We start from the raw sequence: 57,671 nt of genomic DNA, 5'->3' as shown, positions 1-57,671 counted from the left end.
CTTTCATGGGCGCCACCCAGGCGGCCTCCCTGAAGGCCGCGCCGGTCAAGCCATCTTCGGCCGGCGTCATCACGGCTCCGAGCGGCGGTGCAACCGAGGACCATTACTGCAAGAACGGCCACGCCAAATTTGCCAATTGCAGCGCCGACTTCATCGCGGCCTGCAAGCAGGTCGGCGGCACCATGTCGGATGTCCAGGGCTGGGGTGGGCGTACTTGCTTCACGCCCTCCTGATACCGTCTCAGGTCAGGCCGCTCCGTCGGCCCCTGGCTTCGTCCTGATGCTGCCCGGAAAACCCCGCTTCGGCGGGGTTTTCTGCGTTTCATCCCTCCGTGAGCAATAAACATGACGGTGAAAGTTAACTTTTGTTAACTTGACTTGATGGGACCATCGGGCGTTTGCGAGAGGTCATCACAACAACAGGAGCTACGATGTCCGCAACCACCGACGCCTCCCGCGGCAGACTGATCATTCCGGTGTTTGGCCGCCTGTACTCGTCGCTGCATGACGGCGCCGAAACCCTTCTGCGCGTCGTCGCCGGCGGGTTTCTCACCATTCACGGCTCGCAGAAGATCACCAACCCTTTCGGCGCCGCCGAGATGGTCGAAGGCCTCGGCTTCTATCCCGGCGCGTTCTGGTCGTTGCTTTTGTCCTGCACCGAATTCTTCGGCGGCATTCTGATCGCCATCGGCCTGTTGACTCGGCCCGCCGCCTTTGCCGGCATGATCGTGCTGCTGGTCACCGTCTGGTTCCACTGGATCACTGTCGGCCAGGGCTTTTCCGGCGCTGAAAAGTCGCTTCTATGGGCGGCGATCCTGCTGTTCTTCGTTATCCGCGGCGGCAACCGCCAGTCGGTCGACGCGCGCCTCGGCAAGGCGTTCTGAAGGGTCTATAAGAGGGTGGCAGCGACGACGCGTCACCCTTTGCCTTTGGCCCAAAACGGACTATGAAACGGCTTCAGCCAAGCTTTCGAGCGCCGGAGCCAGCCATGACCGAAATCCTGCAGATCCCCAAGCTCGTGGTCGTCTTCGGCGGCTCCGGCTTCGTCGGCCGCCACATCGTGCGGGCGCTGGCCAAGCGCGGCTACCGCATCAGGGTGGCGGTGCGCCGGCCCGATCTGGCGGGACATCTGCAGCCGCTCGGCAATGTCGGCCAGATCCAGCCGGTGCAGGCCAATGTGCGCGTGCGCTGGTCGGTCGACCGCGCCGTGCAGGGCGCCGACCATGTCATCAATCTGGTCGCCATCCCGCATGAAAGCGGCCGGCAGAAATTCAACACCGTGCACGAATTCGGCGCCCGCGCCGTCGCCGAAGCCGCACGCTCGGTCGGCGCAGGGCTCACCCACATCTCGGCGCTGGGCGCCGACCTCAACGCCGAATCCGACTATGCCCGCACCAAGGCGCTCGGCGAAAAGGCCGTCCTGGAGACGATCCCGGACGCCGTCATCTTCCGTCCGTCGATCAATTTCGGACCGGAGGACAGTTTCTTCAATCGCTTCGCCGACATGGCGCGCTATTCGCCGGTGCTGCCGCTGATCGGCGGCGGCCAGACCAAGTTCCAGCCGGTCTATGTCGGCGATGTCGCCGAAGCCGTGGCGCGTTCGGTCGAGGGCAAGGTCAAGGGTGGCCAGATCTATGAACTCGGCGGGCCGCAAGTGCTCACCTTCAAGCAGTGCATGGAAGAGCTGCTGACCGTCATCGAGCGCAAGCGGCTCCTGGTACCGGTGCCGTGGTGGATGGCCAATCTGCAGGCCTCGATCCTCGGCCTGCTGCCCAACCCGTTGCTGACCAAGGACCAGGTGCTGCTGCTGCGCCAGCCCAACATCGTGTCGGAGGAGGCCAACAAGGCCAACCGGAACCTTGCCGGCCTCGACATCCAGCCGCAGTCTATCGGCACCATCCTGCCCAGCTATCTCTGGCGCTTCCGCGCCGCAGGCCAGTTCCAGCGCAAGCCCGCCGGTATCGCGTAACAAGGCGTTGCGCCGTTAAACGCGCCGCGTGACCTGCATCGGCAGGCCGCCCTGCGGCTGTGTCGTCAGTTTCTGCACCGGCCACGGCTTGGTCTCGGCGGTCACATCGAAGCGGAAGCGCGACAGCATGATGGCCAGCGCAATGATCGCCTCCTGCATGGCGAAGCTGGCGCCGATGCAGATGCGCGGACCGGCGCCGAACGGCAGATACTGGAAGCGGTCGATCTTCTCGCGGTTTCCCGGATGGAAGCGTTCGGGCATGAAGGCGTCGGGCATGTCCCACAGTTTTCTGTGGCGGTGGACGACCCAAGGCATCACCAGTACGGCCGCGCGCTTGGGGAGCACCAGATCGTTCCAGGTCTCCGTCTCGATCGGCTCGCGGTTGATCGACGGCGCCGGCGGATAAAGCCGCAGCGCCTCCTCGAAGGCGGCGCGGGTGAACGGCATTGCCTCGAGCCATTTCGTTGGGTCGGGTTCGCGCGCCAGCACGGCCTCGATCTCGCGCTCGACCTTTTCGCGCTCCCACGGCGCTTCGGCGAGGCAGTAGATCGTCCAGCCCAGTGCCCGCGCGGTGGTCTCGTGGCCGGCGCCGATGAAGGTGATGATGTTGTCCTCGACTTCCGCCCGCGTCAGCCCGTCGGGGCCTTCGGCGCGCAGCAGAAGCGTCAGGAAATCCTGCGGCGCGGTGTCGGGGTCGCGCTTCAGCCGCTCCTCGCGCATCTTGACCGTATCGGTGACGATCTTGCGGAAATAGGCCATGGTCTTGCGGCCGCGGATGCGGGTCAGCCGCGGCAGCCATTCGGGCGCGCGCAACAGGTCGAGCGGATCGACGCGGCCCATGGTCTCGAACAGGCGGTCGATCTCCTGCGCGAAACTGCCGGGCTCGCCCGCAATCTCGCCCGAAAACAGCGTCTCGGCCAGGATATCGTAGGTGAGCAGCGTCATGTCATGGGCGACATCGGTCATGCCGCCTTCGTCATAGCGGGCGACGAACTGCATCGTGCGGCGCAGCATCGGCTCGGCGAAGCCGAAGATATGCCGCGGCGTGAACACCGGCGCCATCGCCTTGCGCGAGCGCTTCCACACCTCGCCTTCGGCGGTCAACAGCCCGTCGCGCAAGATCGGTCGCAGGATCATCTGGCGCACCGTCGCCATCTTGTAGTTCTTGGCGTTGTCGATCAGCACGTGGCGGATAAGGCCGGGATCGTTGGCGACGATCAGATGCCCGCCGACGCCATTCGCCGAAATCCAGGGCTCGTTGTAGGTGTGCTCGCCCCACAGTTCGAGCGGATTGCGGTAGACGATCCGCATCATCTCCAGCGTCGAAGGCGGCGTCGTGCGCGGCCTGGGCGCCGGCGGCACGAAGGGGACGGGCTGCGTGTCCATGAGGTGCTCCGCTGATAGCTCAGATGTAGTGGCTGGCAATCCGGGCGTCCATGTGACCGAACGGCAAACTGAAACGCTGCAGCGCCCGGTGTGCCCGACAGACGGTGTGTTCATCGGATCGTGACCGCCGGTGAAACGGTTGCGGCTTGTCCGGTTGGACACTCTGCCATAGGTGACAGTTACCAACAGCTACTGCCAATCGCCCAGGAGAGTCCGCTTGAAGCACAAGCTGAACATCATAATCGGCAGCACGCGGCCGGGCCGCGCCGGGCCGGTCTTCGCCCACTGGCTGGAGGATTTTGCCCGCGAGCACGGCAAATTCGAACCGGTGCTGACCGACATTGCCACGTTCCATCTGCCGGTTCTGGACGAGCCGCATCACCCCAGGCTCGGCAATTACCAGAACGACCACACCAAAGCCTGGTCGAAGGTCATTGATGCCGCCGACGCCTTCGTGTTCGTGGCGCCGGAGTACAATTATTTCGTGGCGCCTGCGATCGTCAACGCCATCGACTACCTTGCGCGCGAATGGAAATACAAGCCAGCCGCCATCTTCAGCTATGGCGGCATTTCCGGAGGCCTGCGCGCCGCGCAGGCGCTGAAGCCGCTGCTGACCGCGGTGGGCGTCATGCCCATCTCGGAAGGCGTCGCGCTGCCGATGTATCAGAAACTGCTGGAGAGCGACGGCTCCTTCCAGGCTAGTGAGCAGGTAGAGGGTGGGACCAAGACCATGCTGGACGAGCTCTCGCGCTGGAGCGGGGCGCTGAAGCCGATGCGGGCTACGTAACGCAGCCGGCCCCGGCTTGCTCATGCCATAAAGAGGTGGAATGGTCGGCAGGTGACTGAGCCGGGGGCGGTTCGATTTGCGCCTGTTGTTTGCCTTGCTGTTGATGCTTGCGACCACCGCCACAGCGGTGGCGGAGCGGCGCGTGGCGTTGGTCATTGCCGAGGACGACTACCGGCTGGTGCGGCCGCTGGCCAATCCTGTCAATGACGGCGAGGTGATGGAAGTGGCGCTGAAGAAGCTCGGCTTCGAGGTCGTGGTCGAGACCAATCGTGATCTCAGGCGCATGCGCCGGGCTCTCGACGATTTTCGCGAGGACGCCATGGGCGCCGACGTGGCGCTGGTGTATTTCTCCGGCCATGGCGTCGAAATCTCCGGCGACAACCGTCTTCTGCCGGTCGATGCCGATGCCTCCTCGCTCGACCAGCTGGAGAAGACCAGCCTGCCGTTGGAGGAAGTGCGCGATGCGGTTGCCGCCACGGCGAAGGTCGGGCTGATCGTGCTCGACGCCTGCCGCAGCGATCCGTTCACAGGCGGCAACGGCGACGGGCGTGGCGCCACATCGCTGATCAAGGACCTGGTGGACAAGATCAAGCCGGGCCTCGGACGCGTCGGCAAGGCGGAAAACATCCTGTTCGCCTTTTCGGCGGCGCCCGGCGAGACGGCTGCCGACGGTACCGGTGCGAATTCGCCCTTTACAGCGGCGCTGATCAAATACCTCGGCACCGACGGGCTCGAAATCCGCTCGGTGCTGACGCTGGTGCAGCAGGAGGTCTACGACCTTTCGCGCGGAAAACAGCTGCCCTACGTCGAGAGCGGGCTGCCGAAGCTGTTCTTCGCCTCGGCGGCCAAGGAACAACTGCCGGAGCGCGAGCGGCTGTTGCTTGCCATGGCCGATGTGACGCCGGAAATGCGCGGCGCGGTCGAACGGGTCGCCAGCGATGCCGACATGCCGCTGGCGCCGCTCTATGGCGCGCTGATCAGTTCCGACACCAGCCATCTCTCCGGCGAAAGCCTGGACGCCAAGCTGCGCGAGGCGGCCGACGCCTTCGTCAAGGTGCGCGGCGAGATGAAGACGCTGGCCGCCGACGACCCGCAGGTGACCGAACTGCGCCGCCAGGCCGAGGAACAGTTGGCGCTCGGCGCTTTCGATGGTGCACGCGTGATCCTCGCCAAGGCCGCCGACGTCGACAATGTCTCGCGCCAGGCGTTGAAGGCCAATTTCGTCAGCCGCACCCTGTCCGAAGCCGCGACGCGATTTCTCTCGGGCGGCGCGGCGCGTGCCACCCTGGACTATGCAACCGCCATCAAGGACTATGAAACGGTGCTGGCGCTCTATGGCGAAGCCGGGCAGACCTCGCTCAGCCTGGAACAGGCCGACCGCCAAAGCCGCACGCTGGAAGAGCTCGGCATCCTCTACACAACGGTCGGCAACACCGACGCCGCCGGCCGCGCCTTTGCGGCGCTGGTCGCCAATCTTGAGCAGCGAGCGCGCCAGGAAACCGATCCGAGCGTCAAGCGCGACCTCGCCATCGGCCATATCAAGTTCGCCAACATCAAGATGGCGCAAGGCGATCTGCCGGCCTCCCTGCAAAACTATGAGGCGGCCAGGGACATGTTGCAGGGCCTGACCACAGACGTGCCGGACAAGAAGGACTGGCTCGGCGATCTCGCCATGGCCAATGACAAGATCGGCAATGTGCTGGCCACGCAAGGCGACCTGGGTGCGGCAGCCCAGGCCTACCAGCAAAGCCTGTCCATCAAGCAGCAATTGGCCGATGCCGAGCCGAACAGCGTCTATCTGCTGCGCGACCTGACCATTACCTACGACGAAATCGGCGGTCTTGCCCGTACCGCCGGCCAGCTGGATGGCGCCCAGACTGCATTCGAAGAGAGCCTGAGAATTCGGCTGGCGCTGGCGCAGAACAACCCCGACGACCCCAGGCATCAGCGCGCCGTCTCCGTCAGCTACACCAGGATCGGCGACGTCCTGCGCGAGCGTGGCGACGCTGCGGGCGCGCTCGACGCCTACAACAAGAGCCAAATAATCGCCGAAGCGCTGGTGCGCCGCGACTCAAACGACACCGATTTGAAGCGCGACCTGTCGGTCGGTTACGCCAAGATCGGCAATGCTTACGGCGACCAGAAGGACTGGCCATTCGCGTTGGAGGCCTACCAGCAGGCGCTGGCCACGGCGCGAGACCTTGCCGCCAGCGACCCAGGCAACACCGATTGGCAGCGCGACCTGTTGGTCTGTCTGGAAAAAATTGCCGGCGTGTTTGATGCCCAGGGCGATATCGCCGGTGCTTTGCAGAACTACCAGGACAGTCTCGTCATTGCCGACCGGTTGGCAAATCTCGACCCGGGCAATTCCGACTGGCAGCGCGACCTGTCGATCACGTTCGAGGAAATAGGCCTGCTGGAGACCAAGCAGCGCCACTATGAGGGCTCGAAGAAGGCCTTCGAAGCCAGCCTGGCCATCCGCCAGCGGTTGGCCCTGTCCGATCCGGACAATGCGATCTGGCAATTCGATCTGGTACAGGCCTATATCAACTATGCCTATGTGGCGAAGAATCCGAAGGCTGTGTTGTCGCAGGCGCTAGACCTGACGCTGGAGCTTGACCGCACAGGCAAACTGGCGCCGAGGGACAAACCCACGATCAAATATCTGCGCCGTCTTCTGGCCAAATTGAAAGCCGCGAAAAAATAGCCGGCTGCCAGCTCGGGATTCAGCCCTGAAATGCCCGCAAACCTTGGAAAAACCGCCTTTTGCGCCTATATCTAGGACATCAAAGCGGCGTGATTCGAAGCCATTTTTTCGCGCTGAGCATGCGGCATCAATCAGACAGGTTTTCATGAGCGATCAAAGCGACAACGCCAACGGCGCTGAGGCCGAATACGGCGCCGATTCCATCAAGGTTTTGAAGGGGTTGGACGCTGTCCGCAAGCGGCCGGGCATGTATATCGGCGACACCGACGACGGCTCGGGCCTGCATCACATGGTCTATGAGGTGGTCGACAACGCCATCGACGAGGCGCTGGCCGGCCATGCCGATCTGGTCACGGTGACGCTCAATCCCGACGGTTCGGTCACCGTTATCGACAATGGCCGCGGGATTCCGACCGATATTCACACTGGCGAAGGCATTTCGGCGGCCGAAGTGATCATGACGCAGCTGCATGCCGGCGGCAAATTCGACCAGAATTCCTACAAGGTGTCTGGCGGCCTGCACGGCGTCGGCGTCTCGGTGGTCAACGCGTTGTCGGCCTGGCTGAAGCTGAAAATCCGCCGCAACGGCCAGATTTTCGAGATGAGCTTCACGCATGGCAATGCCGATGCGCCGCTCAAGGCGACCGGCAGCTATGAGCAGAACAAGCAGCCCGGCACCTATGAGGGCCGCAGCGGTTCCGAGATCACCTTCTTTCCGTCGTCCGAAACCTTCACCATGGTCGAGTTCGACTTCGGCACGCTGGAGCACCGGCTGCGCGAGCTCGCCTTCCTGAATTCCGGCGTGCGCATCATTTTGACCGATGCCCGCCATGCCGATCTCGTGCGCCACGAGTTGCACTATGATGGCGGCCTGGAAGAGTTCGTCAAATATCTCGACCGGGTCAAGAAACCGCTGATCGACAAGCCGATCGCCATCAAGGCCGAGCGCGACGGCATCACCGTCGAAGTGGCGATGTGGTGGAACGACAGCTACCACGAGAACGTGCTGGCCTTCACCAACAACATCCCGCAGCGCGATGGCGGCACCCATCTGGCCGGCTTCCGTGGCGCGCTGACGCGCCAGATCACCGGCTATGGCGAATCGTCGGGCCTGACCAAGAAGGAAAAGGTGGCGCTGATCGGCGACGACTGCCGCGAAGGCCTGACGGCGGTGCTGTCGGTCAAGGTTCCCGACCCGAAATTCTCCTCCCAGACCAAGGACAAGCTGGTCTCGTCGGAAGTCCGCCCGGTGGTCGAAGGCCTGGTCAACGAGGCGCTTGGCACCTGGCTGGAAGAACACCCGACCGAGGGCAAGGTGGTCATCGACAAGGTGATCCAGGCGGCCGCGGCGCGCGAAGCCGCGCGCAAGGCCCGAGACATCACCCGCAAAAGCTCGCTCGGCGTCACCTCTCTGCCTGGCAAGCTTGCCGACTGCCAGGAACGCGACCCGGCGAAATCCGAAATCTTCATCGTCGAGGGTGACTCGGCCGGCGGCTCTGCCAAGGGCGGCCGTTCGCGCCAGAACCAGGCAATCCTGCCGTTGCGCGGCAAGATACTCAATGTCGAGCGGGCGCGCTTCGACCGCATGCTCGGCTCCGAGATGATCGGCACGCTGATCACCGCGCTCGGCACCTCGATCGGCAAGGACGAGTTCAACGCCGACAAATTGCGCTACCACAAGATCATCCTGATGACCGACGCCGACGTCGACGGCGCCCATATCAGGACCTTGCTGCTCACCTTCTTCTTCCGCCAGATGCCGGAGCTGATCGAGCGCGGCCATCTCTACATCGCCCAGCCGCCGCTCTACAAAGTGACGCGCGGAAAAAGCTCGCAATACATCAAGGACGAGAGCGCCTTCGAGGAGTTCCTGATCGGCTCCGGGCTGGAGGAGGCGTCGCTGACGCTTGCCTCCGGCGAGGCGCGGGCCGGACAGGATCTGCGCGGCTCGATCGATGATGCACTGGCCGTGCGCCAGCTCATCAACGGGCTGCACACGCGCTACAACAGGGGCGTGGTCGAACAGGCGGCGATCGCCGGCGCGCTCAACGCCGATGTGCTAAACGACCTCGGCCGCGCCAATGCCATGGCCGAACGCGTCGCCCAGCGCCTTGACATCATTGCCGAGGACACCGAGCGCGGCTGGACCGGCCGGCTGTCGACCTCCAATGAAGGCGTCGGCGGCTATGTGTTCGAACGCACGGTGCGCAGCGTCAAGGAATTCGCGCAGCTCGATGCCGGGCTGATAAATTCGGCCGACGCACGCCAGCTCGACCGCTATGCCCCGCGCCTCATGGAAGTCTATGGCGAGCCGCCGGTGCTGCGCCGCAAGGATGTCTCCGAAACCATTTCGGGGCCGCTGGCGCTGCTCAACGCGGTGTTTGCGACCGGCCGCAAGGGCCTGACCATGCAGCGCTACAAGGGCCTCGGCGAGATGAATGCCGAGCAGCTCTGGGAAACCACGCTCGACCCGAATGTGCGTTCGCTGCTGCAGGTCAAGGTCAATGACGCCACCGATGCGGATTCGCTGTTTTCGCGGCTGATGGGCGACGAGGTCGAACCGCGGCGCGAATTCATCCAGGACAACGCGCTGTCAGTTGCCAATCTGGACATTTGAGGGCTGGGGGCCTTGCCGCCGGAGCTCCACTCCGGGTCAGGCCTTTGGCTCCAGCTTCCGACCAAGGTCCACCGCTTCGCGCAGCACTTGCAGATGCGAGCGCGGCGCGGTGCCCGCCGGCAGGGCGATTTCGACGCCGTTTGCCGTCGATGACCAATAAAGCGTGTGGGTGAAGATACGGCCAAGTGAGCTGCGAAGCTCGATCTGGATGTTCTCCACACCGGGGCCGAAGTTTTCCGTCATCGGACCGGAAATCGGATCGCCTGTCGCCCAGCCATTGCCGCGGTCGTAGACGTTCGTCCAGCGCGTTGCCGCAAACACCGCGCCATGATGCACCGCGCGCTGCGCCTTGCCTTGGCTGTGTCCTTCCCGGTAAAGCACGGTGCCGCCGGGGCGCCCGTCATCGGCAATCGGCGGGCAAGCCGAGAACAGGCGCTCGGCAAGGCCACGCCTGAATTCCGCGAGATTGTAGGTCACCAGGAATTCGCTGTGGGAGAGCGGACTGCCAAGCGTGACGAAATCGCTGATCTTCCAGGGCAGCGGGTGGTCGGCGTCCTTGGTCCGAAGCTGCTGGTAGAGCGCCCATTGACCGCGCCGGAATCCGGCGAGGTCTTCAAGGTTCTTTGGCCACGCTGACCCATCAGAGCCGAGCGTTGCCTTGTCGACGGCCTCGACCGCCGCCAGTTTGGCCTTGTCGCGGACCGCTTCCAGCCTTCGCGGCCGGAACTCGGCCCACAGGATCTGCAGCAAATCATAGGCGATGATCGACCCAAGGCTGTGCGAGACCAGCACGATGCGGTCGTAAGCATCGTCCTTCATCAGCGTCTTGAGCAACGTCAGGCCTCTGTCGCGGATCAGCGCACGCTTCTCGATCGTCGCCGCCTCGGCGCGCACATAAGCGGCGACGTCACCGAAATAGGGCAGGGCGAACTGATCCACCGCCCAGATGACAAAAGAAGCGAGGGTGGTGATCATCAGGCCGGTCGTCAAGGTAACGGCCTGTTGCCAGACCGATGTTGCCAGCACGAGTGCTGCGCCCAGAATGACGATAACGATCAGAAGTGTGGCGACGTAAAGCTTGCGGGCGTCGAGCGGAATGTCGGCGGGCTTGCGCCACAACAGGTTCGTCACCCAGGCGGCCAGCCGGCCGCGCGTCGTGCCTTGCGTGATGTCGGCCCAATAAAGCTCGTAGAAATCGGTACGGCGGCCATCGACGTCGTAGGGCGTGGTGATGCGGCGCAGCTCGTGTGACTTGGTCCGGCTGTCGGGCGTGATCCAGCTCTGGTTGATCGTGGCGCCGGAAACGGCCGGATCGGGAATCTGGGCGTAGGGTGGAGCACGGGTGGGATCGCTGCTCCAGACCGCCTGGACGAATCCCCTCAGCGTACCCATCGGCCGCTGCTCGCCCATGCCATGCACGATCACCACCGCCTGGCTGGGCTGCGCCTTTTTGTAAGCCAGCGATGCGACAGTCTTGGGCATCAGCGTCTCCGTTGACGACATCCGACGGCGGGATCGCTCATGCTACCCCCGGCTCACCGAGCCAACAATACACGGCAGCCCATGTGGAACTCCGTGAACCAATCCACAGTTTCGCAGTCGTGCCTCGGGCCGCGCGGAAAATAGTTCCGTTCCCGGTAAGCAAATCATTTCATTGCTCCTCGGAACGGAAATCGCTCAGGAACATTGTGACGACATCGATCAATTTCTCGCAGGGAGGCTCTTTATGGGACGCGGTATTTTGCTCTGGTTGCTCGGTATTCCGATCCCGATCATCATTCTCATCATGCTGTTCGTACGGTAGGAGGCGTCGATGCAGTCCACCGTATCGGCTGTCGACGTATCTGCTTCAACAGAATCCTCCGCCACGGCCGTCAGCTGGGGGCCGATCATCGCCGGCGCCTTCGCGGCCTCGACGCTGACCTTCATCCTCATGCTGCTCGGCTCAGGACTGGGGCTGACCATGGTCTCGCCATGGTCCGGCGCCAGTGCCTCGCTGACCACCTTCGCGGTGTCCGGCGCGATCTGGCTCATCATCGTGCAATGGCTGTCCTCCGGGGTCGGTGGCTATCTTGCCGGACGCCTGCGCACCAAATGGGTCGGCATCCACACCGACGAGGTCTATTTCCGTGACACCGCGCACGGCCTCCTCGCCTGGGCGCTGGCGACATTGCTGGTCGTCGGCATTCTCGGGTCGGCGCTGTCGGCAGTGCTTGGTTCAGGCGTGCAGGCGGCTTCTACTGTTGCCTCAGGCGCCGCCATGGGTGCTTCGGCCGGCGCGTCCGCCAATGCCGGCAGCGCACCGGCCGACAATGCAACGTCCTATCTCGTGGATACGCTGTTCCGTCCGGCTGATGCCGCCAGGCTCGCGGCGGCCAATCCGGACAGCGATGCGGCTGCGGCCGGGCAGGCTTCGCGCATCCTGATCGCCAGTGCGGCGGCAGGCGAAGTTTCGGCTGACGACAAGACCTATCTGTCGCAGCTGGTCGCCGCCCGCACCGGGCTTTCCGAGGCTGACGCCAAGGCGCGTGTCGACGCCCTGGTGGCCAGGGTCGAGGACGCCAAGGTCAAGGCCAAGCAGGCCGCCGACGCCGCCCGGAAAGGCAGCGCCACCTTCGCACTGCTTGGCGCCCTGTCGCTGGTTATCGGCGCCTTCATCGCCAGCGCTGCGGCAGCACTGGGCGGCAGGCAGCGCGACGACGAGGAAGCGGTTTTCCTGACCAGCCGCTGAACCGGTCTTCAACATAAAAAGCCCGGTCCGAACCGGGCTTTTTTTGTTTCCGATGATGGACCGACAACCTTCCAGTGGAAAGTTGCGGCGGGATCAGTGATCCATGGCCTTGACGATTTCCTCGGTCATCTTCTTGGCGTCGCCGAGCAGCATCATGGTGCCGTCCTTGTAGAACAGCGTGTTGTCGATGCCGGCGTAGCCCGAGCCGAGCGAGCGCTTGACGAACAGGCAGGTGCGGGCCTTGTCGACGTCGAGGATCGGCATACCGTAGATCGGCGACGACTTGTCGTCGCGGGCGGACGGATTGGTGACGTCATTGGCGCCGATGACATAGGCGACATCGGCCTGCGCGAACTCGGAGTTGATGTCTTCCAGTTCGAACACTTCGTCATAGGGAACATTGGCTTCGGCGAGCAGCACGTTCATGTGGCCGGGCATGCGGCCGGCCACGGGGTGGATGGCGTATTTGACATCCACGCCATTGGCCTTGAGCTTGTCGGCCATTTCGCGCAGCGCGTGCTGGGCCTGGGCGACCGCCATGCCGTAGCCCGGCACGATGATGACCTTCTGTGCGTTCATCATCAGATAGGCAGCGTCGTCGGCCGAGCCCTGCTTGACCGTGCGTTCGATGCCGTCATCGGCAACCGCCGCGGTCTCGCCGCCGAAGCCGCCGAGGATGACCGAGATGAACGACCGGTTCATGCCCTTGCACATGATGTAGGACAGGATGGCGCCGGACGAGCCGACCAGCGCGCCGGTGATGATCAACGCCAGATTGCCAAGCGTGAAGCCGAGTGCCGCGGCGGCCCAGCCGGAATAGGAATTCAGCATCGAGACGACGACCGGCATGTCGGCGCCGCCGATCGGGATGATCAAGAGGACGCCGAGCGCCAGCGAAGCCGCGACGATCAGCCAGAACACCAGCTTGGCCTCGGTGGTGACCAGAAGCACGATCAGCACGATCAGCGCGATGCCGAGGACCGCGTTGATGATGTGACGGCCGCCGATCATGATCGGCTTGCCCGACATGCGGCCATCGAGCTTGAGGAAGGCGATGACGGAGCCGGTGAAGGTGATGGCGCCGATGGCAACGCCAAGGCTCATCTCGATCAACGCCTGGGCGTGGATGTCGCCATTCGTGCCGATGCCGAAACTTTCCGGCGCGTAGATGGCGGCTGCCGCTACCATGACGGCGGCAAGGCCGACCAGCGAGTGGAAGGCGGCGACCAGCTGCGGCATCGAAGTCATGGCGATGCGGCGCGCTGTAACGGCGCCGACGCCGCCGCCGATGGCCAGACCAAGCACGATCAGGCCGAAGCGCCCGGCGGACGGAGTCGCCAGCGCCAGCGTGGTGGCAATGGCAATGCCCATGCCGATCATGCCGTAGAGATTGCCTTGGCGGCTGGTGGTCGGATGCGACAGGCCGCGCAGCGCCATGATGAACAGGACGCCGGAGACCAGGTAGAGGAAGGACGCGAAGTTGGCGTTCATGGCTCTCTACCGGTCCTTCTTCTTGTACATGGCCAGCATGCGCTGGGTGACCAGGAAGCCGCCAAAGATGTTGACCGAGACCAGCATCAGCGCGACGAAGCCGAAGCCGGTGGCAATGCCGGAGGCCGAGATGCCGACGGCCAGCAGCGCGCCGACGACGATGACCGAGGAGATGGCGTTGGTGACCGCCATCAGCGGCGTGTGCAGCGCCGGCGTCACCGACCAGACGACGTAGTATCCGACGAATATCGCAAGTACGAAGATGGCGAAGCGGAAGACGAAGGGATCGATGGCGCCGCCGGACAGTGCGTGCGCGGCATCGCCCGCCGCATCGGCGCCACCGGGCGCGTTCGCCAGGTTCTGCACAGCCAGCCGGACGGCGGCACTTGCCTGGTCGAGCTGATCGAGGGCTTTCTGCAAGGTCTGATCCATCACGCGATCCCCTTCGGCTTGGCGGCGGACTTGCCGGCAGTGGCTTTGTCGGACGCCTTTTTCGGTGCAGCCTTCTTCGGCGTGGCATCAGCCACCATGGTCTCGGCCGGAATGGCCGCCGGTTCGATATGGGGCTGTTCCGCCGCCTTGGCGAAGGCCGGATGCACCACGCGGCCAGCGTCGGTCAGCATCGTCGCCTTAACCAGATCGTCTTCGCGGTTGATGGCGAGCGTCTTGCTGGTCTTGTCGACCAGCGTCTCGAGGAAGGCGAACAGGTTCCTGGCGTAGAGCAGCGAGGCCGATGCGGCGACGCGGCCGGGCACGTTGAGGTGGCCGACGATCTTAACGTTGTTGGCCGTCGTCACCACCTGACCCGCAACCGCGCCTTCGACATTGCCGCCGCGCTCGACGGCGAGGTCGACGATCACCGAACCCGGCTTCATCGAGGCGACCATCGCCGCCGACACCAGCTTCGGCGCCGGCCGGCCGGGGATCAGCGCCGTGGTGATGACGATGTCCTGCTTGGCGATGTGCTCAGCGGTGAGCGCTGCCTGCTTCGCCTGGTACTCCTTCGACATTTCCTTGGCGTAGCCGCCGGCGGTCTCGGCCGCCTTGAACTCCTCGTCCTCGACGGCGAGGAACTTTGCGCCAAGCGACGCCACCTGTTCCTTGGCGGCGGGACGAACGTCCGTGGCGGTGACGACAGCGCCGAGACGGCGCGCCGTGGCGATCGCCTGCAGGCCGGCAACGCCGACGCCCATGATGAAGATCTTCGCCGCCGGCACGGTGCCGGCCGGAGTCATCATCATCGGCAGCGCGCGGTCATACTCCGATGCGCCGTCAATCACGGCCTGGTAGCCGGCGAGATTGGCCTGCGACGACAGCACATCCATCGACTGGGCGCGGGTGATGCGCGGCATGAATTCCATCGAGAAGGCGGTGACCCCAGCCTCGGCAAGCGCCGCGACCGCGGCATCATTGCCGTAGGGATCCATGATGGCGATGACCGCCGCACCCGATTTGTAGCCCTTCAGCTCGGCGTCGGTCGGCCGGCGCACCTTCAGCACCACATCCGCCCGTCTCGCATCCGAAGCCTTGCCGATCGCGGCACCCGCCTTGGCGAACTCCTCATCGGGAATGCGCGACCTGGTGCCGGCGCCCGTCTCGACGGTGACGTCGAAGCCCAGCGCCGCCAGCCGCTTCACGGTATCGGGCGAGGCCGCGACACGAGGCTCGCTGGCATCGAGCTCGCGAGGGATGAAAACCGTCTGTCCCACCGCATGATCCTTTCGGCTGGAACCTGTTTGCGCAAGAGTGCGGCTTTGCGAAAGAGTGCGGCCGGATGTCCGGCTACGCCCTTGGCAAGGGTCTGAAGAGACTATCGGAGAATGAAGGCGCCGAGGGCGAGGATCAGCACGAACAGGATGGTCGCGGAGAAGAAGCCGCCTGCGAAGAAGCCGAAAGCCATGGCCAGGAGCAGGGCGCCGCAGAACAGCGAGCCGTATTTGGCCAGCGCCAGAAAGCCATGATAGGTGCGGTCATGTTCGGCATAGTCCATCTTCGCGCCCAGTTCGACAGGACCGGTCGGCGTGTGATCAGCCATAGGAATACCCCTTCGAAGACATCTTTGAGGCACATAGCGAAAAGCTGGACCAAGAGCAATGGCGCTATTGCCGCACGACCAGCGACAACAGCCTCAAAGAATGTTGAAAGCCGGCGGTATGGGCTCTTGTCGCCGGCCTAACGTCGAACGTTGAGGGTTTTGCGTTTCAACCGGCTAGATGCGGAAACAGCCCGAGCAGCCCAATGACGATCAGATAGAGCGCGACGATGTAGTTGAGCAGCCGCGGCATCACCAGGATCAGCACGCCGGCAATCAGCGAGATCAGCGGGGTCAGTGCTAGCTCGGGAATATGCATGTCGGTTCCTTTCTATGGCCGCGTCGGGGTCGTGACGTCCAGAACGCCGAAGCGGCCGGAAAGCTCCTCGCACCGGGCGCTAAAGTGCGCCGGCTTTGCCGACATTACGCTGCTTCGCGAAAATATTTAGCGGTGGGCAGGATGGTCAGCGGCGCGAGCTCGCCGGCCGGCGCCTTGGCAAACAGCATACGCCGCTCCAGCGCCGTCGACTGGAAGAAGGGAAAGCGCTCCAGCGTCGGGGCCATGTTCTGCTCGCAGATCGATTCATAGAAGAAGATCGGCATGGTGAAGGGCGGGTAGAGGCGCGGCTCGCCGACCTGCACCGATCCGAAGATGCGATGGTAGAAGGCCGTGTGCTCCTCGCGGATCATCGAAATGCAGCTGGTGGCGTTGAAGAAGGTGTTGGCGATAACCGCGAGCCGCAGCGTGACATAGGGCAGGGCGCGGTTGGCCGACGACATTTGCGGATCGATCGCCAACCGGCTCGGGTCGATGAAGGTTTCACCGCGCGCCAGCCGCAGCAGCAGCCGGTCGCCGAAAACGGTCATGATCGGCGCTTCGGGGGTCTCACGGGTCAAATGGTGGAGCCTGACGGTGCTGACCAGCTCGCCATCCATGAAGACGCCGAAACAGTAGCAATTGCGCACTTCGTCAAGGTGATCGACGAGCTTCTGTTCGGTAATGGTGTCAAGCAGGCCGTGTGTATGAAAGGCCTTGTAGCGCAGCCGGTAGACCGCTTCGAGATCCTCGCCGCTTTCGCAGCGCCGGTATTCGACACGCTCGAGGACGTCGAGGACGTTGCGGGCGAACAGGGAAGGCGGGCCAGATTTGACTGCCGCACCCGAAAGCACACCTGACTGATGCGTGTCCATTACTTCCCCTCGTACCGCCGCAGGAGAACAATACCGGACGACCGAAGGAACAAGAAGATGAAACTCTAATCGTCTGTGTTTACCGATCATTAACCTTAACAATCAGTTAACGTCTAGACAATACAACGCTTTTTAGACGGGCTTTTCAAGCGCAATTTAATGACGGGTCAGGGCGTGGCGAGTTTTGCCGCCGGCCGCAGCTCGGCGGCGAAAGGCCAGGTCACGTTGGACATGGTCTCTATGCCCGAGGCACTAAGTGCTGCGCCAAACAGGAAGCCCTGGACGAGGTCCGGCTTGACCGAATGCACCAGGATCTTCAGCTGTTCGAAGGTTTCCACACCTTCGATGGTGACGGTCAGCCCGAGCACGCGGGTCAGGTCGACGATGCCCTTCAACAAGTCGAGCGAACGCTTGTTCTGGGTCACGTCCATCAGGAACGAACGGTCGATCTTGATCTTGTCGAGCGGCAGCTTGTGGAGGTAGCTCAGGCTTGAATAGCCGGTGCCGAAATCGTCGAGCGCAATGCGCACGCCAAGCTGCTTCAGTTCCTCGATATACTGGCGCGTTAGCGATTTGTCGTCGAGCAGCGCGGTTTCGGTGACTTCGATCTCGAGGCGGCCGGCGGCGAGCCCCGAAGTGGCAAGCGCGTCGCGAACCTTCTGGACAACGTCGCGGTTGCGGAAATCCTTGGCCGAAAGGTTGACCGAGACGCTGGTCTGGCCCGGCCATTTGGCGCATTCGGCGCAGGCAGCCGCGAGCACAAAAGTGCTGATCTCGGAGATGATGCCCATTTCTTCGGCCAGCGGAATGAAGATGCTGGGCGAAACCGGCCCGAGATCGGGATGATCCCAGCGGCACAGGGCCTCGCAGCTGGCGATGCGCATGGTGTTCATCGCCACGATCGGCTGATAGACCACCCGCAGCGCCTTGCCTTCGACCGCCGTGCGCAGGTCGGCCTTCATCAGCTGGCGGTTGCGGAACGCCGCATCCATCGCTGCCTCGAACAGCCGCCAGTTGTTCTTGCCGAGTTCCTTGGCCTTGTAGAGCGCCAGATCGGCCTTGACGATCATGGCGTCGACATCGGTGTCGTCGACCCTGGACAGCACGGCGCCCGCGCTTGCCTGGATGCGCAGACCGTGGCCTGCGACGTCGACCTCGCCCTGCAGATCGGCAAAGATCTGGTCGAGCAGGCCCGTCAGATGGCTTTCATCCTCGACGCGGTCGAAGAAGATCATGAACTCGTCGCCGCCGAAACGGCTGACATTGACGCCTTGCCCGGCGACGGCCGCCAGCCGCTCGGCAACGGCATAGATAAGTCCGTCGCCGACCGGATGGCCGAGGGTGTCGTTGACGCTCTTGAAATCGTCGAGATCGAGCACCGCCAGGGCGCACAGGCGGTCGCGGCTGCCCGACGCCATGGCTTCACCGACCAGCTCATGGAAATACGCGCGGTTCGGCAGGCCGGTAAGGCTGTCATAGCGCGCCATGAAGCGGATTTTTTCCTCAGCCTCGACGCGGGCGGTGACGTCCTCGAAGGTGATGACACCGAGATCCTGATTGCCTTCGCGGGCCGAGAACTCATAGTGCTGGCCATTGGAGAAGGAGACCAGCACCTTGCGGTCGCGGCCCTCGCGCAAGGCGCGCGTCAGCTGCGCTTCGACATAACGACAGTCTTTCGGCGCCAGCATGCCTCCGGCGACGCCGCGCAGGAGCAGCGAATGGATCGACCGCCCGAGCAGTTGGTCAGGCGAGCGCAGCGACATCAGATGCGCGGCTTCGGCATTGCCGACCACGACCTTGCCGTCGGGGCCGAGCATGACCAGGCCATGCGACATGGTGTTGAGCGCGCGGTTGAAGCGCTCGGCGAGCCTGGCGGCCGTCTTGCGCTCCGAAATGGCGTTGAACAGCACGGTGCGGACGTGGCTGGCCATCCGGGTGATGATGAAGATGAACGGCACGATGTAGAGGCCGAGGATGAAATCGCCGAGATGTCCCTTGAGCATCAGCCCGACCGCGATCGGCAGCACGACCGTGAAGGCCTGCACCGCAACCATGGTCTTGGAGCCGTAATTGCGGCCGACAATGGTCACCGTCGAGCCCATTATGACGGCGATGGCGGCGCTTTCCCCGAAGACATCGGGAATGAGATAGATTGAGGTGAAGCAGAAAAGCCCCATGAAGAAAGCCTGGATGGTGCCGCCAACCAGGTAGTAGCGTTCCCACTTCTTGGCTTGTTCATAAGTTTCGAAACTGCCTATGCGCAGGCCTTTGCGGATGCCGTAGTAACGGTAAAGCCCCGCCGCAAGCATAAGCGCGGCCAATGCAAGATAGGCCGGATGCCCCGAGGTAAAATAAACCAGAATGCCGATGAGGCCATGGCAAAATGCGCCAATCAGCAGGATCCCGGGATCGTTGAACAACGATCGCACGAACCCAGCATAGACGTCCTCACCTATCTCTGCGGCTTTGTTTTCTTGCATGGCCTGCGGTGTCGCACGAACCGCAGTCATGTCACATTCGCCTTAAGAAAGGTTTAGAGATGCCGTTCCGACGCCTGGCGTCAAGTCGGCTCCATCGGCGTAAACCGCGAAAATTCGTGTTCAGGTAAACAAGGCGTATCGATCACTCGGCGGCCTGAAGTTCAGGCCGCGCCGGCGTGTTGGCCAGCCGCTCGACAAGCCTTGTGCGCTCGCCCTCTGCCTTTTCGGCGCTGGCTTGCCTGACATGGCCGTAGCCGCGAATGAGCGCCGGCACCGAGACAAGGGCGATGGCGGCCTCGATCCTGCCTGGCGCAAGTGCTTTGGCGACAAGCTCCAGATCGGCCTCATAGCGGGCCAGAAGCTGCCGCTCCATGCGCCGCTCGGCGCTGTAGCCGAACACGTCGAAGGCCGTGCCGCGCAGGCTTTTCAGCGCCGCCAGCAGGCGAAAACCCTTCATCATCCACGGGCCGAAGCTCGATTTCCTCGGCTTGCCGTCATTGCCGCGCCTGCCCATGATCGGCGGCGCCAGATGAAATTCGAGCTTTTCGTAGCTCTGGAACTGTTTTGACAGCTCCATAGCGAAGGAGCCGTCAGTGTAGAGCCGCGCCACCTCATATTCGTCCTTGATCGCCATCAGCTTGAACAGATTTTTGGCGGCTGCCTCGGTCACCGCGGTCGAGCCGGGCACGGCCTTTGCCTCGGCGGCACGCAGGACCGCCAGCCGCTCGACATAGCGCCTGCCATAGGCGGCATTCTGATAGGCAGAGAGGAAAGCGACGCGGCGGGCGATGATATCGTCCAGCGTCTCGGCGATCTCAGTGGCCTTGCTCGGTTGCGCGATGAGGCCGCGCACAAACTCCGGCTGATGCGCGGCGCGCCGGCCCCAGCGGAAGGCGGCGATGTTCATCGCCACCGCCTCGCCATTCAATTCAATCGCTCTTTCAACGGCTTGCGCGGACAGCGGCAGCCCGCCATGCTGGAAAGCGAAGCCGAGCATGAACATGTTGGCGCCGAGCGAATTGCCGAACAATTGGGTGGCGGTGCGCGTGGCGTCGAAGAAATGGGTCTTGTCTTCGCCGGCGGCAGCACGGATCGCCTTCTTCAGGCGCTCGATCGGCAGCGAGAAATCGGCCGAACGGGCGAACTCGCCAGGCATGATCTCGGCGGTGTTGGCGAGGAAGATGGTATGGCCTTCGCGTACCGCGCCAAGCACCTTCTTGGCGCCCGAGACGACGAGGTCGCAGCCGAGCACCAGGTCCGCCTTGCCGGCCGAAACGCGGATCGCGTGGATGTCGTCCGGGGTGCGGGCGATGCGGACATGGGTGAACACCGAGCCGCCCTTCTGGGCGAGGCCGGCCATGTCGATCATGCCGCAGCCCTTGTCCTCGAGATGGGCGGCCATGCCGAGCACAGCACCTATGGTGACGACGCCGGTGCCGCCGACGCCGTCGATGATCGCCGCCCAACCCTCGCTACCGAGCGGGAATTCGGCCGGCACCGGCACGCCGTCAAGCGGGTCGGAGCGGCCGGCAATGCCTTCGGCCTTCCTGATCTTGGCGCCGTGCACGGTGACGAAGGACGGGCAGAAGCCGTTGACGCAGGAGAAATCCTTGTTGCAGCTCGACTGGTCTATTCTGCGCTTGCGGCCGAACTCGGTCTCGACCGGCTGGATCGAGACGCAGTTCGATTGCACGCCGCAATCGCCGCAGCCCTCGCAGACCAGTTCGTTGATGAAGACCCGCTTGTCGGGATCCGGGAAGGTGCCGCGCTTGCGGCGGCGGCGCTTTTCGGCGGCGCAGGTCTGGTCGTAGAGCAGCACCGAGACGCCCTTGACGTCGCGCAGCTCGCGCTGGACGAGGTCGAGGTCGTCGCGGTGGTGGATGGTGGCGCCGGAGGGGAATTCGGCCTTCCCCGCATATTTCTCCGGCTCGTCGGTGACGATGGCGATGCGCTCGACGCCTTCGGCGCGCACCTGCCTGGCGATCATGCCGACAGTCAGGCCGCCCTCATGCGGCTGACCGCCGGTCATGGCGACGGCGTCGTTGTAGAGGATCTTGTAGGTGATGTTGGCATCGGTCGACAGCGCGAAGCGGATCGCCAGCGTGCCGGAGTGATTGTAGGTCCCGTCGCCGAGATTCTGGAAAATGTGGCCGCGCTTGGAGAATGGCGCCTGGCCGACCCATTGTGCGCCCTCGCCGCCCATGGCGGTGAAGCCGACCGTGTTGCGGTCCATCCACAGCGCCATGAAATGGCAGCCGATACCGGCGGCTGCGATCGAGCCGTCCGGCACCTTGGTCGAGGAATTGTGCGGGCATCCGGAGCAGAAGAACGGCGTGCGCGAACCGATATCGCTGGTGTCGGCAAGCATCGCCTGGAACTGGCGCAGCTTTGCCACCTTTGCAGTGATCTCTTCCGAAGGGCCGATTGTGCGCAGGATGCGCTCGCCCAGCGCAATGGCGATCTCGTTGGGGTCGAGCGCGCCCTTGGCCGGGAACAGCCAGTCGCCGCGCTCGTCCTTCTTGCCGACGATCGTCGGCCGCGTGGCGGTGCCGTAGAGGTTTTCGCGCAGCTGCACCTCGATCAGCGAGCGCTTCTCCTCGATGACGACGATGGTGTCGAGGCCGCGGGCGAATTCTGAGATATGCTGCAGGTCGAGCGGCCACGGGCAGCCGACCTTGAACAGGCGGATGCCGATGCGGTTGGCGGCGGCCTCGTCGACGCCGATGTCTTCCAGCGCCTGGCGGACATCGAGATAGCTCTTGCCGAGCGTGATGATCCCGAGCTTCGGCGCCCGGCCGCCCGAATAGACGATGCGGTTCAGGCCGTTGGCATGGATGAAGGCGGATGCAGCGGCGCGCTTGTATTCATGCAGGCGCTCCTCCTGGCCGAGCATGTCGATCTCATCGCGGATGTTGAGGCCGCCGGGCGGCATATCGAACTCCGGCACGACGATGTTCAGGCGCTCGAGCGCGGCATCGACGGAGGCCGTGGATTCGATGTTGTCCTTGACGCATTTGATAGCCGCCCAGGTGCCGGCGAAGCGCGACATGGCAAAGCCGTAGAGGCCGTAGTCGATGATCTCCTGAACGCCGGCCGGGTTGAGGATCGGCACCATGGTGTCGACGAACAGGAATTCGGTGGCGTGCGCATTGGTCGATGATTCGGCCATATGGTCGTCGCCCATCAGCGCAAGCACGCCGCCATGCTTCGACGATCCCGCGAGGTTGGCGTGGCGGAAAACGTCGCCGGAGCGGTCGACGCCCGGTCCCTTGCCGTACCAGACCGAAAACACCCCGTCATGCTTGCCTTCGCCCAGCAATTCCGTCTGCTGAGAGCCCCAGCAGGCGGTGGCGGCAAGCTCCTCGTTGAGGCCGGGCTGGAAGACGATGTCGGCCTGCGCCAGCTGCTTTTTCGCCCGCCACAGCTGCATATCGAGGCCGCCGAGCGGCGAGCCGCGATAACCGGACACGAAGCCGGCCGTGTTGAGGCCGGCCCGGCGGTCGCGCTCGCGCTGCATCACAAGCATGCGGATGACCGCCTGTGCGCCGGACAGGAAGATGCGCTCCTTGCCAAGATCGAACTTGTCGTCGAGCGCGACGTCGTGCAGCGTCATCAGGCATTTCCTCTGCGGAGACAGCACCGGGGGCGCGCAGCCAACGTAGGAGTGAGATGGCGCAGTCTTTCTCCGCTTGCAAGGCAGGTCAAACGAAATCGAAAGTGCCAGGCAAAGCGCAACGAACGATCCGCTGCCGTCGCGTATCCGGCACGAAATCGGTCCGCGGCGGTTGTCCGGCGACCGAAAATTTCCACGCAGTCGCGCCGGGCAAAAACGCGTCAGCCTTTCGAGCAATCCGGCTTCGGCTCACCCGGCAGCTTGCCGTCGGGATGGCCGGCAAGATCGGGATTGGCCGTATAGAGCTGGTCGACCACCAGCGGCCGGTCGGGAAGGATCGACTGGTCCTCGCTCGACATCAGCGTCGTGTCGATCTTCTGCAGGAACGTGCCGTCAGGACCCCTGATGCTGATGGAGATCGCATAGGGTTTGTCCTTGACGATGCAGGTGAGCGCCGGGCTCTCCAGGCTGACCTTGTCGAGCTTCGGCCAGACCTTCTGCTCGACTACCAGGGGAGGGCCGCCGGCCGGATTCTGGAAACTGGCGACCGCAACCTGGCCTTCGCCCATCGGCTGCAGGGGCCGCAGCGTCACGACATAGTTCGCCCGGGCGAGACGGTAGTTGAAGACGACGACCTTGCCGGAAACCTCGAACAGCTTGCCGTCGCCGCCGGTGTCGCGGCAGGCGCCAAGCGCAACGGCTGCAATGAGCGCTGCACCGACAAGGATCGAACGAAAAACAACCCTAGGCATTGTTGACCTCATGTGCCGCCGTGCGGCGGCGATAGTGACGGCTTGCTTTCTGGCGGTTGCCGCACACAGCCATATCGCACCAAAGGCGGCTGGAATTGCGGCTCCTGTCGACGAACAGCCAGCTGCAATTGGGACAGATCCTGAGCCTGGCGACCGTGTCGTCGCGCAGCAGCGACAAGGCCGAAACCGCCAGCGCCGCCTCGAACGCGATCGGCGTCGATGGGTCGCCGAACGGTCTACCCGGTGCGCCGATTTCGGCCAGGCTCCGATCTAGGCCGTTGGCGCAGGCCTTGAGAAAAGCGGCGAGATCGCCGGCGGCAAGCGCACCTTTCGACACCGCGCCGCGAAACAGGCGGTCGGTCGTCTCGCGGATCGCCAGCACCACCGGGGCGATGCTGTCCGGCGAGGTCGCCTCCAGCGGTCTGCCGCCAAGCTCGGCACCGCGAAAGCCGCTTGCGGCATCGGCGAAGCGCGCGATCTCGGCCGGATCGTCAAAACGGTCGAAGGTCTTTTCCGGATCGTTGCGCAACACCACGGTGTTGGCCGTATCGAGCGCAAGAATGCCGCCGGTGAAGCGATGTGGGGTCCAAGATACTGTCATATCAGAAATCTAACCCATAAAACGCATTTGACAAGTTAGATTCTACGATGCAAACCTTGGCGCGGGCTCCGGCGCCCGGAAAGCTGTCTATGCTCTATTTCTTCCAGCAGGTGCTGAACGGGCTGCATTCCGGCGCGCTCTATGCGCTGCTTGCCTTCGGCTACGTGCTGACCAACGGCATCCTGCACCGGACCAATCTCGCCTATGGCGCGCTGTTCGCCTTTTGCGGCCAGACGATGATCCTGACCGTGGCCTTCGGCTATCAGGTATTGTGGCTGACCTTGCTGGCGGCAGTGGTGCTCGGCGTCGTCACGGCTTTCCTTTATGCCGCGCTGATCGGCCACGTGCTGTCGCGCAGCGTCTTCGAACCGCTGGCCGACCGCACGCCCAATGCCATTGTGGTGACGACGCTCGGCATCCTGCTGGTGCTGTCGGAAGCAAGCCGTATCGCCGCCGACACGCATGACTGGTGGCTGCCGCCTATGCTGGCGCAACCCATTGTCTTCGCTCAGGATGCCGGCTTCCAGGCGACGCTGACGCTGATCCAGCTCATCGATTGCGCGGTGGTTCTGGCGGCAATCATGCTCGCCGCATGGGCGTTCGCCAGCTCGGGCTTCGGCCGCCGCTGGCGAGCCGTCTCCGACGATCCCAAAGCGGCTGCCATGTGCGGCGTGGACGTGCGCGCAGTGTTCCGGCATGCGGTGTTGTTTGGCGGTTTCTGCGCCGCGCTGGCCGGAATCATGGCCGCCCTTTACTACGGCAATGTCAGCTTCGGCTCGGGCCTCGTTTACGGGCTGAAAATCCTGTTCGTGACGGCGGTGGGCGGCTATCTCTCGCCGCCTCGGGCCGCGCTCGGTGCGGCCGCCTTCGGCATGGCCGAATCGCTATGGGCCGGCTATTTCCCGATCGAATGGCGCGATGGCTGGATGTATCTGTTCCTGGTCGCGGCACTTGTGCTGATCGGTCCCGGCCGCGACCAGCAGAAGATCGCCTGATCGCCGCATCCGCTGTCAGACTTTGGTTGCATGACGCAGCAGCCGGTCGGCACTTATCCCCTGCCTCCCGTCACGACGGCGTTGATCGCGCCCATGCCATGTTGACCCGCCGAACCACGCACGGCATACCGTTGGGCCACAGCGGCGCGACGGAAAATAGGGGAGCCGGCGCGCCTTCGACCTCAGGGAGGAAATGCATGGCAGGGCTGCTCGCTCTATCCAGAACGATCGACCGTATGAACGAGTTCATCGGCCGGTGGATATCGTGGCTGATCCTGCTGGCAATCCTGGTCAGCGCCGCCAATGCCATCATCCGCAAGGTCTTCGACGTCTCGTCGAATGCCTGGCTGGAACTGCAGTGGTACCTGTTCGGCGCCGCCTTCATGCTGGCCGCCGCCTATACGCTGAAGCAGAATGACCATATCCGCATCGACATCGTCTACGGCATGTGGTCGCGCCGCGTGCAGCACTGGATCGACCTGCTCGGTCATGTCTTCTTCCTGATGCCGTTCGTGACGCTGATGGTGATCTATTTTGTCCCCTACGTGTCGCTGTCGTTCCGCAGCGGCGAAATGTCGAACAATTCCGGCGGCCTGATCATCTGGCCGGCCAAGGCGATCCTGCTCGTCGGCTTCTTTCTGCTGGCGCTGCAAGGCATCTCCGAGATCATCAAGAAGATCGCCATCATGCGCGGCGACATGGACGATCCCAATCCGTTCATCTCGGTGCACGAACAGGCCGAGCTCGAGGCGAAAGCCCTTGCCGAAGAAGCCAAGGCGCTCGCCCAGGAGGCGCGCCCATGATCGAGTTCATCGCCCAGAACATGGCGCCGATCATGTTCGCTTCGCTGATCATCTTCCTGCTGATCGGCTATCCCGTCGCTTTTTCACTCGCCGCAAACGGCCTGATGTTCTTCTTCATCGGCGTCGTGCTGTCGCCCTATTCGGGCGGCTCGATCAACCTGGCGTGGCCGCTGCTGCATGCGCTGCCCGACAATTTCTACGGCAGCCGGGTGATGTCGAACGACACGCTCTTGGCAATCCCGTTCTTCACCTTCATGGGCATCGTGCTGGAACGATCGGGCATGGCCGAGGACCTGCTCGACACGATCGGCCAGCTGTTCGGCCCGGTTCGCGGCGGCCTTGCCTATGCGGTGATTTTCGTCGGCGCGCTGCTTGCCGCGACCACGGGCGTGGTCGCGGCTTCGGTCATCGCCATGGGCCTGATCTCGCTGCCGATCATGCTGCGCTACGGCTATGACCGACGACTGGCGTCGGGCGTCATCGCGGCATCCGGCACACTCGCCCAGATCATCCCGCCGTCGCTGGTGCTGATCGTTCTGGCCGACCAGCTCGGCCGTTCGGTCGGCGACATGTATGCCGGCGCGCTGATCCCCGGCCTGGTGCTGACCGGCCTTTACACGCTCTACATCCTGATCATGTCGATCGTCCGGCCGAACTCGATGCCGGCGTTGCCGCTGGCGGCCCGCACGCTTGGCCACGGCGTGCTGTCGCTGCTCGCGGCACTGCTGGTGGCAGTCGCGGCTTCCTATGCGGCCTATCGCTACCTTGCGCCGGCGCATGGCGACAATGCCGATATCCTTGGCGCCAGCATCGGCGTGATCCTGATCTATATCGTGGCGATCGCCGACAAGGGCCTGAACATCAACATGATGTCCAGGCTGGCGCAGCAGGTGATCATCGTTTTGATCCCGCCTCTGGCACTGATCTTCCTGGTGCTGGGCACCATCTTCCTCGGCATCGCAACCCCGACGGAGGGCGGCGCCATGGGCGCGGTTGGCGCCCTGGCGATGGCGGCAATGAAGGGGCGGTTGTCGCTGGATGTCATCAAACAGGCGCTCGCGTCGACCACCAGGCTTTCCTCCTTCGTGCTGTTCATCCTGATCGGCGCGCGGGTGTTCTCGCTGACCTTCTACGGCGTCAACGGCCACGTCTGGGTCGAGCATTTGTTGACGTCGCTGCCGGGCGGCGAAGTCGGCTTCCTGATCGGCGTCAACATCCTGGTCTTCGTGCTCGCCTTCTTCCTCGATTTCTTCGAGCTCGCCTTCATCATCGTGCCGCTTTTGGCGCCGGCAGCCGATAAGCTCGGCATCGACCTGATCTGGTTCGGCGTGCTGCTCGGCGTCAACATGCAGACAAGCTTCATGCACCCGCCTTTCGGCTTTGCGCTGTTCTACCTGCGCTCTGTCGCCGCGCGCGTGCCCTATCTCGATCGCCTCACCGGCAAGCAGATCGCGCCGGTGACCACCGGCCAGATCTATTGGGGCGCCGTGCCCTTCGTATGCATCCAGGTGATCATGATCGGGCTGACCATCGCCTTCCCGCAAATGGTCATGCGCTACAAGGGTGCGGCCGTCGATCCGGGAGCGATCGAGATCAACTTGCCTGATATGCCGGGCCTTGCGCCTCTCGGCACACCACCACCAGCCAACGGTGGCGCGTCACCCGCGGCGCCACCGTCGAACGATCTCTCGCAGCCGCCGAATTTCGGCGAGACGCCGCCCGCCAAGCCGGCGGCGCCGGCGACCGACCTGTCGCAGCCGCCGAACTTCAACTGATGTGTGAACACTGAGAACCTGAGTGAGGATGTCATGAGAGCCGTGCGCCTGGAAGCCGTGGGCAGCATTGCGCTACGGGAGGTCGACAAGCCTATTGCGGGACCGCAGGACGTTCTGGTGCGCGTCGAAGCCTGCGGCGTTTGCGGCACCGACCGTCACCTCCTCCACGGCGAATTCCCTTCGAGCCCGCCGGTGACGCTTGGTCACGAATTCTGCGGCATCGTCGAGGCCGTTGGAGACGCGGTTTCCGGCATCGCCGTCGGCGACCGTGTTACCGGCGATCCCAACATCTTCTGCGGGCGCTGCAGTCATTGTCGGGCCGGCCGGGTGAACTTGTGCAGCAATCTCAGGGCTATCGGCATCCACCGCGACGGCGGCTTCGCCGACTACGTCGTGATGCCGCAGAGCCAGGCCTTCCTTCTGCCTGCGAACCTCAAGCCAACGCATGGCGCCTTCTGCGAGCCGCTGGCCTGCTGCCTGCACGCTGTCGACCTCGCCGGCATCAGGCCTGGCGCTGCCGTCGTGGTGCTTGGTGGCGGCGTCATCGGCCTGCTTACCGTGCAATTGGCGAGGCTCGCAGGAGCGGCGACCATCATCCTGTCGACGCGGCAGGCCTCCCGCCGTGCGCTCGCCGAAGAGCTCGGTGCAACGGCGACGGTCGACCCAAACGCGGTCGACCCGATCGAGGCGATCGCCGGCCCAACCGGCCTTGTGCCCGGCGGGGCCGACGTGGTGCTCGAATGCGCCGGTGTCCCCGATACCGTCGAACAATCGATGCGGCTGGCGAAGTCCGGCGGCACGGTGGTGATCGTCGGCGTGATGCCGCAAGGCGTGAAAGTGCCCTTCGAACCGTTCGACATCCTGTTTCGCGAACTGAAGGTTCTCGGCTCGTTTATCAACCCCTTCACCCACAGGCGGGCGGCGGACCTTGTCGCGTCCGGGGCAATCGAGATCGACAAGCTCATCTCCAGACAGGTCGGCCTGGAGGAAGCCGCCTCGGTGATCGCCAACCCGGCCGCCCCCGGCGAGGTCAAGGTGTTGGTGGTGCCGGGCAGGGAATGAAGGGCAGCCTCAATCCTGCGACGTTGGCGATTGGCGAAACGACGATGACCGCGTCCCTCTCCCCGTCACTATACGGGGAGAGGATGCCGGCAGGCAGGTGAGGTGCAGCGTCAACGCTTGGAAAGATAAGCTATAATTTCGGGGCGGCTACCAAGCCCAAGGCGATCAATCGCCGAAGTTTGCACCGCCCCTCATCCACCTGCCGGGACCTTCTCCCCGTATAGTGACGGGGAGAAGGGACAGATCCCAGCCTACAGTTTGCCGTTGCGCTGCTGGACCATCATGAAGGTGTCGTAATTGTACTCGGCCACCTGCGCCCACAGATAGTGCTCCTTGCGGAAGCCCTTGATCGAGTCCCAGATCTTCTTGAACGGTGCGTTGGTGGCTTCCATTTCGGTGTAGACCTCATTGGCCTTCTCGAAACAGGCGGCCATGATGTCCTGGCTGAACGGGCGCAATTTCGCGCCGCCGGCCACCAGCCGCTTGACTGCTGCAGGATTGAGGTAGTCGTATTTCTGCAGCATGTTGGCGTCCGCCGCGTGCGCGGCCGTGTGCACCAGCGACTTGTAGGCCGGCGAAAGCTCTTCGTACTTCGCCTTGTTGAACAGGAGATGGACGGTCGGGCCGCCTTCCCACCAGCCGGGATAGTAGTAATAGGGCGCGACCTTGTAGAAGCCGAGCTTCTCGTCATCATAGGGGCCGACCCATTCGGCGGCGTCGATCGTGCCTTTTTCCAGCGCCGGATAGATGTCGCCACCGGCGATCTGCTGCGGTACGACGCCGAGCTTCGAGACCACTTTGCCGGCAAAGCCGCCGATGCGCATCTTGAGGCCGGAGAGATCGGCGACGGTGTTGATCTCCTTGCGGAACCAGCCGCCCATCTGCACGCCGGTGTTGCCGCCGGGCAGGCCGAACAGGCCTTGCGTGGCGAGAAACTCGTTGAACAGGTCGATGCCGCCGCCATGATAGTGCCAGGCATTCATGCCGCGCGCGTTGAGCGAGAACGGCACCGCCGCACCGAGCGCCCATGTCGGGTCCTTGCCCCAATAATAGTATGACACCGTGTGGCAGGCCTCGACGGTGCCGGCCGTGGTGGCGTCGGCGGCCTGCAGGCCGGGTACGAGTTCGCCGGAGGCGAAGACCTGGACCTGGAAATTGCCGTCCGTCGCCTCAGACAGCATCTTGGAGAAGACTTCCGCGCCGCCATAGATCGTATCGAGTGACTTGGGGAAGGACGACGCCAACCGCCACGTCACTTTCGGATTGGACTGGGCGATTGCCGGTGCGGCTAGCGTCGCGGCAGCCGCCGCAGCGCCCACGCCGGTGACCCCGGCCTTGCGGATGAATGAACGACGATCCATGCAGAACCTCCCTTTTGGACCAACAAACCGACATCAGGGACATCTCCTCGCGCCCGGTATCGATTTGCCGAAACAATACACGGGCAAGGGGTCGAGTCCAGCATGGCAGCGGGATTTGACGGCGGCGCTGGCGACAAATCCGCCGGCCGGCCAGCCAGCCTGCAACTATAGTCTAACGGTCGCGCGTGGCCCATGCGAGATGGCGAAACTTGCCATGGAAAAGCGCCTTCGGATCGCCTATTTTGCAGGCACAATAGATTATTCGCTTCGCTCCAAATGGAATCCGGACCCAAAAATGCACCAGCCGCTCGTCGCCATATCGACCGACGTCCGTCAGTTCGACAACTACACCTGGCATGCCGTCCCGCAGCAATATATCGAGGCAGCACTTTCCGGCGCCGGCGTGTTCCCGCTTTTGGTGCCGTCCTTCGGCGACCGGCTCGATTTCGACGAGCTGTTGTCCTCGGTCGACGGTGTCATGGTCACCGGCTCGAAGTCCAACGTGCATCCATCGCTCTATGGCGGCGACGCCAGCGAAGCCAACGGCCCCTACGACCCGGCGCGCGATTCCACCACGCTGCCGCTGATCCGCAAGGCGATCGAGCGCGGCGTGCCGCTGCTTGCCATCTGCCGCGGCATCCAGGAGTTGAACGTTGCGCTGGGCGGCACGCTTGGCACCGAGATCCAGGAGCGCGAAGGCTCGCTCGACCATCGCGCGCCGGTGAGCGACAACCAGGACGAACGCTTCGCCATTCACCAGACCATTTCGATCAAGCCGGGCAGCTGCCTGGCCGGCGTGTTTGGCGCCGGCGACATCAAGGTCAACTCGCTGCACCGCCAAGGCATCGACCGGCTCGGCTCGAAGCTGCAGGTCGAGGCGGTTGCCGGCGACGGCACGGTGGAGGCAGTTTCGGTGAAGGACGCCCGCGCCTTCGCCGTCGGCGTGCAATGGCACCCCGAATACTGGGTCAAGTCGGACAACAACTCGGCCAAGATCTTCCGCGCCTTCGGCGATGCGGTGCGGCTGCATGCGACGGCGAAGGCCGGTGCACGGGCGGCGGCGGAATAAATCCCGGCGATCAATTGCCGGCGGATTGATCCCGTTCGCCGGTTGTCGCCAGCGACAGCAGTGGCGTGGCCGGAGCGTAGGATTCGTAGCCGTCGCCATCCGCAACCGAGAAGGTGACGATCGGGTCGGTGCCGTCGGCGCTGAACGCGATCGTGCCGTCCTCGCCCTCTCGCCAGAATTTTGCCCGCTCGATGCCGGGCAGCAGCCCGCGGCAATTCGGCGCCACGGTCAACAGCGACAGGCCATCGTCAATCGCGGCGCCGCGGCTAACCGCGCAGTCGCCTTCGTCGCCATTGGCGACCAGCCTGAAGGTGGTTGCCGGCCTTGCTTCATTGGCCGAACTTTCACTGCTGCCGCCGTGAAACAGCTGAAAGCCGGCGAAAAGTGCCGCTGCCGCAATCGATGCCGGAAGTTTCGTCATCTTGCACTCCGCGCCCCCCGGCGCAGATGCAGAATGATTTCAAAGCGTTAAGCCGACGTTAACGAGTGTGGCAGAGAGCCGCTCAGCTTCGTGGCTTGACTTGCGCCGTCTCCGGCACCGGGGTCAGTGGCCGGCGCTCGCTGAACCAGGATACCAGATTGTCGACGCACAGATCCGCCATGGCGCGGCGCGTGTGGTGCGAGGCCGAGCCGACATGGGGCAAAAACGAGGTGTTGGGCGCCTCCAGCAAAGCCTTGGGCACATTCGGTTCATCGGCGAAAACATCGAGCCCGGCGGCGGCAATGGTGCCGTTGGCAAGCGCTACGGCGAGGTCTGCCTCGTCAACCGTGCTGCCACGGCCGATGTTGACGAAAACGCCGTTGGCGCCAAGCGCCGCCAGGATTTCGGCATTGACCGCCTTCTCCGTGGAAGCGCCGCCCGGCACTACGGAAATCAGCGTATCGACCGCTTCGGCAAGGCCCTTCAGCGTCGGGTGGTGTTCATAAGCCAGACCTTCGACCCTGCGCCTGTTGTGGTAGGCCACCGGCAGCCCGAACGCTTCCAGCCGGCGCGCAATGGCAAGGCCGATGCGGCCCATGCCGAAAATGCCGACATGCCGACCGCGCAAGGTCAGCCGGCTCAGGGGATAGTTGCCCTTCTTCACCCAACTGCCGTCGCGCAGCCATTTCTCGGCCTTGTAAAGTTCACGCACGGTGTTGAGCAAAAGGCCGATCGTGGTGTCGGCGACCTCCTCGGTCAAAACATCGGGGGTGTTGGTGACCATGATGTTTTTCTTGGCCGCATGGCCGGCATCGACCGAATCATAGCCGACGCCGAAGGAGGCGATGAGTTCGAGGTTGGGCAATGCATCCATCAATGCCGCATTGACGCCGGCGAAGGACGCAATGGCGCGCACGTCATGGCGCATCTCGTCGGTGACCAGGGCGGGATCGGCGCGCTCTATCTTGATCCGCTTGAAGGTGCGGTCGATGCGCTCGACCGCATGGTCGTTGAAATGTCCTGGCACCAGAACGGCGACGGTCTGCAACGCATCAGTCTTGGTCATGCACGCTCCACCGGCTTGCCGGTCGACTGGCGCACATGCAGTTCCGGCTTGATCAGTTCCTGTGACGGCCGTACCGCCTGTCCGTTCAGCTTGTCGAGCAGCGCGCTGGCGGCACGGCGGCCGACCTCTCGCTGGCCATTCCAGACTGTGGTGAGCGCCGGTGTCGCGATTGCCGCCTCCTCGAGATCGTCATAGCCGGTCACCGAGATGTCGGCGCCCGGCACCAGGCCGGCGCGGGCAATGCCGTTCATCAGGCCGATGGCGACCAGATCATTCCAGCAGCAAGCGGCGGTTGGCTTGTCTTTAAGCGCCAGAAACTGTCCAGCCGCCTCGAATCCGCCCTGCTTGGTGCGCGGCCCGGCGATGCGCCAGGACGGCCTGACCTCAAGCCCGGCGGCCTCCATGGCGTTGAGATAGCCCTGGTAGCGGTCGCGCCCGGTCGAGGTCTGGTCGGTGCCGCCGATCATGGCGATGCGCTTGTGCCCGAGCGAGATCAGATGATTGGTGGCAAGTGCCGTGCCATAGGCATCGTCGCCGCGAAACACCGGCACGTCGGCGCCTTCCACGCTGCGTGCTATCAGCACCGCCGGCAGGCCGTTTTCCTCGGCCATGACGATGTCGGAGGCCGGCGTGCCGATGGCCGGGGACATGATGACGCCGTCGGCGCCGAGCTGCAGCAGCGTATCGATGAAGGTGCGTTGCTTTTCCAGCTGGTCGTAGTGATTGGACAGGATGAAGGTCTGCCGGCTGCGGTCGAGTTCGCTCTCGATCGAGCGCAGGATCTCGGCGAAGAACGGGTTCATGATGTCATGCACGACGACGCCGACAATGCCCGAGCGCGAGGTGCGCAGTGAGGCGGCGCGGCGATTGTAGATATAACCGATGGCCCGCGCGTGCTCCTTGATGCGGTCACGCGTGGCGCCTGCGACCAGCGGGCTGTCGCGCAAGGCGAGGGAGACGGTGGCCGTGGAGACGCCAAGCGCATCCGCGATCGTCGAAAGCTTGATCTTTTGTGCCAGCCCTTGGCTCCCCGAGTTTTTTAAATTTTTTAAATGCGGCGTTATGCCATCGGATTCGGAGCAAATCAAAGTTTTTTCGCCAGAGCCTCCGCCTCGACATCGACGGTCGTGCGATTGCGCAGCCGCAAACGGTGCTCGCGATGGATGATATAAAGGCCGCTGGCGACGATGATGGCTGCACCCACCAGCGTCCAGCGGTCGGGGAACTGGTGGAAGATGATCCAGCCGGACAGGATCATCCAGACCATCTGCGAATAGGGGTACGGCGCCAGCGCCGTGGTGGTCGCCAGGCGGTAGGCCTGCACCAGCAGCCAGTGGCTGCCGGCGCCGAACACGCCCAGCATCACCAGTATGAACCAGTGCCAGCCATCCTGCGGCAGCCCATGCGAGAACGGCAGCATCGGCAGAAGCAGCACGGCCGGCGCCAGCGCCGAAAACAGGATCAGGCTTTCCGAGGTTTCGCTGGCTGACATCCGCCGCGTCATGATGACGTAAAAACTGTTCGACAGCATCGAGCCGAGCGCGAAAAGATGGCCGATGCCGAACACGCCCATGCCCGGCCTTGTAATGACGAGCACGCCGACAAAGCCCGACAGGATTGCCAGCCAGCGCCGCCAGCCGGCCCATTCACCAAGCAGCGGTCCGGCAAGGGCGGTGATCACCATCGGCCCGAAGAAGTAGATCGAGGTGGTCTCGGCCAGTTGAAGCGTTTTGAGCGCCATGACGTTGCACATCGTCGAGCCGAACAGCAGACCGCCGCGCAGGATGTGGGCCGGCAAATTGTTGGCGCGGAAGCGCGACGGCTCGCGCCAGCCGCGCAGGAAGACGCCGACAAGCAGGACATGGACGGTGAAGCGGGCCCAGGCGACGATCAGCGCCGAGACGCCGGCCAGCACCAGATATTTGCTCGATGTGTCGAGAAAGGTGAAAAAGACATAGGTCGAAAGCATGAACAGCATCGCCGCGGGCGGCGTTGCGCTTTCGTCTGATTTTGCGGGAACGTTCAATGTCAGGCCGGGCAGGGAGGATCAACGCTTAACCTTTGCGGCAATCGCCTGCGCCCGGCAAGCCAAAAGCGACTGGCACAACAGGAGCCGCGCGCAGGCTCAGCGCGGGCCGATCCTATGCCGGCTAAAGCGCCTCGCCGGATGCCACTTGCGCCTGGAGATGAAGCCACAACGCCTGGGCGACGGGTCCGTGCGGTCGGTCGCGCCGGCGCACCGCCGCCAGGGTCTCCGTCCGGCCGGGCAGATGTGCACCAGCGATCGAGATCAGCCTCCTATCCCGCAGTTCGTCCTCGATCAGCCATGCCGGCAGATGGCCCCAGGCCAATCCGTGAAGGATCAGTTCCTTCTTCATCAGATGATCCGGCACCGAGCACTGATGCGCACCGTCGACGAGGAAATAGCTCTCCGGCGACGGCCGCCGCGCCGTGTCGCGGATCACGCACTGGGTGAAGGGCCGCATCTGCTCCGGCGCAATCTCGCGGCCAGGCGCGAACGGAAGGAACCCAGGCGCCACCACCGGCACGAGGGGCACCGCGCAGAGATGGATCCGCTCGAGATGCGGATCGGAAGGATCCGCGCGATGGAAGATGAGGTCAGCCTCGCCTTCCATCAACCGTTCGAGCGGACCGCCGACCGCCTCGTACTCCAGGTGCAGGCGTGTCCCGGTGCGTTCGGCAAAGAAGCCGCTGAGCATAGGCAGGATTTGCGGTCGCGGGCAGAGATCACCCACGACCACACGCAGGACCGTCTCCTCGCCACTCGCCAACTGGCCCGCGTAGGTTCGCAGATGGTCGAGCTCGCGCAATGTCAGCTGCGCTCGCGCGTGAAACTCGCGGCCCGCCTCCGTCAGCCCCACCCGATATCCGCTGCGGTCGAGAAGTGTGAGCCTGAGCAACTGCTCGAGGCGTGCGACAGCGGCGAAGACGGATGGATGCGATCGGTTCAAGGCAAGGGCGGCCGCCTGGAAGCTGCCCTCGCTTGCCACGGCGTCAAAGCACCGTAGGTCGTGGAGTTTCAGACCATTCATTATCGCCAAAACCTACTGAGATTGTCCAATCATAGTAATTTTCCTGGATAATTACGAGGCCTAGGGTGGCTCATTCAAAGGGCGGCGGGAGCATCGAACTCCTTTCGCCAGGGTGAGATGAGGACCAGATGACTGACACGCTTTATTTTACGACGGGCGACGGCTGCCGGATCGCCTATCAGCTGGCGGGGGCCGGCCCTGTACTTGTGCTCTCGAATTCCATTGCGACGAACCTGCATATGTGGGACCGGCAGCTTGCGGAATTTGCCGGATCTTTCCGGGTGCTGCGCTATGATCTGCGCGGCCACGGCAGTTCCGATGCTCCGGCCGGAGCCTATTCGCTCGATCGGCTGGGCCGCGACGTCCTTGAGCTGCTGGATGCGCTTCAGATCGCCCGCGTGCATTTCTGCGGGCTGTCGCTGGGCGGCTTCGTAGGGCAGTGGCTGGGTATCCATGCCCCGGACCGCATCGAGCGTCTCAGCCTTTCCAACACCTCGCCATATCTCGGGCCGGCTTCTTACTTTGACGGGCAGATCCGTACTGTCCTTGCTGCGAGCAACATGTCGGCCGCCGCGGACATGTTCATGCACAACTGGTTTCCCGCCTCGATGCTTGCCGGCCCAAACGAAACCGTCGACGCGTTCCGCGCGATGGTCCTGGCGACGCCGCCCCAAGGTCTCGCGGGATGCTTCGCCGCCGTACGCGATTGCGATCTGCGCCGGACTGTCTCCCTCATTACCGCCCCCACCCTGGTGATCGGTGGAGAAGACGACAAGGTAACGCTGGCAAGCCACAGCGAGGCGATCGCAGCCAGCATCCCCGGCGCCACGCTTACACTGCTTCCGGGCGTCCATATGCTGAACGTCGAGCGGCCGACTGAATTCATGAGCGCCGTTACACGCTTCCTGCTGAATTAGGCGTGCATGCGGGCGCCCTTGGTGATCTTGTCGACGAGTTTCTTGTCGGCACGCAGCGCGATGCCGACGATCTTGGCGTCCTCAGGGCCGAACTCGGCGAAGACGGCGCGGTTGGCCGCATCGAAGCCGGTGGCAAACATCTCCTCGACATAGGCTGACGCCGTCACGCCCCGCTCCAGCGCCTTCCGGTGGATGGAGTTGAGCGTCGGCCCATCGGCCGAAAGCACGATGACCGGCTGGATCGACAGAGGATTGTAAAGGTTGCCGGCGCGGTCGCGGTAGGGTTCGCCGATAATGTCGGGGAATTGCGCGACGACGCCGCTGGTCAGGAAGGCCGTGACGTTGAGCTTTTGCCAGACGGCGAGATCGTCCCGCAGCACGATTGCAAATTTCGTATCGAACACCAAAATGAGGACTCCGGAGCACGCCCATGAAGGGGCAGGGATAGGTGATGACGCACGATCTAGACGGTGAGGCGACGCAGGGTCTTGAACGTTCGTGCGCGGATGAGGACCGGATCGTGTCGGCGCCTGTTACCGCTGGCATCGAGCGCATCGAGGCGCATTTCCATGGCAACGCCTTCGACCTGCACCGTCATGATACACTTGCCGTCGGCGTGACGCTTTCCGGTGTGCAGCGCTTCCACTACAGGGGCACTGTCAACCACAGCCTGCCCGGCCAGGTTATCGTGCTGCATCCCGACGAAGTGCACGATGGCGGCGCCGGGACCGAGGATGGTCTGCGCTACCGGATCCTCTATCTGGAACCGTCTCTGCTGCTCGACTGCCTCGACGGCGCGCCGCTGCCTTTCGTCAGGGATGCTGTGGTCAGCGATCCCGCCTTGCGTGGCACGCTGCTTTCGGCCCTGTCGCCGCTCGATGAGGAACTGAACGAGCTGTTCGTCGCCGATTTCGTTGCGGAGCTGGCGCGGCATCTGGGGCGTCATGCGGGACAGAAGGCAAAGCCGATGGGGAAGTCGGCCTCGCGTGCGGCAGCGCTGGCGCGCGGCTATCTCGAGGAGAATGCCGAGCGGTCCGTTCGTTCCGATGAGCTGGAAGCCGTCACCGGGCTCGACCGCTATGCGCTGTCACGCCATTTTCGCGCGACCTATTCCACCAGCCCGCATCGTTTCCTGCTGATGCGCCGGCTGCAAAAGGCAAGACGGATGATCGAGATCGGCGAACCGCTGGCCGAGATTGCCGTCGGCGCCGGCTTCAGCGACCAGAGCCATTTCAACAGACATTTCAAGAAAGCATTCGGCCTGACGCCCGGCCGCTGGTCGGCGCTGGTGCGCGGCCCTTCGGTGGCGGCCTAGCTCAAGACACGCGGCCGCCGTGCCGGTCAGTCGTCGATGTCGGCGTCGTCGTCGACGAGCACCAGCTCCTCGTTCGACAAATTGGCCTCGATGCGGGCGAGCAGCTTGAACAGCGTCTTCTGTTCTTTCTTGTCGAGGCCCTTCAACGCCTGCTTCTCGGTCTTCTTAACCGACTTCTCGATGGCGTGGATGATCTCGCGGCCGGTGTCGGTGAGAAAGATATGCGCCTGGCGTGCATCCGCGGAAGAGGCGCGCTTTTCCAAAAAGCCCTGGGCCTGCAGCCGGTTTATGGTCTTGGTGATGGTCGGCGGGCGCACGCCGAGGCGGCCGGCGAGATTGCCGGGCGTCTGGCCGTCCTCGCGGTCGAGCGTCAGCATGATCTGGTCCTGGCCGGCATAGAAGCCATGCGCCAGAAGCCGCGCCGCCAGCGCGGTCCTTGCCAGCCTTGCCGCCGAATGCAGCCGGCTCATCGTTGCAGTCTTGTCCGCCTTGGCCATGGTGATCCCTCTTCGGCCGTACCGGTGCGTGCAGCATAGACGCAGCCGGCCGGTTGGCAATCGACGATCCAAAAGATTCCGGCTTTCGAAACAGCTTTGCCGGCAAGCATTTGTGGTGCTCGAAATGGTGATGCCAGATGTTTATTTCAGTTAGATGACAAACGAGTTTCCGCCAAGGCGATTGCAACGGTTTGACGCGGCGCGGCTCAGCACAGGTCAACGAAGAGGCGTTTCCGGCGACACGTTGATGGTCGGCATCCCTCGCACTCGGCCTCTCGGTCTACCCACCCGCTTCGTCAACCTGGGTCAAACACCCAGGCGGTTTGCCTCGTGCAAAAGGCCGGCACACATCCTATATCAGGCCAACAATCCCTTCTTGCGGCCCGCAATTCCGTGGCCCAGCCATTTCGAGGCAAGATATGAGCGAAGCACAGACGCAAATCCCCGTGACCGTTCTCACCGGCTATCTCGGCGCCGGCAAGACGACGCTGCTCAACCGCATCCTGTCGGAAAACCATGGCAAGCGTTATGCCGTCATCGTCAATGAATTCGGCGAGATCGGCATCGACAATGATTTGATCGTGGAATCCGACGAGGAAATCTACGAAATGAACAATGGCTGCGTCTGTTGCACGGTGCGCGGCGACCTGATCCGCGTCGTCGAAGGCCTGATGCGCCGCCCGGGCCGCTTCGACGCCATCGTCGTCGAGACCACCGGCCTTGCCGATCCGGTGCCGGTGGCGCAGACCTTCTTCATGGACGACGACGTGCGCTCCAAGACCAGGCTCGACGCTGTCGTGGCCCTGGTCGACGCCAAGCACCTGCCGCTCCGGTTGAAGGATTCCAAGGAAGCCGAGGACCAGATCGCCTTCGCCGATGTCGTCGTGCTCAACAAGACCGACCTGGTGACGCCCGAAGAGCTGGCCAAGGTCGAGGCCACCATCCGCGCCATCAACCCGGCGGCCAGGATCCACCGCACCACGCGCGCCGGCGTGGCGCTGTCCGAAGTGCTCGACCGCGGCGCCTTCGACCTGTCGCGCGCATTGGAGAACGACCCACATTTCCTCGAGGCGCACGATCATGATCACGACCACCATGACCATGACGGGCACGATCACCACGACCATGATCACGACCATCATCATCACGATCACTCGCATCCCTCCGACATCCATGACGTGACCGTGCAGTCGGTGTCGCTGCGCGGCGGCGAGATGGACCCGAAGAAATTCTTCCCGTGGATCGAGAAGATCACTCAGATGGAAGGTCCCAACATCCTGCGGCTGAAAGGCATCATCGCGCTCAAGGGCGACGACGAGCGCTATGTCATCCAGGGCGTGCACATGATCATCGAAGGCGACCACCAGCGCGCCTGGAAAGACGGCGAAAAGCATGAGAGCCGGCTGGTGTTCATCGGCCGCGAGCTTGACGCCGAGCGGCTGAAGAAGAGCTTTGACGCCTGCCAGGCGGCCTAAACGCCTCAGAGGGTTGATTTTGGCGTGATGTACACATATGATGTGTACATCACGTTGAGGAGACAATTTATGCCGCGGCCCGCCGACAACAAGACTGAGCGCTATCAGATTCGCATTGCGCCCGCGCATAAGGCGATGATTGCACGCGCCGCTGCGTTGTCTAACCAGGATGTTGCCGACTTCATCCTCAACAGGATCGTTCCCGAGGCGCAGGCTGTTATCGAAGCGGCTGAGATTACGAAAGTATCCGATCGTGATTTTGCACGCATACTCGACCTGTTGGAAAACCCGCCGAAACCCAACGCTAAACTTCGAGCGGCGATAGCCGCCTTGCCAGATACGCTGTGACCCTTCCGTCCTGGCATGAGCAGCCCATTACTAAACAGCACGATCGGGCTTCGTTTGATTGCGGTGATACGCAAATGAACGATTTTTTGCGAAGGTTCGCGCGACAAAGCCACGAGCAGAATGCGGCAAAGACCTTTTGCGCAATAGACGATAGAGCCCCGGAGCGGATTTTGGGTTTCTACACAATTGCTCCGTCTGCCGTACCTCACGACGCCGTACCCACGGCGATGACGAAAGGGTTGGCGCGGCACGAAGTCTCTGGGTTCAAGCTTGCACGTCTTGCGACGGATCTCAGTGTTGCGGGTCACGGATTGGGTGGGCAGTTGCTTGCGGCCGCTGCGCTGCGCTGCTTACGCCTGGCTGGCGAAGGCGGCGGCATCCTGCTCATCATTGACGCCAAAAGCGAGCGGGCAGCGAGTTGGTATGCCGGCTACGGTGCAGAGTCTCTTCTAGACCAACCACTGACGCTGATAATGCCGCTCGCGACCTTCGCGACGGAGTTGCGAACAAACAGGCTGCTTTGATGCCTACCTTCTTGCCTTTGGCGACCGCCACCAATCCCTGGTGATTGCCGATGAGGGAAACGTCAAGTAAGTCGCCAAGACAAATTCGAAACCTCCTTCGCCCAGGAAGCCATGCCCACAGTTGCCCCCCTTGACCTGGAAGGTCACTGCCTTGCCGCCGTCTTCCTCGACAACGTGCCGCATTTTGCGCTGGCCGATGGGACAGTTCATAGGCTCGACAACGGCCACAAGGCAATTCAGGCCAATGACGGCCTGCTCTCCACGTTCCATGACGCCGCCAACGACCGCCTGATCACCGGCGGCGAGGACGGCAAGATTTTTGCCGTTGCCGCCGGCGGCGATGTCAGCGAACTCGCCAGCGCCGGCAAGAAGTGGATCACCAGCGTTGCCGCCGGGCCGCAAGGCGCTATCGCCTATGCCACAGGCAAGACTGCGTTCGTGCGCTTTGCCGACGGCAAGACCAAAGAGTTTGCCCATCCACGTTCGGTCGAGGGGCTGGCCTTCTCCCCCAAGGGCATGCGCTTCGGCGTCGCCCGCTACAATGGCGCGACGCTGCATTTCCCGGCCGCCGAGGGCAGGCCGGTGGAGCTGGAATGGGCCGGCGCCCATACCGGCGTCACCTTCTCGCCGGATGGCGCCTTCCTCGTCACCACCATGCAGGAAAACGCGCTGCATGGCTGGAAGCTCGCCGACGGCAAGCACATGCGCATGACCGGCTATCCCGGCAAGGTCAAAAGCCTGTCGTGGAGCGTGAAGGGCAAATGGCTGGCGAGTTCCGGCGCGCCGGCGGCGATCGTCTGGCCGTTTTCGGGCAAGGACGGCCCGATGGGCAAGGCGCCGCTGGAGCTCGGCACGCGCGGCAACGCCATGGTGACATCGGTTGCCTGCCATCCGAGCCAGGATGTCGTCGCCGTCGGCTATGATGACGGCATGGTCATGGCGGTGCGCTTTACCGATGCCAAAGAGGTGCTGTTGCGCCGCCCGGGCAAGGGCGCCATCACCGCGATGATGTGGGATAAGGAAGAGCGCCGGGTCGCCTTCGGCAGTGCCGCCGGCGACTGCGGCGTCATCGATATCTCGGCGTGACCTATTCGGCTCCGCACGACACCTTGCCGGTCAATTCTTTCGGCTTGCCGTCCTGTTCCGTGTCGGCGGCGTTGTCGTAGACGGCAAGCGTGTACCGGCCGTAATAGACGCCCTCGTCACTGGTCTTGGTCAGGATCGTCAGTTCGACAGAGTTGAATTTATCTCCGAGCTGATGCTCGTGGTAGACGTTCAGCCGCAACTCCTTGTCGTCCAGCCAGTACTGGGTGAGGTCGGAATCCTCGAAGACGGTCTTGCGCAGACTGTCGCCTTCCGGCCGGCCAAGTATCTCGAGATCGCCGCGAAAATTGAAGGTCGGGCCGCCCATACCTCTGGTGACCCCGGCGCCGACCTCGAATTGCACCGCTTTGTCATCGACGGAACACCAGACGCCGCCCGATGCGGAAGCCGCAGCGGCCGACAAGAGTAGCGCAATAGCGCAGATGATCGTCCGCATTTTTCTCCCCAAACCACAGACCCGATCGCATTGGCGCCCGACTGCGCCGGAAGGTCAAGTCTGCCGAACTTGCTGCTGACCCAATGCAGCGCACCAACACGGCCAATTGCGGTTGCCGTCGCCAATTGGGTAGTGTGCCGACCGAGAGGGATTTCATGCACAGCACGAACAGTTCAAAGGCGTCCATTGGCGGTATCAGCCGTGACCGCATCGCTGCATTGCGGACAAGCGAGGCGAACACCTTCCGCAAGGCGCGGCCGAAATCGCAGGCCAAGGTCGGTAACGGCCTGCCAGGCTTCTTCGGCGGTGTGCCGATGCACTGGATGAACGACTGGCCGACGCCATTCCCGATCCTGGTCGAAAGCGCCAAGGGCGCCGCCATCACGGATATCGACGGCAACAGGCTGGACGATTTCTGCCTCGGTGACACCGGCTCGATGTTCGGCCATTCGCCGCCGCCGGTGGCGCGCGCCATCCGCCGCCAGGCCGGGCGCGGCCTGACCTATATGCTGCCTTCGGAAGATGCGCTGGCCATCGGGCCGCTGATCACACAGCGTTTCGGTCTGCCGTTCTGGCAGATCGCCACCACCGCCACCGACGCCAACCGCTTCGCGCTGCGCGTCGCCCGCGCCGTCACCGGCCGCGAAAAGATCCTGGTCTTCAACGGCTGCTATCACGGCTCGGTCGACGAGACGATGGTCCGGTTGGTCGACGGCAAGCCCGTGAATCGGCCGGGGCTGGCGGGTGAGTTTCGCGACCTGACCAAGATGGCGAAGGTCATCGAGTTCAACGATGTCGCCGCGCTGGAAGCGGCGCTCGCCGACCACGATGTCGCCTGCGTCATCGCCGAGCCGGTGCTGACAAATTCCTGCATGGTGCTGCCCGATCCGGGTTTTCACGACGCGTTGCGCAAACTGACGCGCGCGGCAGGAACGCTGCTGCTGATCGACGAGACCCACACCATCTCGACCGGCCCAGGGGGCTACACCAGAAAATTCGGGCTGCAGCCCGACCTTTTCGTGCTGGGCAAGCCGATCGCCGGTGGCGTGCCGGCAAGCGTGTGGGGCATGAGCGACGAGGTCGCCTCGCGCTATGCCGACTACAACCGAACCAAGGAGCCGGGCTATTCCGGCATGGGCACGACGCTGTCGGCGAACCCGCTGCAGTTCGCAGCCATGCGCGCAACGCTCGAAGAGGTGATGACGCAGGAGAATTATGCCCGGATGGATCGCCTCGCCCTGCGGCTCGATGCCGGGCTGACCGGCGTCATCGATCGCTACAATCTGCCCTGGCATGTCGCCCGCGTCGGCGCCCGCGTCGAGTTCATCTGCGCCCCTGGCCCGCTCAGGAACGGCGCCGAAGCCGAGACTGCCCATGCGCCGGAGCTTGAGGCGGCTATCCATGTCGCGCTGGTCAACCAGGGCGTGCTGATCGCGCCCTTTCACAACATGATGCTGATCTCACCGGCCACCACCGGCGCCCAGGTCAACCGGCTGATCACCGCCTTCGCCGCGGTTGCGGCAAGGCTGACGGCATGAGACAAGCTGCCAAGCCAAACTCGAGTACACTAATCATGACTTCACCTTCGGGCTCGACGCCCGCCGAGGCGCAAGCCTTTCTCGACGCCCATCCCGAAATCGAAGCCTTCGATATCGTCTTGACCGACGCCAACGGGGTCGGCCGCGGCAAGATCGTGCGCCGGCATGAGCTGAAAAGCATCTTCGAGGGCGGCCGCCACATGCCGATCTCGATCCTCGGCCTCGACATCACCGGCGAGGATGTGCACGAAACCGGGCTGATCTGGACGACTGGAGACGGCGATCTCAGGGCATGGCCGATCCCCGGCACGCTGGTGCCGCTTTACGGCACGAACCCGCCGCGCGGCCAGTTGCTGATGGCGATGTACCATCTCGAGGGACAGCCTATGTCGTCGGACCCACGGCTGGCGCTGGCCAGGCAGGTCGACATCTTGGCGGCCAAGGGCCTCTATCCCGCCGGCGCCTTCGAACTCGAATTTTTCCTGCTTGCCAATGAGCGTGACGCCGACGGCAAGGTAAAACCGGCGGACGCCGTGCTCGACGGCCGCCGCTCGGCCAAGACGGAAGTCTATTCCGTCGACCATCTGCACGGCATGGAGCCGTTGTTTTCCGACATCTATGCCGCGGCTAAGGCGCAAGGCATTCCGGCCGAAACGGTGATTTCCGAATACGCGCCCGGCCAGTACGAGCTGACGCTGAATTACCGCAAGGATGTCATGCGGGCGGCCGACGACCTCGTCATGTTGAAGCGGCTGGTGCGGGCGCAGGCGCGCCGCCATGGTGTTACCGCCTGCTTCATGGCCAAGCCGATCGAAAAATATGCCGGCTCCGGCATGCATTTCCATGTTTCGCTGCAGGACAAGAACGGCCGCAACGTTTTTGCCGAAGCCGGCGGCGAAAGCTGGTCGCTGCCGCTGCTGCAGGGGCTCGGCGGGCTGATCCAGACCATGGCCGAATCGATGCTGGTGTTTGCGCCGCACGCCAATTCCTGGCGGCGCTTCGTCTCGCAGTCCTATGCGCCGGTGGCGCCGACCTGGGGCGTCAACAACCGTTCGGTGGCGCTGCGCGTGCCGGCCGGCGACGCCAAGAACCGGCGCATCGAGCACCGGCCGTCGGGCGTCGACGCCAATCCCTACCTGATCGCGGCAACGGTGCTGGCCGGCATCATCAAGGGTCTTGACGAAGGCCTCGACCCCGGCCCTGAAACCACTGGGAATGGCTATGAAGCCGCTGTCACGCGCACGACCATGCCGGTCGACTGGCGCGCCGCGATCGAGGCGGCGCGGGCCTCGAGCTTCCTGAAAGAGGCGCTTGGCGAGGATCTGCATCGCACCTTCGTGGCGATCAAGCAGTCGGAGTATCTGCGCGTCGCGCGTACGGTGAGCGAGCTGGACTACCACCTCTACCTGCACGAGGTCTGAGAGACCGCCTGGACTCGGGCAGTCGTCCTGCTAGCCCGACGATCAGGCGGCGATCACTTTTTCGCCGCCTGCATCAAATGAGGTGGCGCTGCAGCCGTCTAGAACATAACATGAACGGATGAGCGCACGCACCGTCCGTGAAAAGCTGGCGATCCTGTCAGACGCCGCCAAATAGGATGCTTCTTGCGCCTCGTCTGGGTCGGCGAAGAAGGATTCGCGCCAATCCGGCGGTATCGGCTCCACCGAAGGCATGGGCATCTGCCATTCCTACGCGCCGGACGGCCGCTGCATTTCGCTCCTGAAAATCCTGCTGACCAATTTCTGCATTTACGATTGCAGCTACTGCATCAACCGCTCGTCATCGAATGTGCGCCGCGCCCGCTTCGGCATCGACGAGGTGGTGAAGCTGACCATGGACTTTTATCGGCGCAACTACATCGAAGGCCTGTTCCTGTCCTCCGGCGTCATCCGTTCGCCCGACGAGACCATGGCCGAAATGGTGGAAGTGGCGCGGCGGCTGCGGCTGGACGAAAAATTCTCCGGCTATATTCATCTGAAGACCATTCCGGAAAGCTCGGCCGAACTGGTGGAGCAGGCCGGGCTCTACGCCGACCGGCTGTCTATCAATGTCGAACTGCCGACCGATGAGGGCGTGAAGAAACTAGCGCCGGAGAAGAAGCCGCAAACGATCCGGCTTTCCATGGCGAACCTGCGCCGGAAGATGGAGGAAAAGGCCGAGCCGACGTTGCGGACCAAGAAGCGCGAACGCTTTGCGCCCGGAGGTCAGTCGACGCAGATGATCGTCGGCGCCGACAAGACATCCGACGACGGCATTTTGCACACCAGCGCGCGGCTCTATGGCAGCTATCACCTGCGGCGCGTCTATTATTCCGCCTTCAGCCCAATCCCGGATTCGTCATCGTCGCTGCCGCTGCAAAAACCGCCGCTGATGCGCGAGCACCGGCTCTATCAGGCCGACTGGCTGATGCGTTTCTACGGCTTTTCGCAGCCGGAAATCCTCGCCGGCAGCAGCGACGGCATGCTCGACCTCGCCATTGACCCCAAGCTCGCCTGGGCTTTGCGCAATCGGGCGAGGTTTCCCGTCGACATCAACCGCGCCGACCGCGAAGCGCTGCTGCGGGTTCCGGGTCTGGGCACCAAGGTGGTGGCGAAGATCCTTGAAACCCGCCGCCACCGACGCATGCGGCTGGAAGATGTCGGACGGATCTGCCATTCGATCGCCAAGCTGAGGCCCTTCATCATCGCCGAAGGCTGGTCGCCGGGCGGACTCACCGACAAGACAGGCCTGCGCGACACGATCGTAAAGTCCTGCGAACAACTGTCGCTGTTTTGACCATGCAGCCGGCCCAGCTCGACCTTGCCCGATACACCGTCCGGCTAGCGAGCCAGACCGATTTCGCCGGTTGGCGCGATGCGGCACGGCGTCTGGCGCTGAATGAGGTCCGGCCTGAGGATATTAGTTGGGGTGTCGGGTCCGACGCCAATGATCCTCAAGATGCCTTGCCGGCGGTGCCAGAGGGCGCGCAGCTTACCGTCCCGCGCGAGTTCATCGCCCGTGCAGAAACCGCCTTCTGCCACTCCGACCCCGGCCGGTTTGCCTTTCTCTACCGGATGCTTTGGCGCCTGCGAACCGAGCCGAAACTGCTGGCGATCGCATCCGATCCCGACACCAGGCGGCTCGAAGCCATGGAAAAGGCGGTGCGGCGCGACAGCCATAAGATGCATGCCTTCGTACGCTTCCGGAAGATCGGCGACGGCGAGAACGAGCGCTACGTCGCCTGGTTCGAGCCGGAGCATTTCATTGTCGAGCGCAACGCGGATTTCTTCGTCCGGCGGTTCACCGGCATGCGCTGGACCATCCTGACGCCCTATGCCTCCGCCGACTGGAACGGCGAAAGGCTGGCGATCGGGCCGGGTGCGGCCAAGGGCGATGCACCCGATCAGGACGACACCGAGGCGTTGTGGCTGACCTATTTCGAAAACATCTTCAACCCGGCGCGGCTCAAGGTGAAGGCGATGCAGAAGGAGATGCCGAAGAAATATTGGCGGAACCTTCCCGAGGCCTCGCTCATTCCAGATCTGATCGCAGGAGCGGACGAGGCCGCCAGGGATATGATTGCCAGACTGCCGACAATGCCGGCGCCGCACCACGCCAAGCTGCAGGCGAAACATTGGCCGAAGCGCGAGCCGGCCGAGGCGCCGGACGATGACGCCAACACCATTTCCGAGCTACGCGAAGCCGCGAAAGGCTGCCGCCGCTGCCCGTTGTGGCGCGACGCGACACAGACCGTGTTCGGCGAGGGGCCGGATGATGCCAAAGTGGTCTTCGTCGGCGAACAACCGGGCGATCAGGAAGATCTCGCCGGCAAACCTTTTGTCGGGCCAGCGGGCAAAGTGTTCGATGCAATTCTCGATGACGCAGGCGTCGACCGGCAAAAAGTCTACGTCACCAACGCCGTCAAGCATTTCAAGTTCGAGCCGCGCGGCAAGCGCCGCATCCATTCGAAGCCAAATGCCGGCGAAGTCCAGGCCTGCCGCTGGTGGATCGGCCGGGAGCTTGAGCTGATCAAGCCGGACCTCGCCGTGGCGCTTGGGGCAACGGCGGCGTTGTCGCTGCTGGGCAAGGCCATTGCCGTGACGAAAATGCGCGGCCAGTTGATCGAACGCGAGGATGGCTTGCGCGTGTTCATCACCATCCACCCCTCCTTTATCCTGCGCATTCACGAGCCGACGGACAAGGAGGCTGAGCGCGAGCGGTTCCTAAAGGATATGAAAGAGGTGAAGCGGCTGATGGGGTCGTGAGATGAGCGAAAGCCTCAGCGACATCGTCATCCGCGGGCGGAGCAAGGAGTGAAGCGACGCAGCGCAGACCCGAGGATCCATGCCGCGACGTTTGCACGCTGCTACGGTGCAGAATTATGCCGTTGCGCTCGACGGCTAACATCACGGAATGGATCCCCGGGGGTCTTCGCGACGGAGCTTCGCTCCTGCTTCGCCCAGGGATGACGAAGCTGGGTGGCTTCACGGTCGTGAATCCAACGTTGGAAAACTTCGGCCGCCACGGCCAGATTAACTGATTAGGATTGCCCTCAGATCGTTCACATTCGTACCCGTCGGCCCCGGCACGAACAGATCGCCGATCGCGTTGAACGCCGTCCAGGCATTGTTGCCGGCCAGCATCGCCTTGGCGTCGATGCCGGCGGCACGCATGCGCGAGACAGTCGAGCCATCGGCAAAGGCGCCGGCATTGTCTTCCGAGCCATCGATGCCGTCGGTATCGGCGGCCAGTGCATGAATACCTTCCGCGCCGCTGATGCCGATGGCAAAGGCGAGCAGGAATTCGGAGTTGCGGCCGCCCTTGCCCCTTTTTCCGTCAACAGGGGCCCGCAAGGTCACGGTCGTCTCGCCGCCGGACAGGATCAGCACCGGCTTTTTGAACGGCCGGTTGCGCGTCGCCACTTCGCGCGCAATGGCTGCATGCACGCCACCGACCTCGCGCGCCTCGCCCTCGATGGAATCGGAGAGGATGACGGCTTCGATGCCCTGCCGTTTTGCCTCAGCGGCTGCCGCTTCCAGCGACACGCCAGCCGAGGCGATCAGGTGCACTTCATTGCGTGAAAAGCGCTGGTCATCCAGATCTGGCGCATCGGCCTCTGGCGAGTTGATGTGCGCCATGACGGCGTCGGGCAGTTTCATGCCGTAGGCCGCTATCGAGGCCAGCGCATCGGCGCGGTTGCCGGAGTCGGGCACGGTCGGGCCGGAGGCCACCAGCGCCGGGTTGTCGCCGGGAATGTCAGAGACAACCAGTGATACCAGTTTGGCCGGCCAGGCGGCAGCTGCCAGCCGGCCGCCCTTGATGGTCGAGAGATGCTTGCGGATTGTGTTCATCGCCGCGATCGGCGCGCCGGAGGCAAGCAGCGCCTCGTTGACGGCGATTTCGTCGGCGAGCGTCAGGCCGGCGGCAGGCGACGGCAGCAGCGCCGATCCTCCGCCCGATATCAGCGCCACTACCAGGTCGTCCGCAGTCAGCCCTTGCACCTTTTCGAGCAGGCGCCGCGACGCCTCAAGACCGGCAGCGTCCGGTACCGGATGTGCCGCCTCGATGATTTCGATGCGCTCGCATCTGGCGCCATAGCCGTAGCGGGTGACGACCAGCCCTTCGATTGGGCCATCCCACACCTTCTCGAACGCGGCCGCCATCTGCGCCGAGCCCTTGCCGGCGCCAATGACAATGGTACGGCCCTTGGGCCTGGCCGGCAGATGATCCCTGATGGTCCGTTCAGGATCGGCAGCGGCAACAGCGGCATTGAAGATCGAGATGAGAAAGGATTTGGGATCGAGCACGGTTATCCTTGGCCGTAACTGGCGGTTTTTAAAATGAGCAAACGTTGGCGCTGCCCCTCACCCTCACCCCGTGAAAGACGGGGAGAGGGGATCGCCAGCGCTCGAGCTTGTCCTTTCTCCCGTCACTATACGGGGAGAAGGTGCCGGCAGGCGGATGAGGGGCAGCGCCAACGTCACGATTTACCTTCCGGCGGCAGCGCCAATTGTGTCCGATCGACGCCGAGATGATCGCACAGTGCATCGACGACGACGCCATGATCCTGGCGTTCCGGCAGGCCGGAGACGGCGATGACGCCGATGACGCCGGCACCCTTTACAGTCACCGGAAACCCGCCGCCGGCCAGTACGTAATCAGCAATATCCAGCCCCTCGCCGACCTTGAAGGTGCGGTCCGGTCGCTGCTGTTCCAGCACCAGACGATAGGTGCTCCTGAGGTAGCGCTTGACCACATTGATCTTGCGTCGTGCCCAGTCGGGGTTGGAGGCGTTTGAACCGGGCATCGCGGCATAAAACAGCGGCCGATCCCACAGCCTGATATCGACAATGATGGGCAGCTTTTCGGCCAGCGCCCGCTCGCGGATCGCCGCGCCGACCTTGAAGGCGACGGCCTCGTCGAAGGCCGGGAAGACCAGCGTCTCTTCCTGTTTCTGGATCAGAGCGATGTCGTCGGCAGCGGCCATTTTGTTCTCCGAAGTCAGTCACAAATCGTGTGTACGACAAGCTCCGCCCGGTCAAGGTCTCGTCGCGGTGGTGGTCTTGCCCCGCCAGGGTCGACCCCCACTCCGTCGAGCTTCTCTCGACACCTCTCCCCCGATCGACAGGGTAGAGGAAGGGCGCCAAGCTGTCCGAACCGGCGCCCGTCCTCCGAAGCAAAGGCTCCCTTCCTCTCCCTCCGGAGGGGGGAGAGGTGGCGCCGCGAAGCGGCGACGGAGTGGGGGACCACTTGGCAACCAGGCGCAATCATCATCTTGTCCCGCGCGGATGATGGGTCCTACCCCACGATCATATCGATCTTGGCCGGCCGCCCCGCAACATAGACCTCGCGCACCGCGCGGTCGTCGCCCAATGTCTGCAGCAGGAACAGCTCCTCCGCCAGCGTCTCCACAGTCTCCATCCTCAGCCGCATCGCCGGCGTGGCGCGGGCGTCGAGCACGGTGATGTCCGCGTCGGTGCCTTCATCCAGCGTGCCGACCTTGTCCGCCACAGACAGCGCCTCGGCATTGCCACGCGTTATCTGCCAGAAGGACTGGAACGGGTTCAGCTTTTCGCCATTCAGCGCAATCACCTTGTAGCCCTCGTCCATGGTGCGCAGCATCGAATAGTTGGTGCCGCCGCCGACATCGGTGGCGGCAGCGATCCTGAGCGGCTTGTCGCGGCGACGAAAGCGCTGGTAGTCGAACAGGCCGGAGCCGAGGAACAGGTTCGAGGTCGGGCAGAACACCGCCACCGAGCCTGAGTCCGACAGCGCATCGGCCTCTCGTTCCGAGAGATGGATGCAGTGGCCGAACAGGCTCTTTGGCCCCAGCAGGCCATACTGCTCGTAGACATCGGTGTAGTCGCGCGCCTGCGGATAGAGTTTTTGCGTGAAGGCGATTTCGGCGTGGTTTTCCGACAGATGCGTCTGCATGTGCAGGTCGGGGTTTTCGCGGCAGAGCGTGCCGGCCATCTCCAGCTGCTCGGGCGAGGAGGTGATGGCGAAGCGCGGCGTGATCGCATAAAGCTGGCGGCCCTTGCCGTGCCATTCCGCAATCAGCGCCTTCGTATCGTCATAGCCGGATTGCGGCGTGTCGAGCACGCCTGCCGGCGCATTGCGGTCCATCATCACCTTGCCGGCAATGTTGAGCATGCCGCGCGCATGCGATTCGGCAAAGAACGCTTCGGCAGACGCCTTGTGCACCGAGCAGTAGGCGGCGACCGTCGTCGTGCCGTGGCGCACCATCTCGTCCAGGAACAGCCGGGCGATGCGGCGGCCATGCTGGGCGTTGGCGAATTTGGTCTCTTCGGGAAAGGTGTAGGTGTTCAGCCAGTCGAGCAGTTCGGCGCCGTAGGAGGCAATGACCTGCATCTGCGGGAAATGCGCATGCGCATCGATGAAGCCGGGCAGCAGCAGATGCGGCCGATGATCGATCTTTTTCGCACCGTCGCCCGCTTGCTTTTCGACTTCCGTGTAGCTGCCCACGGCAACGATCCGGCCGTCGCGGATCAGCAGGCCGCCATCCTCCTCATAGCGCCAGGCGGCATGGTCGTCGATGGCTTCGGGCCAGCGCAAAAAACTTAGGGTGCGGCCGCGCAGAAGTGTGGAGGTCATCCCTATTTCCCTGCGCCTTCGAACCAGGCGACCAGCAGCGCCCGTTCCTTGTCGCTGATCTGGGTGACGTTGGCGGGCGGCATGGCGTGGCTGCGCCCGGCCTGCAAATAGATTTCACGCGCATGCTCGGCAATGCCGGCGTCGGTGTCGAGCATCACGCCCTTCGGCGCATGGTAGATGCCTTCATAGACCGGCTCGGCCGTATGGCACATCGAGCAGCGGCCAAGCACGGTGTCGCGCACCGCCGGGAAATGCGACGAGGCGATATAGACTTCGGCCGCGGCGGATGCCTTGGGCTCGCCGGTCAGTATTTTCGGCGCTGTCGACAGCCACATGATGATGACGAATAGCACCGCAGCCGCCATCCAGGTCCAGTGGGGGTTGCCGGCACGCTTATGCACGGTGTTGAAATAGTGCCGGATCAAGACGCCGATGATGAACACCAGCGAGGCGATGACCCAGTTGAACTCCGTCGCAAACGCCAGCGGATAGTGGTTCGACAGCATCAGGAACAGCACGGGCAGCGTCAGGTAGTTGTTGTGCAGCGAGCGCTGCTTGGCGATCTTGCCGTATTTCGGGTCGGGCTTTCGGCCGGCAATCAGGTCGGCGACGACGATCTTCTGGTTTGGAATAATCACCATGAAGACATTGGCCGACATGATAGTGGCGGTGATGGCGCCGAGATGCAGGAAAGCGGCGCGGCCGGTGAACAGATGCGTCAGACCCCAGGCGATGAACACCAGAACGCCATAGAGCACCAGCATCAGTCCGGTGTCACTTTTGCCGAGCGGCGACCGGCAGAGCAGATCGTAGACAACCCAGCCGACGCCGATCGTCGCCATCGACAGCAGGATGCCCACGGGAACCGACATGGACAGAACATTGGGGTCGATCAGGAACAGGTCGGCGCCGGCATAGTAGACCACGCACAGCATGGCGAAGCCGGACAGCCAGGTGGCGTAGGATTCCCACTTGAACCAGGTCAGGTGTTCCGGCATTTCGGCCGGCGCCACCAGATATTTCTGGACGTGGTAGAAGCCGCCGCCATGCACCTGCCATTCCTCGCCGAATGCGCCGACCGGCATGCCGGGGCGCTGGCGCAGGCCAAGGTCGAGCGCGACGAAATAGAAGGACGAGCCGATCCAGGCGATGCCGGTGACGACGTGCAGCCAGCGCACGGCGAAACTCAGCCAGTCCCAGAAAATCGCGAAATCCATCATGTGAAATCGTCCCTGCCGATCGGCTGACTTTACGGTGTGGGGCGCAAACGAAAAGAGGCGAGGTGTACGATGACTTTCAAAAAAAAATGGAAAATACTAGGCTGACCACGTACGCCGCCACATAAAGAGCCACGAATGGCCTATCTCGACAACATCGCCGTCTTCGTCCGCGTCGTCGAGCTTGGTAATCTCTCGGCGGCAGGCCGCGACATGCGCATTTCGCCGGCGGTCGCCTCCAACCGCATCAAGGAGCTGGAAAAACACCTCGGCGTGCGGCTGTTCAACCGCACGACACGGCAATTGATGCCGACGGAGCATGGCACGGTGTTCTACTCCGGCGCCAAGCAGGTGCTGGAGGCTATCACCGAGGCGGAAGCCGCGGTTTCGGCGCTTTCCGGCCAACCGCGCGGCACCATCAAGGTGACCGCACCGCTCGGCCTCGGACGGCGGCTGGTGGCGTCGGGCATTCCGGATTTCCACGACAAATACCCCGATATCGAGGTGCGGCTGAGGCTCTCCGACCACAATATCGACATCATGAAGGAAGGCATCGACGTCGCCTTCAAGCTCGGCATCATCGAGGATTCCAGCCTGCGGATGCGCGGCATCATGGAATGTGAACGCGTGCTGGTGGCGGCACCGAAATATCTCGAAGCGCGCGGCGAGCCGGTGGAGCCACAGGAGCTGATCGGCAAGAAGCACGACTGCCTGATGCTGCGCTATTCCGGGGCGCGCGAATATGTCTGGACGCTGCAGACGCCGTCCGGCCCGCAGAAATTCGAGGTGCACGGCCCCTACGACACCGACGATGGCGATGTGCTGACCGGCTGGGCGCTGTCGGGCCGCGGCATCATCAACAAGCCGCGCTTCGAGGTCGAACCCTTCATCCGCGACCGGCGGCTGCAGGTCATCCTGGCCAGCACGCCGCCAACGCCGGTGCAGTTCGCCGCCGTCTATCCGCACAAGAAGCTGCAGGATCCAAAGGTGCGGCTGTTGCTCGACTTCATGGCCGAGCGTTGCCAGCGGCTGATCAAGGATTTGCTGGCCGGCAAGTGAGGGGCTGTTGGCCCAGTCGCCAGGGTTGTCTTACAAGCAGGTGACCTTAGGTTCGCATACGCCGCCCTATGATCGATGGTCCCATGCCGACTGACCAGCAAGCCACAATGCATCTTGCCGTTTCGCTCAACATTACTTCCGGGCAGCCGCTCGGGTTTAGCGACCTGGCCGGCTTTGCCAAGCAAGCGGAAGCGGCGGGGCTGGACATGATTGTCCTCGATGATTCCGCGCCGAACAGCGCCGGGTCGAGTTCTTTCGAAGCGACGACCTTGCTGGCGGCGCTGGCGACGGTGACAAGTCGGATCGGCCTTGTCGCTGCAGCCTCGACGGTGGCTCACCAGCCGTACAATCTGGCGCGCCGTTTTGCTTCGCTCGACATCATCAGCCATGGCCGCGCCGGCTGGCACGCGACCATGGCGCAGGCGCCACGGGAAGCCGCCAATTTCAGCCGGCCGGATGGATTTTCCGACGATGTGTTCCGCCGCCGCACGCAGGAATACATCGGCATCGTTCAGCGCCTGTGGCAGGGCTGGGATGCCGACGCGCTGCTGTTCGACAAGATCGGCGGCCGCTTCCACGATCCCGAAAAAATGCACCTGCTCGACCACAAGGGCGAATTTTTCTCCGTGCGCGGGCCGCTGAACGTCGCGCGCTCGCCGCAGGATACGCCGGTGCTGGTGCTGTCCGGCCTGTCCGAGGCCGACCTGGATATCGCCGCCCGCACCGCCGATGTCGTCCTGCTGGACAGACCCACAGAGGACGCCAAGGCGCGCCATGACGATCTCAAGCGCCGCGTTGTGGCCTGCGGACGCGATCCGGGTGCGGTCAAGCTGCTGCTGAACGTTGGCGCAGATGTCGCTGCCAACGCGCTCGAAACATTGTTCAGCTCGCAAAGCTGCGACGGGTTCAACATCGCAATACCGCCTGCCGCGATTGACGGTTTCATCGGCCGCGTGCTGCCGGAATTGCAGCGCCGCAGCCTCGTCCGACCGGATTATCCCGGCACCACCTTGCGTTCGCATCTCAGACTTGCCGGAGGAGCGCAATGACCCGCCAGATGAAGCTTGGCGCCTTCCTGTGGGCGACGGGCCACCACATCGCCGCCTGGCGTCACCCCAAGGCGCATGTCACGGCAGGCATCGACATCGATCATTACATCCGGCTGGCGCGCACGGCGGAAGCGGCGAAGTTCGACATGGTGTTCTGCGAGGACGCCGCCGGCCTGCGCGAAGCCAATGTCGGCATCGCCAGCCAGACCTCACGCTCGATCGGCTTCGAGCCGATCAGCCTGCTGTCCGCGCTCGCCGTCCAGACCAGCCGCATCGGCCTCGTTTCGACGGCCTCGACCAGCTACAACGAGCCCTATGGGCTGGCGCGCACCTTTCTCTCGATCGATCATCTGAGTGGTGGCCGGGCTGGCTGGAACCTGGTGACGTCGGCCAGTCCCATCGAAGCCGCCAATTTCGGCGCGACGGGCCTGAAACCGCATGCCGACCGCTACGAGCGGGCGCGCGAATTCGCCGAGGTGGTATCAGGACTTTGGCAAGGCAGCGGCTTTCACGGTCACAACGGCCAGAGCTTTTCGGTGCGCGACTCGCTCGACCTGCCGCGCTCGCCGCAGGGCGCGCCGGTGATGGTGCAGGCCGGCGCCTCGGATGTCGGCCGCGACCTTGCCGCCCGCACCGCCGACGTCGTGTTCACGGCGGCGCAGACCCTCGAGGAAGCCAAGGCCTTTTACGACGACCTCAAGGGCCGTATGGCGGGCTATGGGCGGGAACCCGACGACATCAAGATCATGCCCGGCGTCTCCCCGGTGGTGGCAGACACCGAGGCCGAAGCGCGGGAGAAACAGGAGGAATTGCAGGCGCTGATCCCCGACGATGTCGGCGTGGCGCTACTGTCCAGCTATCTCAGCATCTCCGATCTCGGGAGCTATCCGATCGACGGACCGATGCCCGAACTGCCGGAGACCGAGGGCATGAAAAGCCGCCAGGCGCTGGTCATCCAACAATCGCGCCGCGACGGCCTGTCGATCCGCCAGCTTGCGCGCCATTTCGCCGGCGCACGTGGCCATTGGCGTATCGTCGGCACGCCGGCGCGGATCGCTGACGAATTGCAGGCGCGGTTCGAGGGCGGCGGCGCGGACGGCTTCAACGTCATGCCGTCATACTTCCCCGGCGAGCTCGATGCCTTTGCCACGCTGGTGGTGCCGGAACTGCAGCGACGCGGACTGTTCCGTCGGGAATACGAAGGCAGCACCTTGCGAGATCATCTTGGCCTGAAGCGGTCGGATAAAAAAGATTAGCCGGCTACCTCTTGGCCTTGCCGCGCCTGCTGGCTTACCGCCGGTGCCGCGCCGTGCGCGACCAGCGCCGTCATGATCTCGGCCGCGGCCAGCGCAGCTATGACCGGTGGGCGCTTGTCCTTGACCGCATCGCCGCCGATCGGCGAGACGAGGCGGGCGAACTCAGCCTCCGTGCCCTCAGCCGATTTCAGGAACCAGTTCCTGAACGTCGCTCTCTTGGTTTTCGAGCCGATCATGCCGACATAGGCCGCGTCGTCGCGCTTCAGCGCTTCGGCGACGATGAGGAAATCCAGCGCATGGTCGTGGGTGAGGATGGCGAAGGCGGTGCCGGCGGGGGCGTTTCGCACCTCGGCCTCGGGCATCGGCGTCAGCCGCGTCTCGACGGTTTCCGGCATGCCTTCCAGCGCTTCGGCCCGCGTCTCGATGACGACACCACGCACGGGAAGAAGTGCAACAGTCGAGGCCAGCGCCCGGCCGACATGGCCGCCGCCGAAGATATAGACATGCGGCAGGTGGGCTTCCTCGGCTTCTGCGGCCGCGATCAGCTCGGCAGTAAGCGCGGCATCGACGACACGGATCAAGACTTCGACGCGCCCGCCGCAGCACTGGCCGATCTCGGGGCCTAGCGGCACGTCAAGCGTGGCGCAAACTTCGTCGAAGCCGATGCGGGCTTCTTTACCCTCCCCCTTGTGGGGAGGGTCGGTGAGCGGACGCCGTGTGGCGGCGTCAGCGAAACGGGGTGGCTTGGCACGATCGTCCGCGCCCCCCCCCCCCGGGGGGGGGGGGGGGGCGGGCGCGCCGCCCCCCCACGCCGGGGGGCGGGGCGCGGGGCCCCAGCGCCGGGGCGGGAGCAGGCAGGCGGGCGCAGGGGGCGCACGGCG

General features: G+C 63.6%; 50 protein-coding genes and 1 pseudogene (1 of these 51 running past the window's edge). 25 read left to right on the top strand and 26 right to left on the bottom strand.

Translation table 11 applies throughout. From position 1 onward, the window contains the following. The 3 genes from NKJ18_RS29490 to NKJ18_RS29480 form a co-directional block, all read left to right on the top strand. Positions 1–233, top strand: the 3' portion of a protein-coding gene (locus tag NKJ18_RS29490) for a hypothetical protein (protein WP_023671327.1). 49 nt of this gene lie to the left of the window's left edge; only the last 233 of its 282 coding nucleotides appear in the window; the start codon falls outside the window, past its left edge; its stop codon occupies positions 231–233. Positions 234–430: 197 nt separating this feature from the next. Further along, positions 431–883 (top strand): DoxX family protein, encoded by a 453-nt coding sequence (locus tag NKJ18_RS29485; protein WP_023671328.1) that lies wholly within the window; start codon positions 431–433, stop codon positions 881–883. Between the two features lie 104 nt (positions 884–987). Beyond that, complete coding sequence (locus NKJ18_RS29480) at positions 988–1,968, top strand: complex I NDUFA9 subunit family protein (RefSeq protein WP_023671329.1); 981 nt, start codon at positions 988–990, stop codon at positions 1,966–1,968. Between the two features lie 15 nt (positions 1,969–1,983). Here NKJ18_RS29480 and NKJ18_RS29475 read toward each other — a convergent pair whose 3' ends face one another. Then, positions 1,984–3,354: a cytochrome P450 gene (locus tag NKJ18_RS29475; protein WP_023671330.1), complete on the bottom strand. Its 1,371-nt coding sequence runs from the start codon at positions 3,352–3,354 to the stop codon at positions 1,984–1,986. A gap of 217 nt (positions 3,355–3,571) precedes the next feature. Between NKJ18_RS29475 and NKJ18_RS29470 the strand changes: the two genes are divergently transcribed. The 3 genes from NKJ18_RS29470 to gyrB all read left to right on the top strand — a co-directional run bounded on the left by NKJ18_RS29470 (position 3,572) and on the right by gyrB (position 9,465). Then, on the top strand, positions 3,572–4,141 hold the full coding sequence (locus NKJ18_RS29470; RefSeq protein ID WP_023683526.1) for an NADPH-dependent FMN reductase: 570 nt from the start codon (positions 3,572–3,574) through the stop codon (positions 4,139–4,141). A 76-nt stretch (positions 4,142–4,217) separates the two neighbouring features. Further along, on the top strand, positions 4,218–6,848 hold the full coding sequence (locus NKJ18_RS29465; protein WP_352761095.1) for a caspase family protein: 2,631 nt from the start codon (positions 4,218–4,220) through the stop codon (positions 6,846–6,848). Positions 6,849–6,993: 145 nt separating this feature from the next. Beyond that, positions 6,994–9,465, top strand: coding sequence for a DNA topoisomerase (ATP-hydrolyzing) subunit B (gene gyrB, locus NKJ18_RS29460; RefSeq protein WP_023671333.1), 2,472 nt, complete (start codon positions 6,994–6,996; stop codon positions 9,463–9,465). Between the two features lie 36 nt (positions 9,466–9,501). Here the strand turns inward: gyrB and NKJ18_RS29455 are convergent, their stop codons facing one another. Next, positions 9,502–10,947, bottom strand: coding sequence for a hypothetical protein (locus NKJ18_RS29455; RefSeq protein ID WP_352761093.1), 1,446 nt, complete (start codon positions 10,945–10,947; stop codon positions 9,502–9,504). Between the two features lie 331 nt (positions 10,948–11,278). On the opposite strand from NKJ18_RS29455, the gene NKJ18_RS29450 reads away from it, so the two are divergent. Then, positions 11,279–12,196, top strand: a complete 918-nt coding sequence (locus NKJ18_RS29450) for a membrane protein (protein ID WP_023671336.1) — start codon at positions 11,279–11,281, stop codon at positions 12,194–12,196. 93 nt (positions 12,197–12,289) lie between these two features. Here the strand turns inward: NKJ18_RS29450 and NKJ18_RS29445 are convergent, their stop codons facing one another. The 10 genes from NKJ18_RS29445 to NKJ18_RS29400 form a co-directional block, all read right to left on the bottom strand. After that, on the bottom strand, positions 12,290–13,687 hold the full coding sequence (locus NKJ18_RS29445) for an NAD(P)(+) transhydrogenase (Re/Si-specific) subunit beta (protein ID WP_023671337.1): 1,398 nt from the start codon (positions 13,685–13,687) through the stop codon (positions 12,290–12,292). A 6-nt stretch (positions 13,688–13,693) separates the two neighbouring features. Then, a complete protein-coding gene (locus NKJ18_RS29440; protein ID WP_032885960.1) occupies positions 13,694–14,119 on the bottom strand; it encodes a proton-translocating transhydrogenase family protein in 426 nt (141 codons plus the stop codon). After that, positions 14,119–15,396: a Re/Si-specific NAD(P)(+) transhydrogenase subunit alpha gene (locus tag NKJ18_RS29435; protein WP_352761091.1), complete on the bottom strand. Its 1,278-nt coding sequence runs from the start codon at positions 15,394–15,396 to the stop codon at positions 14,119–14,121. The genes NKJ18_RS29440 and NKJ18_RS29435 overlap by 1 nt, the downstream gene beginning before the upstream one ends. 101 nt (positions 15,397–15,497) lie before the next feature. Then, complete coding sequence (locus tag NKJ18_RS29430; protein WP_023671340.1) at positions 15,498–15,722, bottom strand: aa3-type cytochrome c oxidase subunit IV; 225 nt, start codon at positions 15,720–15,722, stop codon at positions 15,498–15,500. Positions 15,723–15,888: 166 nt separating this feature from the next. Then, entirely contained in the window at positions 15,889–16,038 is a 150-nt protein-coding gene (locus NKJ18_RS29425) for a DUF3096 domain-containing protein (RefSeq protein WP_023671341.1), read from the bottom strand. 104 nt (positions 16,039–16,142) lie between these two features. After that, positions 16,143–16,910, bottom strand: coding sequence for an N-acyl amino acid synthase FeeM domain-containing protein (locus tag NKJ18_RS29420; RefSeq protein ID WP_023671342.1), 768 nt, complete (start codon positions 16,908–16,910; stop codon positions 16,143–16,145). Between the two features lie 167 nt (positions 16,911–17,077). After that, complete coding sequence (locus NKJ18_RS29415; protein ID WP_031205657.1) at positions 17,078–19,420, bottom strand: putative bifunctional diguanylate cyclase/phosphodiesterase; 2,343 nt, start codon at positions 19,418–19,420, stop codon at positions 17,078–17,080. Between the two features lie 112 nt (positions 19,421–19,532). After that, entirely contained in the window at positions 19,533–23,003 is a 3,471-nt protein-coding gene (locus NKJ18_RS29410; protein WP_352761089.1) for an indolepyruvate ferredoxin oxidoreductase family protein, read from the bottom strand. A gap of 221 nt (positions 23,004–23,224) precedes the next feature. Beyond that, entirely contained in the window at positions 23,225–23,755 is a 531-nt protein-coding gene (locus NKJ18_RS29405; protein ID WP_502906186.1) for a hypothetical protein, read from the bottom strand. Further along, on the bottom strand, positions 23,748–24,356 hold the full coding sequence (locus NKJ18_RS29400) for a CGNR zinc finger domain-containing protein (RefSeq protein ID WP_352761084.1): 609 nt from the start codon (positions 24,354–24,356) through the stop codon (positions 23,748–23,750). Before NKJ18_RS29400 ends, NKJ18_RS29405 begins: the two co-directional genes overlap by 8 nt. 89 nt (positions 24,357–24,445) lie before the next feature. Here NKJ18_RS29400 and NKJ18_RS29395 point away from each other — a divergent pair, with 89 nt between their 5' ends. The 4 genes from NKJ18_RS29395 to NKJ18_RS29380 all read left to right on the top strand — a co-directional run bounded on the left by NKJ18_RS29395 (position 24,446) and on the right by NKJ18_RS29380 (position 28,991). Then, positions 24,446–25,351, top strand: a complete 906-nt coding sequence (locus NKJ18_RS29395) for a branched-chain amino acid ABC transporter permease (protein ID WP_023732628.1) — start codon at positions 24,446–24,448, stop codon at positions 25,349–25,351. A gap of 197 nt (positions 25,352–25,548) precedes the next feature. Beyond that, positions 25,549–26,154: a TRAP transporter small permease subunit gene (locus NKJ18_RS29390; RefSeq protein ID WP_023683517.1), complete on the top strand. Its 606-nt coding sequence runs from the start codon at positions 25,549–25,551 to the stop codon at positions 26,152–26,154. Next, entirely contained in the window at positions 26,151–27,929 is a 1,779-nt protein-coding gene (locus NKJ18_RS29385) for a TRAP transporter large permease (protein ID WP_352510590.1), read from the top strand. The genes NKJ18_RS29390 and NKJ18_RS29385 overlap by 4 nt, the downstream gene beginning before the upstream one ends. A 33-nt stretch (positions 27,930–27,962) precedes the next feature. Beyond that, positions 27,963–28,991, top strand: a complete 1,029-nt coding sequence (locus NKJ18_RS29380) for a zinc-dependent alcohol dehydrogenase family protein (RefSeq protein ID WP_352761082.1) — start codon at positions 27,963–27,965, stop codon at positions 28,989–28,991. Positions 28,992–29,242: 251 nt separating this feature from the next. On the opposite strand, the gene NKJ18_RS29375 is transcribed toward NKJ18_RS29380, so the two are convergent. Next, the gene (locus NKJ18_RS29375) at positions 29,243–30,352 is read right to left on the bottom strand and encodes a TRAP transporter substrate-binding protein (protein ID WP_023725935.1); all 1,110 of its coding nucleotides are present in this window, start codon (positions 30,350–30,352) and stop codon (positions 29,243–29,245) included. 295 nt (positions 30,353–30,647) lie between these two features. On the opposite strand from NKJ18_RS29375, the gene NKJ18_RS29370 reads away from it, so the two are divergent. Then, positions 30,648–31,421, top strand: a complete 774-nt coding sequence (locus tag NKJ18_RS29370; protein WP_023834802.1) for a gamma-glutamyl-gamma-aminobutyrate hydrolase family protein — start codon at positions 30,648–30,650, stop codon at positions 31,419–31,421. Between the two features lie 10 nt (positions 31,422–31,431). Here NKJ18_RS29370 and NKJ18_RS29365 read toward each other — a convergent pair whose 3' ends face one another. The 5 genes from NKJ18_RS29365 to NKJ18_RS29345 all read right to left on the bottom strand — a co-directional run bounded on the left by NKJ18_RS29365 (position 31,432) and on the right by NKJ18_RS29345 (position 35,961). Further along, entirely contained in the window at positions 31,432–31,842 is a 411-nt protein-coding gene (locus NKJ18_RS29365; RefSeq protein WP_023671353.1) for a hypothetical protein, read from the bottom strand. Positions 31,843–31,924: 82 nt separating this feature from the next. Further along, positions 31,925–32,908 carry a 2-hydroxyacid dehydrogenase gene (locus NKJ18_RS29360; RefSeq protein ID WP_352626372.1) on the bottom strand — a complete coding sequence of 328 codons (984 nt, stop codon included), beginning with the start codon at positions 32,906–32,908 and terminating at the stop codon, positions 31,925–31,927. After that, positions 32,905–33,927, bottom strand: coding sequence for a LacI family DNA-binding transcriptional regulator (locus NKJ18_RS29355; protein ID WP_023671355.1), 1,023 nt, complete (start codon positions 33,925–33,927; stop codon positions 32,905–32,907). The genes NKJ18_RS29360 and NKJ18_RS29355 overlap by 4 nt, the downstream gene beginning before the upstream one ends. Before the next feature lie 65 nt (positions 33,928–33,992). Next, entirely contained in the window at positions 33,993–34,877 is an 885-nt protein-coding gene (locus NKJ18_RS29350; protein ID WP_352761080.1) for a DMT family transporter, read from the bottom strand. 181 nt (positions 34,878–35,058) lie between these two features. Beyond that, positions 35,059–35,961 (bottom strand): LysR family transcriptional regulator, encoded by a 903-nt coding sequence (locus tag NKJ18_RS29345; RefSeq protein WP_023826666.1) that lies wholly within the window; start codon positions 35,959–35,961, stop codon positions 35,059–35,061. Positions 35,962–36,089: 128 nt separating this feature from the next. On the opposite strand from NKJ18_RS29345, the gene NKJ18_RS29340 reads away from it, so the two are divergent. After that, the gene (locus NKJ18_RS29340; RefSeq protein WP_352761078.1) at positions 36,090–36,878 is read left to right on the top strand and encodes an alpha/beta fold hydrolase; all 789 of its coding nucleotides are present in this window, start codon (positions 36,090–36,092) and stop codon (positions 36,876–36,878) included. On the opposite strand, the gene NKJ18_RS29335 is transcribed toward NKJ18_RS29340, so the two are convergent. After that, positions 36,875–37,282 carry a DUF2000 family protein gene (locus tag NKJ18_RS29335; RefSeq protein ID WP_023694715.1) on the bottom strand — a complete coding sequence of 136 codons (408 nt, stop codon included), beginning with the start codon at positions 37,280–37,282 and terminating at the stop codon, positions 36,875–36,877. The two genes, NKJ18_RS29340 and NKJ18_RS29335, sit on opposite strands and share 4 nt — an antisense overlap. A gap of 47 nt (positions 37,283–37,329) precedes the next feature. Between NKJ18_RS29335 and NKJ18_RS29330 the strand changes: the two genes are divergently transcribed. Next, on the top strand, positions 37,330–38,193 hold the full coding sequence (locus NKJ18_RS29330) for an AraC family transcriptional regulator (protein WP_023694716.1): 864 nt from the start codon (positions 37,330–37,332) through the stop codon (positions 38,191–38,193). Between the two features lie 26 nt (positions 38,194–38,219). On the opposite strand, the gene NKJ18_RS29325 is transcribed toward NKJ18_RS29330, so the two are convergent. Continuing rightward, complete coding sequence (locus tag NKJ18_RS29325; RefSeq protein ID WP_023694717.1) at positions 38,220–38,690, bottom strand: MarR family winged helix-turn-helix transcriptional regulator; 471 nt, start codon at positions 38,688–38,690, stop codon at positions 38,220–38,222. A gap of 419 nt (positions 38,691–39,109) precedes the next feature. Here NKJ18_RS29325 and NKJ18_RS29320 point away from each other — a divergent pair, with 419 nt between their 5' ends. The 4 genes from NKJ18_RS29320 to NKJ18_RS29305 all read left to right on the top strand — a co-directional run bounded on the left by NKJ18_RS29320 (position 39,110) and on the right by NKJ18_RS29305 (position 42,123). After that, complete coding sequence (locus NKJ18_RS29320; RefSeq protein ID WP_352761075.1) at positions 39,110–40,165, top strand: CobW family GTP-binding protein; 1,056 nt, start codon at positions 39,110–39,112, stop codon at positions 40,163–40,165. Positions 40,166–40,234: 69 nt separating this feature from the next. Beyond that, positions 40,235–40,513, top strand: coding sequence for a type II toxin-antitoxin system TacA family antitoxin (locus NKJ18_RS29315; protein WP_023689244.1), 279 nt, complete (start codon positions 40,235–40,237; stop codon positions 40,511–40,513). Beyond that, a complete protein-coding gene (locus NKJ18_RS29310) occupies positions 40,510–41,037 on the top strand; it encodes a hypothetical protein (protein ID WP_023752460.1) in 528 nt (175 codons plus the stop codon). The genes NKJ18_RS29315 and NKJ18_RS29310 overlap by 4 nt, the downstream gene beginning before the upstream one ends. Before the next feature lie 111 nt (positions 41,038–41,148). Next, entirely contained in the window at positions 41,149–42,123 is a 975-nt protein-coding gene (locus NKJ18_RS29305) for a WD40 repeat domain-containing protein (RefSeq protein WP_352761071.1), read from the top strand. 1 nt (position 42,124) lies between these two features. Here the strand turns inward: NKJ18_RS29305 and NKJ18_RS29300 are convergent, their stop codons facing one another. Further along, positions 42,125–42,577, bottom strand: coding sequence for a hypothetical protein (locus tag NKJ18_RS29300; RefSeq protein ID WP_352761068.1), 453 nt, complete (start codon positions 42,575–42,577; stop codon positions 42,125–42,127). A 155-nt stretch (positions 42,578–42,732) separates the two neighbouring features. Between NKJ18_RS29300 and NKJ18_RS29295 the strand changes: the two genes are divergently transcribed. The 4 genes and pseudogenes from NKJ18_RS29295 (at position 42,733) to NKJ18_RS29280 (ending at position 48,359) form a co-directional block, all read left to right on the top strand. After that, the gene (locus NKJ18_RS29295) at positions 42,733–44,115 is read left to right on the top strand and encodes an aspartate aminotransferase family protein (protein ID WP_352761065.1); all 1,383 of its coding nucleotides are present in this window, start codon (positions 42,733–42,735) and stop codon (positions 44,113–44,115) included. Positions 44,116–44,150: 35 nt separating this feature from the next. Then, positions 44,151–45,536: a glutamine synthetase family protein gene (locus NKJ18_RS29290; RefSeq protein WP_023683505.1), complete on the top strand. Its 1,386-nt coding sequence runs from the start codon at positions 44,151–44,153 to the stop codon at positions 45,534–45,536. Between the two features lie 118 nt (positions 45,537–45,654). Beyond that, positions 45,655–46,890, top strand: a pseudogene (locus NKJ18_RS29285) (putative DNA modification/repair radical SAM protein). Positions 46,891–46,892: 2 nt separating this feature from the next. Continuing rightward, positions 46,893–48,359: a UdgX family uracil-DNA binding protein gene (locus NKJ18_RS29280; protein WP_352670943.1), complete on the top strand. Its 1,467-nt coding sequence runs from the start codon at positions 46,893–46,895 to the stop codon at positions 48,357–48,359. Between the two features lie 267 nt (positions 48,360–48,626). Here the strand turns inward: NKJ18_RS29280 and NKJ18_RS29275 are convergent, their stop codons facing one another. From NKJ18_RS29275 to NKJ18_RS29260, 4 genes are all read right to left on the bottom strand, one after another. Further along, positions 48,627–49,907 (bottom strand): glycerate kinase type-2 family protein, encoded by a 1,281-nt coding sequence (locus NKJ18_RS29275; RefSeq protein WP_023671369.1) that lies wholly within the window; start codon positions 49,905–49,907, stop codon positions 48,627–48,629. Positions 49,908–50,074: 167 nt separating this feature from the next. After that, positions 50,075–50,581, bottom strand: a complete 507-nt coding sequence (locus NKJ18_RS29270) for a heme-degrading domain-containing protein (protein WP_023711326.1) — start codon at positions 50,579–50,581, stop codon at positions 50,075–50,077. A gap of 311 nt (positions 50,582–50,892) precedes the next feature. Next, positions 50,893–52,209 (bottom strand): guanine deaminase, encoded by a 1,317-nt coding sequence (gene guaD, locus NKJ18_RS29265; protein ID WP_023831269.1) that lies wholly within the window; start codon positions 52,207–52,209, stop codon positions 50,893–50,895. Positions 52,210–52,211: 2 nt separating this feature from the next. Next, a complete protein-coding gene (locus NKJ18_RS29260) occupies positions 52,212–53,429 on the bottom strand; it encodes a urate hydroxylase PuuD (protein WP_023671372.1) in 1,218 nt (405 codons plus the stop codon). Between the two features lie 135 nt (positions 53,430–53,564). On the opposite strand from NKJ18_RS29260, the gene NKJ18_RS29255 reads away from it, so the two are divergent. The 3 genes from NKJ18_RS29255 to NKJ18_RS29245 all read left to right on the top strand — a co-directional run bounded on the left by NKJ18_RS29255 (position 53,565) and on the right by NKJ18_RS29245 (position 56,790). After that, positions 53,565–54,485: a LysR family transcriptional regulator gene (locus tag NKJ18_RS29255; protein ID WP_023671373.1), complete on the top strand. Its 921-nt coding sequence runs from the start codon at positions 53,565–53,567 to the stop codon at positions 54,483–54,485. Positions 54,486–54,592: 107 nt separating this feature from the next. Beyond that, positions 54,593–55,534, top strand: coding sequence for an LLM class flavin-dependent oxidoreductase (locus tag NKJ18_RS29250; protein ID WP_023822084.1), 942 nt, complete (start codon positions 54,593–54,595; stop codon positions 55,532–55,534). After that, positions 55,531–56,790, top strand: coding sequence for an LLM class flavin-dependent oxidoreductase (locus NKJ18_RS29245; protein ID WP_023823874.1), 1,260 nt, complete (start codon positions 55,531–55,533; stop codon positions 56,788–56,790). Before NKJ18_RS29250 ends, NKJ18_RS29245 begins: the two co-directional genes overlap by 4 nt. Here NKJ18_RS29245 and xdhC read toward each other — a convergent pair. After that, on the bottom strand, positions 56,787–57,422 hold the full coding sequence (gene xdhC / locus NKJ18_RS29240; protein WP_352460336.1) for a xanthine dehydrogenase accessory protein XdhC: 636 nt from the start codon (positions 57,420–57,422) through the stop codon (positions 56,787–56,789). The genes NKJ18_RS29245 and xdhC overlap by 4 nt on opposite strands. Between the last annotated feature and the right edge of the window lie 249 nt (positions 57,423–57,671).

Origin of the sequence: Mesorhizobium sp. M0217, from assembly GCF_040321955.1 — a bacterium.
Lineage (GTDB): Bacteria > Pseudomonadota > Alphaproteobacteria > Rhizobiales > Rhizobiaceae > Mesorhizobium.
The sequence above is the reverse complement of the archived record's forward strand: the minus strand, read 5'-3'. Positions and strand labels throughout refer to the sequence as shown.

Coding starts and splice junctions, on each gene's coding strand:
- NKJ18_RS29485 (WP_023671328.1), top strand. CDS start 431: ATGTCCGCAACCACCGACGCCTCCCGCGGCAGACTGATCATTCCGGTG.
- NKJ18_RS29480 (WP_023671329.1), top strand. CDS start 988: ATGACCGAAATCCTGCAGATCCCCAAGCTCGTGGTCGTCTTCGGCGGC.
- NKJ18_RS29475 (WP_023671330.1), bottom strand. CDS start 3,354: ATGGACACGCAGCCCGTCCCCTTCGTGCCGCCGGCGCCCAGGCCGCGC.
- gyrB (WP_023671333.1), top strand. CDS start 6,994: ATGAGCGATCAAAGCGACAACGCCAACGGCGCTGAGGCCGAATACGGC.
- NKJ18_RS29455 (WP_352761093.1), bottom strand. CDS start 10,947: ATGCCCAAGACTGTCGCATCGCTGGCTTACAAAAAGGCGCAGCCCAGC.
- NKJ18_RS29450 (WP_023671336.1), top strand. CDS start 11,279: ATGCAGTCCACCGTATCGGCTGTCGACGTATCTGCTTCAACAGAATCC.
- NKJ18_RS29445 (WP_023671337.1), bottom strand. CDS start 13,687: ATGAACGCCAACTTCGCGTCCTTCCTCTACCTGGTCTCCGGCGTCCTG.
- NKJ18_RS29440 (WP_032885960.1), bottom strand. CDS start 14,119: ATGGATCAGACCTTGCAGAAAGCCCTCGATCAGCTCGACCAGGCAAGT.
- NKJ18_RS29430 (WP_023671340.1), bottom strand. CDS start 15,722: ATGGCTGATCACACGCCGACCGGTCCTGTCGAACTGGGCGCGAAGATG.
- NKJ18_RS29425 (WP_023671341.1), bottom strand. CDS start 16,038: ATGCATATTCCCGAGCTAGCACTGACCCCGCTGATCTCGCTGATTGCC.
- NKJ18_RS29420 (WP_023671342.1), bottom strand. CDS start 16,910: ATGGACACGCATCAGTCAGGTGTGCTTTCGGGTGCGGCAGTCAAATCT.
- NKJ18_RS29415 (WP_031205657.1), bottom strand. CDS start 19,420: ATGACTGCGGTTCGTGCGACACCGCAGGCCATGCAAGAAAACAAAGCC.
- NKJ18_RS29410 (WP_352761089.1), bottom strand. CDS start 23,003: ATGACGCTGCACGACGTCGCGCTCGACGACAAGTTCGATCTTGGCAAG.
- NKJ18_RS29405 (WP_502906186.1), bottom strand. CDS start 23,755: ATGCCTAGGGTTGTTTTTCGTTCGATCCTTGTCGGTGCAGCGCTCATT.
- NKJ18_RS29400 (WP_352761084.1), bottom strand. CDS start 24,356: ATGACAGTATCTTGGACCCCACATCGCTTCACCGGCGGCATTCTTGCG.
- NKJ18_RS29395 (WP_023732628.1), top strand. CDS start 24,446: ATGCTCTATTTCTTCCAGCAGGTGCTGAACGGGCTGCATTCCGGCGCG.
- NKJ18_RS29390 (WP_023683517.1), top strand. CDS start 25,549: ATGGCAGGGCTGCTCGCTCTATCCAGAACGATCGACCGTATGAACGAG.
- NKJ18_RS29385 (WP_352510590.1), top strand. CDS start 26,151: ATGATCGAGTTCATCGCCCAGAACATGGCGCCGATCATGTTCGCTTCG.
- NKJ18_RS29380 (WP_352761082.1), top strand. CDS start 27,963: ATGAGAGCCGTGCGCCTGGAAGCCGTGGGCAGCATTGCGCTACGGGAG.
- NKJ18_RS29375 (WP_023725935.1), bottom strand. CDS start 30,352: ATGGATCGTCGTTCATTCATCCGCAAGGCCGGGGTCACCGGCGTGGGC.
- NKJ18_RS29370 (WP_023834802.1), top strand. CDS start 30,648: ATGCACCAGCCGCTCGTCGCCATATCGACCGACGTCCGTCAGTTCGAC.
- NKJ18_RS29365 (WP_023671353.1), bottom strand. CDS start 31,842: ATGACGAAACTTCCGGCATCGATTGCGGCAGCGGCACTTTTCGCCGGC.
- NKJ18_RS29360 (WP_352626372.1), bottom strand. CDS start 32,908: ATGACCAAGACTGATGCGTTGCAGACCGTCGCCGTTCTGGTGCCAGGA.
- NKJ18_RS29350 (WP_352761080.1), bottom strand. CDS start 34,877: ATGCTTTCGACCTATGTCTTTTTCACCTTTCTCGACACATCGAGCAAA.
- NKJ18_RS29345 (WP_023826666.1), bottom strand. CDS start 35,961: ATGAATGGTCTGAAACTCCACGACCTACGGTGCTTTGACGCCGTGGCA.
- NKJ18_RS29340 (WP_352761078.1), top strand. CDS start 36,090: ATGACTGACACGCTTTATTTTACGACGGGCGACGGCTGCCGGATCGCC.
- NKJ18_RS29330 (WP_023694716.1), top strand. CDS start 37,330: ATGACGCACGATCTAGACGGTGAGGCGACGCAGGGTCTTGAACGTTCG.
- NKJ18_RS29325 (WP_023694717.1), bottom strand. CDS start 38,690: ATGGCCAAGGCGGACAAGACTGCAACGATGAGCCGGCTGCATTCGGCG.
- NKJ18_RS29320 (WP_352761075.1), top strand. CDS start 39,110: ATGAGCGAAGCACAGACGCAAATCCCCGTGACCGTTCTCACCGGCTAT.
- NKJ18_RS29315 (WP_023689244.1), top strand. CDS start 40,235: ATGCCGCGGCCCGCCGACAACAAGACTGAGCGCTATCAGATTCGCATT.
- NKJ18_RS29305 (WP_352761071.1), top strand. CDS start 41,149: ATGCCCACAGTTGCCCCCCTTGACCTGGAAGGTCACTGCCTTGCCGCC.
- NKJ18_RS29300 (WP_352761068.1), bottom strand. CDS start 42,577: ATGCGGACGATCATCTGCGCTATTGCGCTACTCTTGTCGGCCGCTGCG.
- NKJ18_RS29295 (WP_352761065.1), top strand. CDS start 42,733: ATGCACAGCACGAACAGTTCAAAGGCGTCCATTGGCGGTATCAGCCGT.
- NKJ18_RS29290 (WP_023683505.1), top strand. CDS start 44,151: ATGACTTCACCTTCGGGCTCGACGCCCGCCGAGGCGCAAGCCTTTCTC.
- NKJ18_RS29280 (WP_352670943.1), top strand. CDS start 46,893: ATGCAGCCGGCCCAGCTCGACCTTGCCCGATACACCGTCCGGCTAGCG.
- NKJ18_RS29270 (WP_023711326.1), bottom strand. CDS start 50,581: ATGGCCGCTGCCGACGACATCGCTCTGATCCAGAAACAGGAAGAGACG.
- guaD (WP_023831269.1), bottom strand. CDS start 52,209: ATGACCTCCACACTTCTGCGCGGCCGCACCCTAAGTTTTTTGCGCTGG.
- NKJ18_RS29260 (WP_023671372.1), bottom strand. CDS start 53,429: ATGATGGATTTCGCGATTTTCTGGGACTGGCTGAGTTTCGCCGTGCGC.
- NKJ18_RS29255 (WP_023671373.1), top strand. CDS start 53,565: ATGGCCTATCTCGACAACATCGCCGTCTTCGTCCGCGTCGTCGAGCTT.
- NKJ18_RS29250 (WP_023822084.1), top strand. CDS start 54,593: ATGCATCTTGCCGTTTCGCTCAACATTACTTCCGGGCAGCCGCTCGGG.
- NKJ18_RS29245 (WP_023823874.1), top strand. CDS start 55,531: ATGACCCGCCAGATGAAGCTTGGCGCCTTCCTGTGGGCGACGGGCCAC.